Annotated in this window: 47 protein-coding genes, 1 tRNA gene and 1 pseudogene (1 of these 49 only partly in view); 33 read left to right on the forward strand and 16 right to left on the reverse strand. The window is 63.1% G+C overall.

The features are described 5' to 3' along the window. Positions 1–749: 749 nt before the first annotated feature. The 8 genes from BT122_RS06935 (at position 750) to BT122_RS06970 (ending at position 11,115) form a co-directional block, all read left to right on the forward strand. On the forward strand, positions 750–1,472 hold the full coding sequence (locus tag BT122_RS06935; protein ID WP_072355244.1) for a TetR/AcrR family transcriptional regulator: 723 nt from the start codon (positions 750–752) through the stop codon (positions 1,470–1,472). Further along, on the forward strand, positions 1,472–6,160 hold the full coding sequence (locus tag BT122_RS06940; RefSeq protein ID WP_072355245.1) for a 2-hydroxyacyl-CoA dehydratase: 4,689 nt from the start codon (positions 1,472–1,474) through the stop codon (positions 6,158–6,160). The genes BT122_RS06935 and BT122_RS06940 overlap by 1 nt, the downstream gene beginning before the upstream one ends. 269 nt (positions 6,161–6,429) lie before the next feature. Next, entirely contained in the window at positions 6,430–7,266 is an 837-nt protein-coding gene (locus BT122_RS06945) for a Cof-type HAD-IIB family hydrolase (protein ID WP_072355246.1), read from the forward strand. Between the two features lie 70 nt (positions 7,267–7,336). Beyond that, positions 7,337–8,599, forward strand: coding sequence for a peptidase T (gene pepT, locus BT122_RS06950; RefSeq protein ID WP_072355247.1), 1,263 nt, complete (start codon positions 7,337–7,339; stop codon positions 8,597–8,599). After that, entirely contained in the window at positions 8,596–9,153 is a 558-nt protein-coding gene (locus tag BT122_RS06955; protein ID WP_072355248.1) for a hypothetical protein, read from the forward strand. The genes pepT and BT122_RS06955 overlap by 4 nt, the downstream gene beginning before the upstream one ends. A gap of 137 nt (positions 9,154–9,290) precedes the next feature. After that, positions 9,291–10,139, forward strand: coding sequence for an HAD family hydrolase (locus tag BT122_RS06960; RefSeq protein ID WP_072355249.1), 849 nt, complete (start codon positions 9,291–9,293; stop codon positions 10,137–10,139). After that, positions 10,139–10,936 (forward strand): Cof-type HAD-IIB family hydrolase, encoded by a 798-nt coding sequence (locus tag BT122_RS06965; RefSeq protein ID WP_072355250.1) that lies wholly within the window; start codon positions 10,139–10,141, stop codon positions 10,934–10,936. The genes BT122_RS06960 and BT122_RS06965 overlap by 1 nt, the downstream gene beginning before the upstream one ends. Positions 10,937–11,038: 102 nt before the next feature. After that, a tRNA-Met gene (locus BT122_RS06970) sits at positions 11,039–11,115 on the forward strand. A 192-nt stretch (positions 11,116–11,307) separates the two neighbouring features. Here the strand turns inward: BT122_RS06970 and brnA are convergent. Both brnA and BT122_RS11265 read right to left on the reverse strand, forming a co-directional pair. Further along, positions 11,308–11,580 (reverse strand): type II toxin-antitoxin system BrnA family antitoxin, encoded by a 273-nt coding sequence (gene brnA, locus BT122_RS06975; protein ID WP_072355251.1) that lies wholly within the window; start codon positions 11,578–11,580, stop codon positions 11,308–11,310. Further along, positions 11,567–11,794: pseudogene (locus tag BT122_RS11265) on the reverse strand (BrnT family toxin); the annotation flags it as partial. The gene brnA and the pseudogene BT122_RS11265, both read right to left, overlap by 14 nt. Before the next feature lie 399 nt (positions 11,795–12,193). Here BT122_RS11265 and BT122_RS06985 point away from each other — a divergent pair. From BT122_RS06985 to ilvD, 8 genes are all read left to right on the forward strand, one after another. Further along, positions 12,194–13,204, forward strand: coding sequence for a phosphoglycerate dehydrogenase (locus tag BT122_RS06985; RefSeq protein WP_072355252.1), 1,011 nt, complete (start codon positions 12,194–12,196; stop codon positions 13,202–13,204). Between the two features lie 374 nt (positions 13,205–13,578). Continuing rightward, positions 13,579–14,208: a bifunctional 4-hydroxy-2-oxoglutarate aldolase/2-dehydro-3-deoxy-phosphogluconate aldolase gene (locus tag BT122_RS06990; protein WP_072355253.1), complete on the forward strand. Its 630-nt coding sequence runs from the start codon at positions 13,579–13,581 to the stop codon at positions 14,206–14,208. 26 nt (positions 14,209–14,234) lie between these two features. After that, positions 14,235–14,681 (forward strand): PTS sugar transporter subunit IIA, encoded by a 447-nt coding sequence (locus tag BT122_RS06995; protein ID WP_072355254.1) that lies wholly within the window; start codon positions 14,235–14,237, stop codon positions 14,679–14,681. A gap of 13 nt (positions 14,682–14,694) precedes the next feature. Further along, entirely contained in the window at positions 14,695–14,994 is a 300-nt protein-coding gene (locus tag BT122_RS07000) for a PTS sugar transporter subunit IIB (protein WP_072355255.1), read from the forward strand. A gap of 30 nt (positions 14,995–15,024) precedes the next feature. Continuing rightward, on the forward strand, positions 15,025–16,293 hold the full coding sequence (locus tag BT122_RS07005; RefSeq protein WP_072355256.1) for a PTS galactitol transporter subunit IIC: 1,269 nt from the start codon (positions 15,025–15,027) through the stop codon (positions 16,291–16,293). 83 nt (positions 16,294–16,376) lie between these two features. After that, positions 16,377–17,522 carry a galactonate dehydratase gene (gene dgoD, locus BT122_RS07010; protein ID WP_072355257.1) on the forward strand — a complete coding sequence of 382 codons (1,146 nt, stop codon included), beginning with the start codon at positions 16,377–16,379 and terminating at the stop codon, positions 17,520–17,522. Between the two features lie 3 nt (positions 17,523–17,525). Continuing rightward, positions 17,526–18,434, forward strand: a complete 909-nt coding sequence (locus BT122_RS07015; RefSeq protein WP_286130335.1) for a phosphotriesterase family protein — start codon at positions 17,526–17,528, stop codon at positions 18,432–18,434. 62 nt (positions 18,435–18,496) lie between these two features. Beyond that, a complete protein-coding gene (ilvD, locus tag BT122_RS07020) occupies positions 18,497–20,137 on the forward strand; it encodes a dihydroxy-acid dehydratase (protein WP_072355258.1) in 1,641 nt (546 codons plus the stop codon). A 106-nt stretch (positions 20,138–20,243) separates the two neighbouring features. Here ilvD and BT122_RS07025 read toward each other — a convergent pair whose 3' ends face one another. The 4 genes from BT122_RS07025 to BT122_RS07035 all read right to left on the reverse strand — a co-directional run bounded on the left by BT122_RS07025 (position 20,244) and on the right by BT122_RS07035 (position 22,468). Beyond that, a complete protein-coding gene (locus BT122_RS07025; RefSeq protein WP_072355259.1) occupies positions 20,244–20,441 on the reverse strand; it encodes a site-specific integrase in 198 nt (65 codons plus the stop codon). Positions 20,442–20,612: 171 nt separating this feature from the next. Next, positions 20,613–20,879, reverse strand: coding sequence for a hypothetical protein (locus tag BT122_RS11090; protein WP_286130336.1), 267 nt, complete (start codon positions 20,877–20,879; stop codon positions 20,613–20,615). Between the two features lie 84 nt (positions 20,880–20,963). Beyond that, positions 20,964–21,263 (reverse strand): hypothetical protein, encoded by a 300-nt coding sequence (locus tag BT122_RS11160; RefSeq protein WP_286130337.1) that lies wholly within the window; start codon positions 21,261–21,263, stop codon positions 20,964–20,966. A gap of 158 nt (positions 21,264–21,421) precedes the next feature. Continuing rightward, positions 21,422–22,468 (reverse strand): threonine aldolase family protein, encoded by a 1,047-nt coding sequence (locus BT122_RS07035; RefSeq protein ID WP_072355260.1) that lies wholly within the window; start codon positions 22,466–22,468, stop codon positions 21,422–21,424. A 141-nt stretch (positions 22,469–22,609) separates the two neighbouring features. On the opposite strand from BT122_RS07035, the gene BT122_RS07040 reads away from it, so the two are divergent. Further along, on the forward strand, positions 22,610–23,503 hold the full coding sequence (locus tag BT122_RS07040; RefSeq protein ID WP_072355261.1) for an SPFH domain-containing protein: 894 nt from the start codon (positions 22,610–22,612) through the stop codon (positions 23,501–23,503). Between the two features lie 332 nt (positions 23,504–23,835). On the opposite strand, the gene BT122_RS07045 is transcribed toward BT122_RS07040, so the two are convergent. Together BT122_RS07045 and BT122_RS07050 are read right to left on the reverse strand one after the other, a co-directional pair. Beyond that, a complete protein-coding gene (locus BT122_RS07045) occupies positions 23,836–24,486 on the reverse strand; it encodes an amino acid ABC transporter permease (protein WP_072355262.1) in 651 nt (216 codons plus the stop codon). Between the two features lie 18 nt (positions 24,487–24,504). Next, positions 24,505–25,431, reverse strand: coding sequence for a substrate-binding periplasmic protein (locus BT122_RS07050; RefSeq protein WP_072355263.1), 927 nt, complete (start codon positions 25,429–25,431; stop codon positions 24,505–24,507). Between the two features lie 185 nt (positions 25,432–25,616). Between BT122_RS07050 and BT122_RS07055 the strand changes: the two genes are divergently transcribed. The 4 genes from BT122_RS07055 to BT122_RS07070 all read left to right on the forward strand — a co-directional run bounded on the left by BT122_RS07055 (position 25,617) and on the right by BT122_RS07070 (position 29,090). After that, the gene (locus tag BT122_RS07055) at positions 25,617–26,561 is read left to right on the forward strand and encodes an FAD:protein FMN transferase (RefSeq protein ID WP_072355264.1); all 945 of its coding nucleotides are present in this window, start codon (positions 25,617–25,619) and stop codon (positions 26,559–26,561) included. Between the two features lie 162 nt (positions 26,562–26,723). After that, positions 26,724–28,325, forward strand: coding sequence for an FMN-binding protein (locus tag BT122_RS07060; RefSeq protein WP_177242206.1), 1,602 nt, complete (start codon positions 26,724–26,726; stop codon positions 28,323–28,325). A 119-nt stretch (positions 28,326–28,444) separates the two neighbouring features. Then, entirely contained in the window at positions 28,445–28,738 is a 294-nt protein-coding gene (locus BT122_RS07065) for a type II toxin-antitoxin system Phd/YefM family antitoxin (protein WP_072355266.1), read from the forward strand. Further along, positions 28,713–29,090, forward strand: coding sequence for a type II toxin-antitoxin system VapC family toxin (locus BT122_RS07070; RefSeq protein WP_072355267.1), 378 nt, complete (start codon positions 28,713–28,715; stop codon positions 29,088–29,090). Before BT122_RS07065 ends, BT122_RS07070 begins: the two co-directional genes overlap by 26 nt. 91 nt (positions 29,091–29,181) lie before the next feature. Here the strand turns inward: BT122_RS07070 and pepF are convergent, their stop codons facing one another. Both pepF and BT122_RS07080 read right to left on the reverse strand, forming a co-directional pair. Next, the gene (gene pepF, locus BT122_RS07075) at positions 29,182–30,972 is read right to left on the reverse strand and encodes an oligoendopeptidase F (RefSeq protein ID WP_072355268.1); all 1,791 of its coding nucleotides are present in this window, start codon (positions 30,970–30,972) and stop codon (positions 29,182–29,184) included. Positions 30,973–31,063: 91 nt separating this feature from the next. Next, positions 31,064–31,576, reverse strand: a complete 513-nt coding sequence (locus tag BT122_RS07080; protein ID WP_072355269.1) for a YbhB/YbcL family Raf kinase inhibitor-like protein — start codon at positions 31,574–31,576, stop codon at positions 31,064–31,066. A 423-nt stretch (positions 31,577–31,999) separates the two neighbouring features. Here BT122_RS07080 and BT122_RS07085 point away from each other — a divergent pair, with 423 nt between their 5' ends. Both BT122_RS07085 and BT122_RS07090 read left to right on the forward strand, forming a co-directional pair. Continuing rightward, the gene (locus BT122_RS07085) at positions 32,000–33,094 is read left to right on the forward strand and encodes an ABC transporter substrate-binding protein (protein WP_072355270.1); all 1,095 of its coding nucleotides are present in this window, start codon (positions 32,000–32,002) and stop codon (positions 33,092–33,094) included. Positions 33,095–33,106: 12 nt separating this feature from the next. Then, a complete protein-coding gene (locus BT122_RS07090) occupies positions 33,107–34,519 on the forward strand; it encodes an ATP-binding cassette domain-containing protein (RefSeq protein WP_143190001.1) in 1,413 nt (470 codons plus the stop codon). 61 nt (positions 34,520–34,580) lie between these two features. Here the strand turns inward: BT122_RS07090 and BT122_RS07095 are convergent, their stop codons facing one another. The 4 genes from BT122_RS07095 to yihA form a co-directional block, all read right to left on the reverse strand. Then, positions 34,581–34,841: a TM1266 family iron-only hydrogenase system putative regulator gene (locus BT122_RS07095; protein WP_218161967.1), complete on the reverse strand. Its 261-nt coding sequence runs from the start codon at positions 34,839–34,841 to the stop codon at positions 34,581–34,583. A gap of 237 nt (positions 34,842–35,078) precedes the next feature. Next, positions 35,079–37,199: a HelD family protein gene (locus BT122_RS07100; protein ID WP_072355272.1), complete on the reverse strand. Its 2,121-nt coding sequence runs from the start codon at positions 37,197–37,199 to the stop codon at positions 35,079–35,081. Between the two features lie 147 nt (positions 37,200–37,346). Continuing rightward, the gene (locus tag BT122_RS07105) at positions 37,347–37,697 is read right to left on the reverse strand and encodes a hypothetical protein (RefSeq protein ID WP_072355273.1); all 351 of its coding nucleotides are present in this window, start codon (positions 37,695–37,697) and stop codon (positions 37,347–37,349) included. A gap of 79 nt (positions 37,698–37,776) precedes the next feature. Continuing rightward, positions 37,777–38,361, reverse strand: coding sequence for a ribosome biogenesis GTP-binding protein YihA/YsxC (gene yihA / locus BT122_RS07110; protein ID WP_072355274.1), 585 nt, complete (start codon positions 38,359–38,361; stop codon positions 37,777–37,779). Between the two features lie 523 nt (positions 38,362–38,884). On the opposite strand from yihA, the gene BT122_RS07115 reads away from it, so the two are divergent. From BT122_RS07115 to BT122_RS07125, 3 genes are all read left to right on the forward strand, one after another. Beyond that, positions 38,885–40,057 (forward strand): putative endonuclease domain-containing protein, encoded by a 1,173-nt coding sequence (locus BT122_RS07115; protein ID WP_072355275.1) that lies wholly within the window; start codon positions 38,885–38,887, stop codon positions 40,055–40,057. A gap of 644 nt (positions 40,058–40,701) precedes the next feature. Further along, entirely contained in the window at positions 40,702–41,685 is a 984-nt protein-coding gene (locus BT122_RS07120; protein ID WP_072355276.1) for an undecaprenyl-diphosphate phosphatase, read from the forward strand. A 78-nt stretch (positions 41,686–41,763) separates the two neighbouring features. Further along, positions 41,764–42,684, forward strand: coding sequence for a proline iminopeptidase-family hydrolase (locus BT122_RS07125; protein WP_072355277.1), 921 nt, complete (start codon positions 41,764–41,766; stop codon positions 42,682–42,684). Between the two features lie 73 nt (positions 42,685–42,757). On the opposite strand, the gene BT122_RS07130 is transcribed toward BT122_RS07125, so the two are convergent. Beyond that, positions 42,758–43,861, reverse strand: a complete 1,104-nt coding sequence (locus tag BT122_RS07130; RefSeq protein ID WP_143190002.1) for a papain-like cysteine protease family protein — start codon at positions 43,859–43,861, stop codon at positions 42,758–42,760. Positions 43,862–44,240: 379 nt separating this feature from the next. Between BT122_RS07130 and BT122_RS07135 the strand changes: the two genes are divergently transcribed. Further along, a complete protein-coding gene (locus BT122_RS07135; protein ID WP_059055161.1) occupies positions 44,241–44,675 on the forward strand; it encodes an arginine repressor in 435 nt (144 codons plus the stop codon). 130 nt (positions 44,676–44,805) lie between these two features. Here BT122_RS07135 and BT122_RS07140 read toward each other — a convergent pair whose 3' ends face one another. Then, positions 44,806–47,055 (reverse strand): transglycosylase domain-containing protein, encoded by a 2,250-nt coding sequence (locus tag BT122_RS07140; RefSeq protein ID WP_072355278.1) that lies wholly within the window; start codon positions 47,053–47,055, stop codon positions 44,806–44,808. A gap of 208 nt (positions 47,056–47,263) precedes the next feature. On the opposite strand from BT122_RS07140, the gene tyrS reads away from it, so the two are divergent. The 6 genes from tyrS to BT122_RS07170 form a co-directional block, all read left to right on the forward strand. Further along, positions 47,264–48,481 carry a tyrosine--tRNA ligase gene (gene tyrS, locus BT122_RS07145; RefSeq protein ID WP_072355279.1) on the forward strand — a complete coding sequence of 406 codons (1,218 nt, stop codon included), beginning with the start codon at positions 47,264–47,266 and terminating at the stop codon, positions 48,479–48,481. 209 nt (positions 48,482–48,690) lie between these two features. Continuing rightward, positions 48,691–51,216 (forward strand): U32 family peptidase, encoded by a 2,526-nt coding sequence (locus tag BT122_RS07150; protein ID WP_072355280.1) that lies wholly within the window; start codon positions 48,691–48,693, stop codon positions 51,214–51,216. A 98-nt stretch (positions 51,217–51,314) separates the two neighbouring features. Next, complete coding sequence (locus BT122_RS07155; RefSeq protein WP_083432376.1) at positions 51,315–51,614, forward strand: NifU family protein; 300 nt, start codon at positions 51,315–51,317, stop codon at positions 51,612–51,614. A gap of 15 nt (positions 51,615–51,629) precedes the next feature. Beyond that, a complete protein-coding gene (gene lgt, locus BT122_RS07160; RefSeq protein ID WP_072355281.1) occupies positions 51,630–52,463 on the forward strand; it encodes a prolipoprotein diacylglyceryl transferase in 834 nt (277 codons plus the stop codon). Between the two features lie 627 nt (positions 52,464–53,090). Beyond that, positions 53,091–54,035, forward strand: coding sequence for a hypothetical protein (locus tag BT122_RS07165; RefSeq protein ID WP_143190003.1), 945 nt, complete (start codon positions 53,091–53,093; stop codon positions 54,033–54,035). 431 nt (positions 54,036–54,466) lie between these two features. Continuing rightward, on the forward strand, positions 54,467–57,671 hold the 5' portion of the coding sequence (locus BT122_RS07170) for a DUF4430 domain-containing protein (protein ID WP_072355283.1). 2,558 nt of this gene lie beyond the right edge of the window; only the first 3,205 of its 5,763 coding nucleotides appear in the window; it begins with the start codon at positions 54,467–54,469; the stop codon falls past the right edge of the window.

The raw sequence follows: 57,671 nt of genomic DNA on the forward strand, positions 1-57,671 counted from the left end.
GCGGGCCCAAAAACCTTGGTTTCCTCTCTTTTTCGAGTGATCTGATTGTGCTGCCGCATGCCGCAGGTAGTTTTCTGACAAGAATCATTCGAGGTTCTGACCAAAATCTGTCAGGAATGGCAGGCTCTGCTCGCGTGCAAAAATGTATACAAAAGTTTCAACTGCTTTCTTCAGTGGCTCGGCCGCGACCTCGCTTCATTGGCGCCCCGGCTCGACCGTGCGCCCGGCCCTCCCCGCGCGCAGCCCTCCCACGCGCTCCAGCCGTTGTTACCGGCTCGTTGGTGGCTGTGGCTGTCAACTGGTCAAATGTGCGCGCTGCATGACGGGCCGGTAACAAGGGGTATTCTGGCAGCCGGTAACTCGGAAGCTTGTTACCGGCACAATTGACCTGGCGGCTGGCAACTGGGGAAATGCTCGGATTGCTTGTCGTGCCGGTAACAAGGGCCTTGCGGCCGGACCCGTTGTTACCGGCCCGTCTCGGTGCTTGGACATTTCCGCAGATGAGACGTGATGAACGCCACGTGCCGGTAACAACGAGATGCCCCCGGTGCCAGGAATGGTGTCGGAACCAGACACGGACCAGTGACATGGTCTTCAACAGCGGTGCCTTCGACAGTGCGTCTACCCATTGTGGAGCGCGTGTGACACTCGTGCCATGACAAGCACGCCGAGAAATAACTACTCACACTGTGCAATACTTCACAAGGCGTGAAATAGTACTCACTGTGTGAAGAAATGGGGGCCAGGGCTTGAGCCAAACCGTCAGCGTCGCCGCGCCGGCCGCAAGCGCAGAGGACACCCCGCAGGTCACGGACCGTCGCACGCGTCGCACGCGCCTCGCGCTCCGGGACGCGCTCGCGGAGGAGATAGCCGCCACGGGCGACCTTTCCCGCGTCACGGTGACTGCCGTGACCAGCCGCGCCGGAGTCACACGTCGCACGTTCTACTCGCACTACAAGGACATCCCGGACCTCGTGAACTGCATCGAGAAGGAAACGGTCACGGAGCTTCGCCCCCTCGTGGCGCAGCTCTCCCAGGTGCACCTCGACGAGCTCGCGGATGCCATCAACCACCAGGAGCCCTGCCCGGGCTCGCAGGAGATTCTCTCCTACTTCAAGGAGCGCGGCTCGTACCTGCGTCCGCTTCTGGGCGAGGGCGGCGACCCGGCCTTCTCGCAGCGCATCCGCTCCATGGTCCACGAGGTCGTGGCCGGCCGCGCGCTCGACGGCATCGACCTGCGCGCCGTGGGCGCCTTCTTTGACTACTACCTCACCTTTGCGATATCTGCCGAGGTCGGCGTGCTCCTGCGCTGGCTCGAGGGCGGCATGCGCGAGAGCGTGCGCACCATGGCACGCATCATGACCGCCCTCATGTTCGTGCGCCCCGGCGACCTGTACGACAGCCCCATAGAGCTCGACCTACCCAGCTTTGCGCTGGCAGTCATGCTTCCCGACGAGGAGGACAACAACTGATGACCGAGAACAACGCAACTGCCGAGCCGCTCGAGCTCACCGAGAACGGCGCGGAGCTCTACCCCGCAACGCCGCAGGACTTCACCGGCGCCGACCTGCGCCTGGGCATCGACGTGGGCTCGACCACGGTCAAGCTTGCCGTCATCGACGCCTCGGGGAACCTGGTCTACGCCAACTACGAGCGCCACCACACCGACATCCGCGCCACGGCCAAGGAGCTCTTCGCGGGCGCCCAGCGCGTGGTGGGCAACGTCCCCATGCGCGTCTCGATCACCGGCTCCGGTGGCATGCTGCTTGCCAAGTGGCTCGACCTCGAGTTTGTCCAGGAGGTCATCGCCTCCAAGCGCGCCGTGGAGACCCTCATCCCCCAGACCGACGTCGCCATCGAGCTTGGCGGCGAGGACGCCAAGATCATCTACTTCGACAACGGCATTGAGCAGCGCATGAACGGCACCTGTGCCGGTGGCACGGGCGCCTTCATCGACCAGATGGCAACCCTGCTCAAGACCGACGCCATGGGCCTGAACGAGCTGGCCAAGGGCGCCACACAGATCCACCCCATCGCCAGCCGCTGCGGCGTCTTTGCCAAGTCCGACGTCCAGCCGCTGCTCAACGAGGGCGCCCGCCCCGAGGATGTGGCCGCCTCGATCTTCCAGGCCGTGGTCACGCAGACCGTCTCGGGCCTGGCATGCGGCCACCCCATCAAGGGCTACGTGGCCTTCCTCGGCGGGCCCCTCCAGTACCTCTCCGAGCTGCGCCGCCGCTTCTACATAACGCTCGACCTCGACGAGGAGCACCGCGTGGTTCCCACTAACGCGCACCTCTTCGTGGCCACCGGCGCCGCGCTGGCGGGCGAGTCCGAGAAGCGCGTGTCCTTTGCCGAGGTCATCCACTCGCTCGAGCAGCTGAGGGACGTCCAGGGCTCCGAGGTCCAGCGCCTGGACCCGCTCTTTGCCACCGAGGAGGACTACAAGGAGTTCAAGGAGCGCCACAACAAGGAGGTCGTGCCCAAGGGCGACCTGGCCAGCCACCGCGGCCGCGTCTTCATCGGCATCGACGCCGGCTCCACCACCATGAAGTGCGCCGTGGTGGGCGAGGACGGCGAGCTTCTCTACACCTGGTACGGCAACAACAACGGCGACGTCCTGGGCACCGCGCGCCACATCATGGACGGCATCTACGACGCCATGCCCGAGGGCACGACCATCGGCCACGTGACTACCACGGGCTACGGCGAGGGCATCCTCATCGAGGCCCTGCGCGCGGACTCCGGCGAGATCGAGACCGTCGCCCACCTGCGCGGTGCGAAGGCCTTCGTCCCCGGCGTCGAGTTCATTCTCGACATCGGCGGCCAGGACATGAAGTGCCTCCAGGTGCGCAACGGCGTCATCGAGCACATCATGCTCAACGAGGCCTGCTCCTCGGGCTGCGGGTCGTTCATCGAGAGCTTCGCCAAGTCCATGGACATGACCGTCCAGGAGTTCGCGAAGGTCGCCGTGACCGCAAAGGCCCCCGTGGACCTGGGCAGCCGCTGCACCGTCTTCATGAACTCCCGCGTCAAGCAGGCGCAGAAGGAGGGCGCGACCATCGGCGACGTGGCCGCGGGCCTCTCGTACTCCGTGATCAAGAACGCCCTCTTCAAGGTAATCAAGCTGCGTGACTTTGACGAGATTGGCACGTACTGCGTGGTCCAGGGCGGCACCTTCATGAGCGACGCCACCCTGCGCGCCTTCGAGCTGCTCACCGGCCGCCAGGTCATCCGTCCCGACATCGCCGGCTGCATGGGCGCCTACGGCGCGGCGCTTCTCGCCCGCGACCGCGCGGGCGCCACGGGAACCTCGACGGTCCTCTCGCGCGAGGACATCGACAACCTCAAGGTCAAGCACACCAACGTCCACTGCGGGCGCTGCGCCAACAACTGCCTGCTCACGATCAACGACTTTGGCGGCGGCCACCGCTTCATCACGGGTAACCGCTGCGAGAAGGGCGCCGGTCGCTCGGGCAAGACCAAAAACGACGCCCCCAACCTCTTCGAGTTCAAGAACAAGCTGCTGTTCGATCGTCCCTGCCTGGACGCCGAGACGGCGCCGCGCGGAACGGTGGGCATCCCCCGCGCGCTCAACATGTACGAGAACTACCCCTTCTGGCACGCGTTCTTCACCAAGCTGGGCTTCTCGGTGATGATCTCTGACCAGACGTCCTCGAAGACCTACGACGCCGGCATCGAGTCCATGCCCTCCGAGTCCGCCTGCTACCCGGCAAAGCTGAGCCACGGTCACATCATGAACCTCCTTGCCAAGGACCCGGACTTCATCTGGATGCCCTGCATCCGCTGGGAGCGCAAGGAGGACGACACCGCCACCAACCACTACAACTGCCCGATCGTGATGAGCTACCCGCAGGCGCTGGGCCTGAACGTTGACGAGCTCTCGGATCCCAGCGTGGAGTACCTGGCGCCCTTCGTGCCGTATGACGACAAGCGCGAGCTCAAGCGCCGGCTGTACGAGCTCATCTCGGTCCAGCGCGAGCAGGACGCCGCCAAGGGCAAGGGACGCTTCCGCGGTCCGCACATCACGCGCGCCGAGGTCGACGAGGCCGTGAACGTTGCCTGGCAGGCCGACATCGACTTCAAGAACGCCATGCACCGCGCAGGCGACGAGGCCCTGGCCTGGATGGAGGAGCACAACGCCCACGGCATCGTGCTGGCGGGGCGCCCCTACCACAACGACCCCGAGATCAACCACGCCATCCCCGAGCTGGTGCACTCGTTTGGCTTCGCGGTTCTCACCGAGGACTCGGTGTCGCACAAGATGAGCCCCGAGCGCCCCATCCGCGTGGTTGACCAGTGGATGTTCCACAGCCGCCTCTACCGCGCCGCTCGCTTTGTGGCCACCCGCAACGACCTCGACCTCATCCAGCTCTTCTCGTTTGGCTGCGGCCTGGACGCCCTCACCACCGACCAGGTCCAGGAGATTCTCGAGGCATCCGGCAAGATTTACACGGTGCTCAAGATCGACCAGGTCTCCAACCTGGGCGCCGCCCGCATCCGCATCCGCTCGTTGATGGCGGCCCTGAAGGAGCAGAAGGAGCAGCTCGAGGAGAAGACCGCCGAGGGCGAGGCCAAGGAGGTCGAGCCCGTGGGCGTGCACCTGGCCGACGGCTCGCTCGAGCGCGCCCGCAAGACCGACCTCTCGCGCCGCACGCCCGTCTACCGCGAGGCCAAGAGCGCGGCCTTCCAGAAGGTGCGCTACACCAAGGAGATGCAGGACGCGCACTACACCATCCTTGCGCCGCAGATGAGCCCCGTGCACTTCGAGCTGGCCGAGGCGGTCCTTCGTGACTACGGCTACAACCTGGTGCTTCTCCCCTCCGTCGACCAGGGCGCCGTGGACGCCGGCCTGAAGTACGTGAACAACGACATCTGCTACCCCTCCATCCTCACGGTGGGGCAGATCATGGAGGCCATCGAGAGCGGCAAGTACGACCTCTCGCACACGGCCGTCCTCATCTCCCAGACGGGCGGCGGCTGCCGAGCCACCAACTACATCGCCCTCATCCGCAAGGCCCTGCGCGAGAGCGGCCACCCCAACATCCCCGTGATCTCGATCAATATGGCCACGGGGCTGGACGAGGACAACCCCGGCTGGTCCATCAAGGATCCGGCCCTTCTCACCAAGGCGATCTACATCCTGCTCTACGGCGACCTCATGATGCAGTGCGTCTACCGCACGCGTCCGTACGAGGCCGAGAAGGGCTCGGTCGACGCGCTGCACGACAAGTACATGGCCCGCATGAAGGCGGCCGTGCACACGCTCAACAAGCGCAGCTTCGAGGAGATCTGCCAGGAGACCATCACGGCCTTCGACCAGATCCCGCTGGTGAACGACCGCTCCAAGCCGCGCGTTGGCGTGGTGGGCGAGATTCTCGTCAAGTTCCACCCCACGGCCAACAACCAGCTGGTCAAGGTCATCGAGGCGGAGGGCTGCGAGGCCAACGTGCCCGGGCTTGTCGACTTCTTCCTCTTTGGCCTCACGAGCCCCATCAACATGAAGGGTGAGCTTGGCTCCAAGGCGTCCAAGCGCCTCACGCACATGGCGGGCATCAAGCTCATCGAGGCCGCCCGCAAGCCCATGGACCGCATGCTCGCGCAGTCCTCGCGCTTCGAGCCCTACGAGGACATCTTCGAGCTTGCCGACAAGGCCGAGCAGGTCCTCTCGCTCTGCAACACCATGGGCGAGGGATGGCTCCTCACGGCCGAGATGGTCGACCTCATCGAGCACGGCACTCCCAACATCGTGTGCGCGCAGCCCTTCGCCTGCCTGCCCAACCACGTGGTCGGCAAGTCCGTGATCAAGCGTCTGCGCCAGATGCACCCCGAGAGCAACATCGTGGCCGTGGACTACGACCCCGGCGCGTCCGAGGTGAACCAGCTCAACCGCATCAAGCTCATGATCAGCGTGGCCAAGGAGAACTACCGCAACGACCACGGGCGCGGGTTCCGCCTGGAGAACCCCAACGACCCAACGGTGAACGACGCCGTGGCGCCCTACGTGGATGAGTCGCGCTACCACCACGACTCCATCGTGAACGAGGGCGGCGTGGGCCACGGCGTGCCGGCGATCCACCTCTCGGACGAGCAGCTCGCCCAGATCGAGGACGCAAAGCGCCGCGCTGGCGTGATCAAGTAGGGGGGCAGCGCGGGCGGCGGGCATTCCGTCGCCCGCGTTTTTTCTCGCGCGGGGCGCTTGAGCCTATCGAGCGGCGCCACACAATCGGGCCCGTACCTGTATCCCGCACAGGTCGATACAAGTTCGCGTGCCGAATGTGTAGCGCTATTCTCGCCCAGCCCCCGGAACGGGATTCCGTTGCCTGGCAATGGAATCCCGTTGCCCGGCAAAATAATTCCGCGGGAGCGGCATAATCGGTGAGGCCCACAACCGAGAGGAGACATCGCACCGTGCTCAAGCTCGTCTTTGTCGATATGGACGATACCTTCCTTACGCCCGAGAAGACCATCACGCCGCTCAACCGCAAGGCGCTCGACCTTGCGTACGAGCGTGGCATCCAGTTTGTGCCGTGCACCGGCCGCAACTACACCGGCCTTCCGGACGAGCTGGTACACCACCCCAGCGTGCGCTATGCCGTGTGCTGCAACGGGGCAATCGTCCGCGACCTGCGCGAGAACCGCAACCTGCGTGAGGTCACCATGGATCGCGCGCTTCTGCATGACCTTTGGCACCAGATTGAGGGACTTGAGATAACCTTCGACCTCTTTGCCGACAATGGCGTCTTCACGGCACGCGACCGCTGGCACATCATCGACGAGATGGACATCCCCGAAGGCACGCGGGCGATGCTCAGGAGAGTGCGCGTCCGCTGTAACCAGAGTACGGACGAGATGATCGATTCGGTCCACAGCATCTATCGCGTGAACATCTTCTATCTCACGGAGCAGGACTGCCTTGCCGTGCGCCGCGCAATAGAGGCGCGGCCCCAGCTCACGCTCGCCTCGTCCTTCTCGTGCAACCTCGAGACGACCCAAGTTGGTGCCGACAAGGGCGCGGGTCTCACGTGGCTCTGCGACTACCTGGGCGTCTCGCCCAAAGACGTCATTGCCTTTGGCGACTCGTCGAACGACATCCCCATGCTTCGGGTGGCTGGCGACGGCGTGGCCATGGCAAACGCCTTCCCCGAGTGCCGCGCGGCAGCCGACCACACAACCACAAGCTGCGAGGACTCCGGGGTGGCGCGCTACCTCATGAGGGAGGGAGCGCCCCTCTCCGCAAGGGTGTAGACTTTCGGCTGGTGAGCAAAACGGCCCGCACGCGGCGGGCCACCACACGGCAATCCGAAAGGAAGACCGCATGAGCGACGTTCTCGAGCGCTTCCTGCGCTACGTGCAGGTTGATTCCCCCTCCGACCCGGACAACGAGGAGGAGGTGCCCTCGAGTCCTCTGGAGCACGGCATGGCGCGCCTCCTGGCAGACGAGCTCACGGCCATGGGTTGCGTGGACGTGAGCGTGGACGAGCACGCCTACGTCCTGGGGACCGTCCCCGCCTCCGCTGGCGCCGAGGGCCTGCCCGCCCTCTGCCTGTGCTCGCACCTCGACACCACGGCTGACGCCCCCTCGCTGGGCGTGCGCCCGCACGTGGTGCACTACGAGGGCGGAAACCTTGTGGCTGGCGTGGTGGACGGCCAGGCCGTCGAGACCACGCCCGAGCAGGTGCCGGATCTCGCGGGCTTCGTGGGCCAGGACATCGTGTGTCCGGACGGATCGACGCTCCTGGGCGCGGACGACAAGGCCGGCGTCGCCGAGATATGCGCGCTTGCTGCCCGTCTCCTCAAGGATCCGAGCATTCCGCATCCCACCCTCAAGCTGGCCTTTGTTCCCGACGAGGAGATTGGCCACGGGGCTTCCCTTCTCGACCTCGAGAAGCTCGGCGCGGCCTGGGGCTACACGGTCGACGGCGAGGCACTGGGCGAGTTCAACTACGAGACGTTCAACGCCGCCGAGGCCCTGGTGCGCGTGCGTGGCGTGATGGTGCACCCCGGTTCGGCAAAGGATGTCATGGTGAACGCCATCACCGTCGCCGCCGAGTTCGACCAGCTGGTGCCCGCAGCCGAGAGGCCCGAGCACACGAGCGGCCGCGAGGGCTTCTATCATCCCACGCTGATTCGCGGCACGGCCTCGGAGCTCACGCTCTCCTACATCGTGCGCGACCACGATGCCGAGAAGTTCTCGCAGCGTCAGCAGACGCTCTGCGACATCGCGGAGTTCCTGAACAAGCGCTATGGCGAGGGGACCGTCACCGTGACGCTGCACGAGCAGTACCGCAACATGGCCGAGGCGTTTGGCGAGTGCCCCTTCCTCATCGACAATGCGCTTGCCGCAAACCGCGAGGCCGGCGTGGAGCCCAGCGTCGTCGCCGTGCGCGGCGGCACCGACGGCTCGCAGCTCTCGCTTCGTGGCCTTCCGTGCCCCAATATCGCTACCGGTGGCTACAACGCGCACTCGGTGCGCGAGTTCATCCCCGTGTCCTCGCTCGAGACCACGGTCGACATCCTGCAGAACCTTGTCGCCAAGTTCGCCGTGCCGCAGACGGCCAGCCAGCAGGCGGCCCGATGAGCCCCGAGGTGGCAGATCTCTTCTCGGTGGCGGCTGCCGTGCTGCCCGTGCTTGCCTGTCTCGTCGAGTGGGCGGGCAGCGTGGGCATCTCGGAGCGGCACCACAGCCACCACGACACCTACGTCATCTCCTCGGCGCTCTCGCGCTCGTTTGCGTTCGCGATGCTGCTCATGGGGGCCATCGGGCTCATGCTCGGTTGGCTCTGCGACATGGGCGGCTTCGATTCCAGCGCGGATGTGGTGGTGCCGTTCTTCTCGGCCTTCGTGATCGTGCTCTTCGTGCTGTGGGCGCTCATGAGGCGCTATCGTGTCTCGCTCTACGACGACTTCATGGACGTGAGGCCGTATCTTGGCTCCGTGCGGACGATTAGGTACGACAAGATCGAGCGCATGGAGTGGCGCGGCGTTCGGTGTGGGACGGGTTTCAGAAGCCTCGAGGTCATCTCGGCGGGGGAGCGGCCGGTGAGGCTTCCGGGAGTGCTGGACCTTGAGCACATCCTCGTCCACATCGACCGCGACGACGCGCTGGTTGGAGGCATGCCACAGCGGCGCTAGGCGTGGGCCTTCTCGGCGCCCCCTGGCTCCGCTTGCATGGGGCTTGCCTGTTCCTGACAACTCTCGCGTTGCGTGCCGTTGGGCACCCCTATGATGGTAGTAAGCTGCCCAATCGCATTTATCCGGGGGTCATCGCCTTGATCAAGCTCGTTCTCTCCGACATGGACAACACGCTCATCCCGTTTGGGGCGCGCCACGTCTCGCCGCGCACGCTCGAGGCCATCCACGACGTGATCAATGCCGGGGTCCACTTTGGCCCGGACACGGGGCGCGACTACGTGGAGCTCATGCGCTTCTTCCACATGGACGAGGCGTGCTTCATGACGGGGATCATGTCCAACGGCAAACGCGTGCGCGTGGATGGCCGCGACGTGTGGACCTACTCGATTCCGCACGACTGGCTCCAGCGCATCGCGGACGCGCTCAAGCCCGAGCGTGGGATGTTCCTCGTGTGCTTCCCCCTGGACACCAACCTCTTCAACCCCGGCTACGTGGTGGGTGCCTCGGAGGAGGAGATGAACGAGTACGAGAGGCTCGTTCACTTCAACGGCGGCCGCGTGGAGGACGTCCCCAACATCGACTTCATTGCCGCCGCCATCGCGTGCAATGGTGACGAGAAGCGCCATGCCTACTGCCAGCGGCTCATTGCCGAGGCGTGCCCCGAGGTGGAGACCATCATGTCGGTTCCCAACTGGTTCGACGTGCTGCCGCTGGGCATCAACAAGGCGTCGGCGCTCGACACCATCCTTGACGCCGTGGGGGCAACGCGCGACGAGGTCGTGGTCTTTGGGGATTCCGGAAACGACGTTGCCATCCTGAGCGAGGTTCACTACTCCGTTGCCGTGGCAAACGCGACGGACGAGGTCAAAGGGGTCTGCAACTTCCACTGCGGGGCGTCGGAGGACGAGGGCGTGGCGGACGCGCTGTTCGAGATTGCCCGCGCCACTCGCGCCAACGAGGTTCCGGCGTTTCTGAGGGAGGGCTAATGGTACGTCTCATCGCTGCCGACATGGACGGCACCCTGCTCGACGAGAACGCTCAGGTCCCCGAGGAGACCTTCGAGCTCATCGAGGCGCTGCGCGAGCGCGGGGTCATCTTCTGCGCGAGCTCCGGGCGCAGGTACAAGACGCTGCGCTGGCTCTTCGAGCCCGTGGCTGACAGGATCGACTACGTGGCGTCCCTCGGCACGCAGGTCTACGCCGACGGCGTACTGCTTGACCGCGAGGTCTTCTCGACGCGCGCGGTGCTGCGGCTCTTCCGCACGTGCCAGGAGTTCGACTGCTTCCACCTGGTGCTCTACGATCGCTCGCGCACCTACCTGCTCAACGACCAGAGCAACTACGTGCGCGAGCTCGACAAGGACCTGCCCAACGCCGAGCGCGTCTTTGACCCGCCGTCGCCGGACGTGAGCATTATCAAGGCGGCCATCTGCTACGACCGCACGCACGAGATCATGGACATGGTCTACGTGCTCGAGCGCGAGCTGGGTGACGTCTTCTCGTTCATGCCGTCGGGCAACACCTGGATCGACGTCACGCCGCGGGGGATCAGCAAGGCCACGGGGCTGGAGGCGCTGCTAGGCTACTATGGCATCGATAGGTCCGATGTGGTGGCGTTTGGCGACTCGATGAACGATTACGCGATGCTGCGGTACGTGGGGCATCCCTATGTGATGGGCAACGCGCGCTATGCCGTGAAGCAGATTGCCGAGAAGGTCGTGGGCACCAACGCCGAGCATGCCGTGCAGACGGAGATGCGCAGGATCCTCGAGGAGCTGGGGTAGGGCGGCTGCGAAGATTTTGTCCACTCTGTGGAGATGCTGCCCAGTGTTGACCGCAAGAGGTCCTGAGCATATAGTTATTTCTTGCGCTGAGGCGCAACCCATTGCGGGGTGGAGCAGTTTGGTAGCTCGTCGGGCTCATAACCCGAAGGTCGCAGGTTCAAATCCTGCCCCCGCGACCATAGAATCGCAGGCCAGAGGATGTGTCCTCTGGCCTTTTTCGTTATCTGTGGGCCATGCAACTTTTCTGCCCGGCAACTCAATCCCGCGGTTGTGCTTTAGCGGCGCATGAGATGGGCCACGGCAATCGTTATCGCCGCGGCCCTCCGCACCTCGTTCCCGCTTGCCATAGATTGCGACCTTAGACGTCTGCGTTACACCGTCGCGCGCTCGCACGCAACCTGGCGCTCGGCCTCCTGGTCGAGACGTTCGGTGAGCCAGACCTTGATGACTGCCTGGCGGTTCACACCCATGCGCTCGGCCGCGCGGTCCAGCCCCCTCACCAGCTCCTCGGGCACATCCATGCTGATACGCCTCGCCGCGCGTTCCTTGTTGGGGTGCCTCGCCGTCGACATGTCCATGTAAGGAGTAACGTCGCCGCCCTTGTCGAAGAGCCCGTCGAACTCCTCGGTGTTAATCGTTGCCATATACGTCGACCTCCTTCTTACTCGACTTCCTTGCCGATATGATGCGCACTTTTTCGTTGCGGTAGGTGATGACCGCGGTGAGATAGGCGTTATTGCCCACGTGGCCAATGACCACCCATCGTTCCTCGGGCAGCGTCGTGACGTGGACCTCAAGGAACGTGGGGTCGTCCCAGATGGCTTCCGCCTCCTCGAACGAGACCCCGTGCTTGCTACGTCGCTGCGTCCTTCGCCTCGTCCCACTCGAACTTGTAGTCCTCTTTCAAAAGAATGTACCCTCCCATACGCTCACCAAGCTTATTTCAGGCGCTGTACGGTTGCGTGGAAACACTTTGCGCTGTAACCTTCGGCGCCTGGCGCGCCCTGTCTCAACGAACATGTCCTCAAGCTGTCCCAGGTGCAATCCCGTCCCGTCGCGGCATGCAATCGAGTTGCCCGGCAACTCAATCCCGCCCATTTAGGTAGCCATTTCCCGGCAGCTGCAAAATATTCTGTGAAGGCTTACTGCCAGGACGGCGAGAATGTCTCCCTCTTGGATTTCTACATTATGATGTGAGTGGTAACCAGGTAGTGACTTGGTCTCACGCCGCCACACCAATATCCTGCGGAGAATGACATGGGTTCCAACTGGGTTGTTTGCTCTACTGCTGTGACCTTTGGACGCGGCTCGGATGAACCAATCGAGCGCCTCAAGGCCGCTGATTGCGAAGTCCGACTCAATCCCTACGGTCGTCCGCTGACAAAAGCGGAGATGCTGGACTTCGCGGGGGATGCAAACGCAATCATTCTTGGTAATGACGACCTGCCCGCAAGCGTCATCCGTCGCCTCAAGAAGTTGAAAATTATTGCCCGCTACGGCGTAGGCTTCGACGGGGTGGATGTGGCAGAAGCTCGTGCCCTTGGCATCGAAGTTACGTATGCTCCTGCGTCAAACCGTGAGGAGACTGCGGATTTTACGTTTGGGCTCATCCTTGACCTCGAGCGGCACATCTCGCAGATGGTCATAGATACGCGATCGGGTGGATGGACAAAGCTGACGGGCACGAGTCTCTACGGTAAGACCATCGGTATCATCGGCGTCGGTCAGATTGGGTGCGCCGTGGCTCGCAGAGCGATGGGCTTCGGCATGGACATCCTTGGCTATGACATCGTCCAGCGCAATGAGGCCACAGTCTATGGCGTTGTCTACACCACGCTGAACGACCTGCTGAGAAGGTCCGACATCATCACAATTCACCTTCCGTTGGACGAGTCGACGAAAAACCTCATTGGGGCTCGGGAGCTGAGGCTCGTCAAACCGGGGTCCATTCTCATCAACACGGCACGAGCTGGTATCGTGCGACATGGAGCTCTCGATAACGCTCTGCAGTCTGGGAGACTTGCAGGCTTTGCCATTGACGTCTTCTCCAAGGAACCGCCGGAGCACCAGCCCTATTACGACTACGATAACGTGCTCGTCACACCGCACGTTGCGGGAAATACCTTTGAGAGTAGCCGCCGCATGGGCAATATCGTCGTGGACAATATCCTTGCAGTTAAGTCCGGAGTCGAGCCGCCGGATCCCATCACTCCTCAGCACCTGTATGAGTCCATGATGGTGATGGGACAGTCGGCAGACGGCGAGTAGTTTTTCTGGCTGCGAGTGATCAACACATTTTTGGCTTGGCAGCGTCTCCCTATGATGTTTTGAGCGTGCTGGTTTGAGCCCATATAATATGCAAGAGTAGCTGATATTCATACAAATAGTGATGTCACACGATTGCATTTGGGGTCTTATAAATATGTAGAAACTATGAACATATAACTGTTCATAAAGAAAAATATACGCATAGAATCATATAAGTGCAGGTAACAGCATAACAATACACATTATTAAATACAAATAATGCTCAATCTAAAACGCTGCTTGTATATGTGGTGGAACTGTGTTCAAATAATTGCAGAAGTGAAGATTAATTCATTCACATTCCCCATTTGCAATGTGGAGTAGGGAGGAAAAGCGTGATAGACGCAAGCCTTACCAAGTTTCCTAAAGTGACGGTTATTCTCCGTGGATACAACTACGAGCAAGTCCGATGCGTCGTGAAGAGCATGGTCGGGACCAAGCTCGGAGCCATCGAGGTTGCGATGAACACCCCCGGGGCGGCTCAGATCATCGAGAAAGTCGTCAAAGAGTTTGGCGATGAGGTTCTCGTGGGTGCCGGGACTGTCATCTCTGCGACGCGAGCCAACGCTGCGGTCGAGGCAGGCGCTCGTTTTGCTCTCTCCCCAATCTGCTTTACCGAGGAGATCTTTAGCATCTGCAAGGCGAATGGCCTTCTCACCGTTCCCTCTGCGTTCTCGCCCTCTGAGGTCTGGAGCATGTTCGAGATGGGCGCGGATATCGTGAAGGTCTTCCCCGCAGGCACGCTGGGCCCCAAGTACATCAAGGACATCCAGGCTCCTCTCAACCCCATGCCAATCATGGTTGTGGGCGGCGTGAATGGCGATAACTGCCAGGAGTTCTTCGACGAGGGTGCTTCATACGCTGGCATCGGGTCCGGCATCTTCGATCCTAGGCACATCATCGAGATGGATGAGGGTGCTCTTAAGGCTGATATTGAGGCGTTCGAGCAGAAAGTCCATTGGTAGCGGGCGCAGAGAGGATTGACTCCGGTATGTCTCTCGATCTTTTTCCAGAAGACATTCTCCTTCACATCAATGCCGATAGCTGCGAGGAAGTGCTTCATCTTGTTTCCTCCCACCTACTCGGAGAGGGAAAAGTTAAGCAATCATATGAGGAGCACCTTTTGGCTCGCGAGGAGGATTATCCGACCGGCCTTGCACTCGGTGAGATAAACGTTGCAATTCCCCATACCGACTATCAATACGCGAATACCACTCAGCTGCTGGTTGCGACGCTCGATAAGCCGGTCACATGGCGCAACATGGAGGACTCTGATGAGTCGATTCCGGTTAGCGTGGTCGTTCTTTCTGTGTTCGATAAACCCGAGCACCAGCTTGAAGCGCTTCAGCAAATTATGGGCGTCTTGCAAAACCAGGAACTCGTTGCACAAATCGCCGATGCCGATTCTGCGCAACAGGTAATAGGGCTATTCAATTAGGAAGGGTTAGAGCATGGAGAAGAAGACGGTTATCGTATGCTGCGCCTCATCGATGATTACGTCGACCATGGCGGTTGCCAAGGTGAAGGAAATTGCTGCTGGCTGCGGTGCGCCTGAGCCTCGTATTATTCAGTGCAAATTCTCCGAGGTTCAGGGGAACCTCGCTTCTAATCAGGTCGACTTTATTGTTCCTACCGGCAAGCTCAAGGGTGTTGAGACGGGGGACGTGCCAGTTATCAAGGGGACAGCCTTTGTTACTGGTGTCGGCGAGGATAAGGCGAAGGCCGAGATTGAGGCTCAGCTTAAGGCGTAAGTGTTAATTGCAATCTAGGAGGTAGAGGCAATGGACTTCGTGGTAACCGGTCTCCAGACTATCGCTTCGATGGGCCCTATGGTAATGATGCCAATCATCATTCTGGTCCTCGGACTTATCTTTCGCGTAAAAATCAATGTTTTACTGAAGTCTGCCCTGCTCGTGGGTATTGGCTTTGCTGGCGTCAACATGGTAATCAACTGGTTTGTCGCTCAGGTCGCAGGTTCGGTAACCAATATGGTCGCGAACTGGGGAATTCAGACCTCCATCATGGATGTGGGTTGGCCAGCTAGAGCTGCCGCGACTTGGGCATTCCCCCTTGCTGCAATCGTTGTCTTTGTTGTTCTCGGCGTGAATGCTCTGATGCTGATTACCAAGACCACGAAGACTGTCATGGTCGACTTCTGGTCGTATAACCACTTTATCTTTACGGGTGCCCTTGTTTGGTATGCAACAAACGGCAACCCTTGGATCTCTGTCATCGCGTCTGCCATCGACTTCATTATTACGATCAAGATCGCTGACTGGACTACTCCCGTTGTCGAGGACTATTTCGAGCTCGAGGGCGTAAACTTTCCGACTTCCAACTCCGCAATCTGGGCCCCCGTTGCGTATGTTTTGAACAAGCTTTGGGATGCTATTCCGGGCATCAACAAGATTGACATCAATCCGAAGGGTGTCCAGGAGAAGTTTGGTTTCGTAGGTGAGCCGATGTTCATGGGATTCATCATCGGTGCTGCTATCGGTCTTCTGGCGGGCGACTCGATTGACAAGGTCCTTATCGTTGCCATGAGCACTTCCGCAACGATGGTTCTGACTCCCAAGATGATGCAGATTCTTATGGAGGGTCTCCTCCCGTTCGCAAACGCTGTCAAAGAAATCCTTCAGAAGCGTTTCCCTGGTACCGACTTCGTCATGGGCATCGATGCTGCCCTGACCGTTGCTAATGAGTCCGCTATCACGGTCGGAATCATCATGGTTCCTATCACGCTCCTCCTCGCGGCAGTCCTGCCTGGCAACAAGCTCCTCCCCATCGCCGATATTGCCTATCAGGCGATGTGGCTCGCCGCATGGCCGGTTGCGTTTGGAAAGGGCAATATCTTCCGCGGTATCCTCTCCACGACCATAATTACTTGCATCGTGCTGTGGATTGCTACCGCCCTCGCGCCCGTTCACACCCAGCTCGCAATTGCCGGTGGCTTCGTACTGCCGGATGGCATGCAGTTCATCTCCACTGAGGATGCAGGAGAGCACCTTATTGGCTTCTGCCTCCAGTGGCTTGCGGGCTTCTTGGCCTAGTTCATTGCATGAACAGTGTCTATACGAGGGGTGGGGCATAATGCTCTGCCCCTCTCTCTTCCCACCGATAAGTTAGGACGGCAATGAAGGTTACCGAAGTACAGATTTACGAGGTCAAGCCGAGGTGGATATTTTGCAAAGTTGACACCGACGAAGGCGTCAGTGGATGGGGCGAGATGGTGTCTGGCACCAAGACACAAACAGTTGTCGAAGGTGCCAAAGAGCTTTCGGAAAGAATCGTCGGTCGCGACCCATTCGAGATCGAAAGACTCTGGCAAGAGCTGCACAGGTCCTTCTTTCGTGGCGGTCCCATCAACGGGACGATAATCTCTGGACTCGAGATGGCCCTCTGGGACATCAAGGGCAAGGCGTTTGGTGTTCCAGTGTGGCAACTGCTGGGAGGTAAGGCGCGTGACCGCGTGCGAGTTTATTCGTGGATTGGCGGTGATCGCCCCGCAGATGTCGCAAAAGGAGCTAAGGATAGACTTGAAAAAGGTTTCCGTGCTGTGAAGATGAACGCTACCGAGGAGCTTCATTACGTTGACACCTATGACAAAGTCCAGCAAGTTGTTGACAGGGTGGAGTCTATCCGAAGCGCATGTGGGAACGAAATTGAAATAGGTATCGATTTTCACGGGCGCGTTCACAGACCTATGGCAAAGGTGCTTGCGCATGCCCTCGTTCCTTACCATCCCATGTTTATTGAGGAGCCTGTACTGCCTGAGAACTGGGAATCATTTGACGACATAGCTCGCGAGGCGCCCATCCCAATTGCAACGGGGGAGCGCCTGTACTCACGTTGGGAGTTCAAGCGCCTATTTGCCCAGGGGGCGGTCGACATCATTCAGCCGGACGTCTCCCTCTGTGGAGGCATTCTTGAGATGCGTAAGATAATCGCAATGGCCGAGGCATTTGATATGGCGGCCGCGCCACACGCTCCCTATGGACCAATCGCCCTCGCCGCAACTCTTCAGGTTGACGCATGTTCACCCAATGTGTTTATCCAGGAGCAGAGCCTTGGAATTCACTACAACCAGGGGTTTGACCTCCTTGACTTTGTTAAGAACAAAGAGATCTTTCAGTACTCAGACGGATATGTTGACGTTCCAAGCAAGCCTGGACTAGGACTTGAAATTGATGAGGAGAAGGTTAAGGGGGTATCTGCCGAAGGGCTCGTGTGGAGAAACCCTAGCTGGAAAAATTACGATGGCACCATTGCGGAGTGGTAGGGAATGATGATTAACACTGTTCTCGGAGAAGTTTCCCCTCAGGACCTAGGAACAACCTACATTCATGAGCATCTGTACGTCTCACCAGACGAGCTTGCACGCTACTATGATTACACTCTTGACGTGCCATCGAAAAGTATCGAGGAAGCCAAACTTTTCAAGGCTGCGGGTGGCCGCACGATTGTGGACATGACGCCTCTGGCGTATGGTCGCAACCCTGAAGCTCTCCGCTTTATTTCCCAACACGCTGGTATCAATGTACTGTGCATCACGGGGTTTCACAAGGATTTGTGGCTTCCTCGTTGGTTTGATAACTTATCTGATGAAGAAATCTCGTGTGAGCTTACGCGTGAGATTGAAGATGGAATAGGCTTCTCAAAGGTCAAGCCCTCTGCAGTGAAGATCGGTACTTCCCTGGGTAAAGTAACGGAGCGGGAGAAGCGTGCAATTAGAATTGCTACTCCGGTTGCCCTGAGGCACCACCTACCAATCATTACGCACTGTGACAAGGGTACGATGGGCCTTGAGCAGCTCGATTTGCTCGAAGCTCAGGGTATGGATTTGTCTCATGTATGTCTCTCGCACACAGATCTCACCTTGGATTCTGCCTATATGAAATCCCTCATGAGCAGGGGGGCGTTCCTCTCTTTCGATCACGTCGGAAGGGACCTTGCCGCACGCGATGCTAATCGCGTGCGGATATTAAAGGACCTCATCACTTCAGGATTCGGAGACCAAATCTGTCTGGCGGGAGACATGGGCAAGAAGAACTATTTCAAGTCGTATGGTGGTGCACCTGGCCTCGATTACATCCTCACAGACTTGAAAGAGTATCTCCTGGATGAGATTGGCGAAGAGGACTATTGGAAGATGTTGATAGACAACCCCCGGAATGTCCTCGATTGGTCCTAACGAAATTGGATAGGGGAATTTAGACCTCTATCCTTACCACACAACAGGAAAGGCAATACACTATGCAACGCAAGATTGATCAGCTCGAGCCATTCCAGCGTGCCATTTCAAAGGCACACCTTGCATCAGCGGGCATTTCCATTGATTCACTCGAGGACCCTAATAAGCCGCTTATTGCTATTGCAAACAGCTGGAACGAGGTGTGTCCCGGCCACGAGCCTCTCCGACAGCTTGCCGCGGAAGTTAAGAAGGGCGTGCTTGAGGCCGGTGGAGAGCCTATAGAGTTCAATACCATCGGCATGTGCGATGGCGTTGCCCAGGGCCATCCCGGCATGAGGTACTGCCTGCCGCATCGTGATCTCATCACCGATTCCTGCGAGGCCATGATCGTCGGCGAGGGGGTCTTTGACGGCGTGGTCTACATGGGCTCGTGCGACAAGATTATCCCTGGCATGCTCAATGCCGCCGCACGAATCAATCTTCCCTCGGCGATTGTCACCGCTGGCCCCTGCTATGACGAGATAAAGCCCTCTGAATCCAAGGCGCTTCGTGCGGCGTTCTTGCGCGGGGAAGCGACGGAACGCGATGTAATCGAGGGAACGCTCAGATACTACACGGGCCCAGGCATCTGCCCGTTTTTGGGTACCGCAAACACCATGGGATGCATCTCGGAGGCTCTCGGCATGATGCTTCCATATGGTGCCCTCTGGCCAAGCTCTACTAGCCAGCGAAGGTTCAGCGCTCGACAGACCGGCGCACGCGTCGTTGACCTTGTCCGCAGGGGAATCCGGCCCTCTGATATCATGACCCAAGCGGCACTTGACAACGCGGTAACGCTCCTTGCCTCTATCGGCGGTTCACTCAATGCCTTGGTGCATCTTCCTGCCCTTGCGCACGAACTCGGCCTTGAGGTCACTTGGGATATAGTTGCCGATATCACCAGCCACACTCCTGTTGTTTGCAATGTGGTGCCCAATGGTGATATCAGCTGCATCAATCTCTATAAGGCAGGCGGTGTTCCTGCTGTGCTCAAGACTATTGAGGGCGATCTTGACACCACGGTCATGACTGTGACGGGGCAGACTCTCGGCGAGAACCTAGACAAGGACGTACCTGTCGACCGCTCCGTCATCCGAACTCAAGATGACCCTGGCTCGGTCTGCAACGGAATACAAGTGCTCTACGGAAATCTCGCTCCCGAGGGGGCTCTTGTCAAGACGAGTGCCGTTCCAGCCGAGCAGCATGTTTGGACGGGAAAGGCCCAGGTCTTCGAATCCGAGGAGGAAGCGTTCGCCGCTTACAACGCGCATGCAATCAAGCCTGGTACCGGCGTCGTAGTGCGCTACGAGGGCCCCAAGGGAGGGCCGGGCATGAAGGAGCTGCACCGCGTCACCGAGATTATGAAGGGCATTCCCAACTCGGCAGTCATTACGGATGGTCGCTTCTCGGGCGCATCGGGCGGACTCTCCGTAGGATATCTCTGCCCGGAGGCGTTTGAGGGAGGGACAATCGCCCTTGTGAGGGACGGCGACGAGATTCATGTCGACCTCACCAGGAACCTCATCGAGCTGCATGTTTCCGATGAGGAGCTCGAGAAGCGCCGCGCTTCATGGGAGCCGGTCATTCACGAGAACGGAGGACACCTGCTTGAGCGCTATTCAAAGCAGGTAGCTTCTGCAAAGACCGGTGCCGTGTTGGGCTAGATAACAATGAATTATCCAGCCAGGCTCGCATTCGGCAGTTCGCAAGAGTGACGCTACAAGGGCACCGTTCGGCTCTTGATGCCGTTTGGTGCCCTTGTATTTTGGCTCATGATTTCCCGATCAGGTCTGGGACCTCACTGTCGTTCTTGGGGAGGGTGTGGCTATAGATGTCCATCGTGGTGGAGACCTTGCTGCGGCAGACGCGCTCGCTGGCGGTGCGGAAGTCCACGCAGTTCGCGATTATGAGCGAGATGTTCGTGTTCTGCAGCTCGTGGAAGCGGAGCCCTACGTAGTGCCTGCGCACCTGGCTTCGCCTGTTGCTGCGGGAGTAGGGCCTCCCATCGTCGACGGGGAAGCCGTGCTCGTTTAGCCCAGTCTTCGTTACTGGTGATGTGAATGCAGCCCCCCTTACATAGCTGGTAACTCCGAAAGATTGGTTTATCCTAATCCCCAATTAGCAAATACCGCATGCAACTCAGTTGCCGGGCAACTCAATTCCATCGAGCTTGGATAGAACAGTCTGGACGATTGCGGCATCCTCGATGCGGGTCACGGCAAAGCTGCGCTTGCCGGCGTCTTTGAGAGACGCGCCTACGAGGTAGCCCTTAGAGCCATCAAGAATCAGAAAGCGGTCGTGAAACGCCGTCGTGTGCCGGACCTCGAGTGAGGGGTACTGAGCGTTGAAGGTCTCTACATCCCTAGCCGTGAGCTTGGTCTTGGGGTTGGTCCAGACGGTTACCACTGCTCCTTCGGCTTTCTTCGCGAGAATGTTGAGCGTGGTGGTGTCTACGTAACCGTCGACGAGGACGATGCCCTTCTGCGCCTTCTATATGGTTGATACCAGGAGCTCGAAGGAGTCCCAGACCTGACCCTCGAAGAACACCTTCTGTCTTGGCTCCTTGTGCGCCCCCATGTAGTCGAAGACCTTCTCGAAGCGGTCGTCCGTGGCCTTCTGGTACTCCGCCTGCTTCAACTCGATGTTGCGTATCTGCTCGAACATGTGGGCGTTGTCGGCGATGAAGTGGCGCATCTCGACGAAGGCGTCCATGATCTTGATGCTGACCTCGATGGCGGTGGGGCTGCGCAGCACAGCGGAGAGCATGGAGACGCCCTGCTCGGTGAACACGCGGGGCAAAGAACGCCATCAGGAGCTTTGCCTGCCCAGCTCGGAATCTAAGGTCACAACTTGTGACCTTAGATTCGTGGCCTCTTCCCTGGTCAACCTGAAGCAGAAGCGCTTCCCCGGAAACGGAATCCCGTTATGCAATCGAGTCGCCCGGCATATTAATCCCGCAGTAGCGCTACAAGCGCGTCAACGTCCTCATCAGAGCTCGCCCAGCTCGTTGCAAGCCTCACCGCAGTCCTACCGTCTGCCAAGCGCTCCCAGAAGCTCATCTCGACGCGTGCGGACAACGTTGCGTAGCGCTTCTCGTCCAACGCGACAAACACCTGGTTGGTCTGCTGCGGGTGCAACAGCTCGCAGCCGGCGTCATCGAGCGCGTGCGCTATTCGTCCGGCCTGCTCTACCGCTTTCGTGCCAATCCGCAGGTAGAGGCCCTCGTCGAACAGCGTCTCAAACTGAATGCCCGCAACCATGCCCTTTGCCAGCAGCGCTCCGTGCTGCTTCACGAGCGTGAAGAAGTGCGGGCAGGTCCCTGGCTTGGGGAAGACCACCGCCTCGCCGAGAAGCGCCCCGCACTTGGTACCGCCAATGTAGAAGGCGTCGGTAAGGTGTGCCAGGTCGGGGAGGGTCACATCGTTTCCCAGTGCTGACAGCGCATACGCAAGACGCGCCCCGTCAACGTAGAGGCGCATGCCGTGTGCATCGCAAGCCGTGCGCAAGGCAGTAAGCTCCTCAAGCGAGTAGAGCGTGCCGTACTCGGTTGGCTGGGAGATGTACACCGGCCCCGGCATGACCATGTGGTCGCGGTTCTCGTCCTGCTCCCACGACGTTGCCAGGGCATCTACGTCGGCGGCGCCAAGCTTGCCATCCCTCTCGGGCAGCTGGATGACCTTGTGCCCGCAGGCCTCGATCGCCCCGGCCTCGTGGACGCTCACGTGGCCAGAGTCCGCCGCGACGACCCCCTGCCAGGGCGCGAGGAGCGCGTCAATCGTGACGGCATTCGCCTGCGTGCCCCCGACAAGGAAGTGGACCTCCGCCTGCGGCGCGCCGCATGCGTCGCGGATGAACTCGCGTGCGTGCTCGCTGTGGACGTCCGTCCCATATCCGGCGTTGGCCTCCATGTTTGCGGCGGCCAGACGCTCGAGGATGCGCGGGTGCGCGCCCTGCTGGTAGTCGGACGCAAACGGCAGTCTCTTCTCAGCGGTCATTGACAATCCCCCCCGCAATGCCGTCCGGGGCTCACCGACGGCACGTCATACTCCAACACAATGCCCAACACTGTTCGAGTGCTAATCCTGATATGCTCTCTTGAGGTTACCTAATACAGGCGACAAGCAAAGGAGCTCCTCATGGCCATGATCGTACTTATCGTCATCATTGCGGTTCTCGTGCTCTCGACGGGCTACGTCGTGCGCCAGCAGCACGTCGCCGTTATCGAGCGGCTGGGGAAGTTCCACGGCTTTGCCGGTCCCGGCTTTCACGTGAAGTTCCCCTTCATCGACATCACCCACGACGTGAGCCTCATGACCGAAGACGAGCACATGACCTTCGACGCAAAGACCTCCGACAACGTGACCATCGAGCTGGACGTCTCGATCCAGTATCACGTGGACTACGCCGACATCGAGAAGGGCGCGGACTCCGGCGTCTACCGTAGCTTCTACACGCTGCAGGATCCCGTCGGACAGATGCAGGACTACCTGGCAGACGCACTGCGCTCGCAGATTCCCGCGCGCACGCTCGACGAGGTCTTCTCCGAGAAGGACGCCATCGCCCACGCAATCGACGAGGTCGTTGCCGCTAAGATGCTCGACTACGGCTACGTGCTGGTGACCACCCTCATCACGCGCATCAAGCTTCCCAAGGAGGTCCAGGAGTCGATGAACCACATCATCGCCTCGAAGAACAACCTGGAGAGCGCGACCAACGACGCAAACGCCGCCAAGGCGAAGACGGTCATCGCGGCGCAGGCCAAGGCCGAGGCAATGGCTGCGGAGGGCAAGGGCATCGCTGACCAGCGCGTTGCCATCGCGCGCGGCATCAAGGACTCCATCGACACCATTCGCGAGTCCGGCGTGACCGAGGAGGAGGCCAACCGTCTCTTTGAGTTCACGCAGTGGACCGACATGATGAACAACTACGCTGCCAGCGGCAAGGCAACCACGGTGCTGCTGCCCGAGGACTTTGACCAGAGCGGCGTATTCAAGAGCATCGTCGCGGGGAAGAAGGCTGGGGAGAAGTAGGACGCGGTCGAAAGACGCGATTCGAGATCAGGGTGCCCGGCAGCAAGCGACTTGCTGCCAGGCACCCTGCATCGAAATGGGCTACGTTACACTAAATGTGCTCTCGCTGCGCCGAACTGGCCTTCGTTACACTACCTTTTCCGGACCCCATGAGTATGAAGGTCTTTGAACTACAAGATGTTGTATCTATCTATTACTGAAACACAAGAAATGAACCACGGTACTTGGGGGACCTCAATAACCTCATGTAACGAGGGCCAGTTCGATGCATGGGATGAGCCTTTTAGTGTAACGAGAGGGAGTTCGATGCAGCGGTGGGGTCGGAATGCCCTCTAGTTCTGCTTCAAACGACGTTCTAGGCGTCGACTAACCGCCACAAGCGCCATCACAATCACGTAGTAGATCGCGGCGACGGCGATGAACGGCTCGAACGCGCGGTACGTGAGTGCTTGGACGCTCTGTGCCGCGCGCATCATGTCCATGAGGCCGATGGTAGCCACGAGCGACGAGCTCTTGAGTACCGTGATGACCTCGTTGACCAGTGCGGGAGCCACCGAGCGCAGCGCCTGCGGGATGATGATCTCCCACATCATGAGGTGATAGGGGAGTCCCAAGGCGCGTGCCGCGTCGTACTGCCCGCGATTTACGCCCTCGATTCCGCCGCGCACCGTCTCCGAGACGGTAGCGGAACCATTGAGTCCCAAGGTGAGCACCGAGGCCGCGAACATCGAGATTTTGTAGCCCGTGAGCTGCGGCGTTGCGAAGTACGCAATGAAAAGGAGCACTATGAGCGGGATGCCTCGGAAAATCGACGTGTAGAAGTCCAGCACTATCCGCAGCGGCTTGCACGGCAGAACCTTGAGCACGGCGATGAGAAACCCCAGCGCAAACGCAAGGACCAAAGCGGCCCCCGTCACCTCCAGGGTGACGGCGAGGCCGCTTGCGAACATAGGCGCATATGGTTCGATGACCGAGAAGTTCATGCCGCTCAGGTTTTCTCGCTAGTTGGCGCTTGAGGTGCCTACGCCCTCGGTCGCCGAGCCGGAGGCCGAGAAGTCCCCGCCCCACTCGAAGTCGGTGCCCACGTAGGTGCCAATGAACTGGTCGATGGTGCCGTCCTCGAGCATCTCGCCAACGCACTGGTCAAACGCCGAGACAAACGACGCCCCCTTCGTGGCCATGATGCGGTAGACGCCCACGTAGTCCTTCGTTTCGTCACGGCCGAGAAGGCCCAGGACCAGGCCTTCGTTGGCGTCGCGCATGGACTGGCCCTCGGCGCCGTCGCACACGTAGGCGTCGATGCGGCCGGCGAGAACCTCCTGCAGGCACTGGTCACCTCCGTCGTAGGTGTGGACGTCGGCGTTTGGCAGCGCGGCGGTGACAAACTTGTTCTGCACCGTGCCCGTGGTGCAGGCGATGCTCTTGCCAGCAAGGTCGTCTATGCTCGTGATGGCGTTGCCGCCCAGGGTGAGCACGCCAACGAGCGGCTGGTAGTAGCCGCGGGTGAAGTCGTAGGTCTGCTCGCGCTCGGCGTTGGAGGACATTGCCATCGTGAAAGACGTGTCACTCGCCTGGACGGAGGCCAGCGTGGCGGCGAACTCCTGCGGCTCGAAGTCGTACGTGAAGCCAAGGCGGCTTGCCATCTCGTCCGCAATCGCGATGTCGAGCCCAACGACCTTCTGGGTGCCGTCGGACTGCATCTCGATGTTGCGGTACGGCGCAAATGCGTCATCGCCCACAAAGGTGAGGTGCTGGCCGGAAAGGTCGGTCGGGGAGGCATTGCTCGCAGGGGTCGAAGCGCTGTTTGTGCTGGTGTTCTCCTGCGTGTTGCCACAGCCCGCAAGCGCGAACGGCGCAAGCGTGGCGCCTGCGGCCATCATGCCGAGAAATGCCCTGCGATTCATCGAGCCGTGAAGTCCTGTGCCCATCTGCGATACTCCCATGTTCGTTTGCAGTGCAAGCCATTGTATCCCAGTAAAATCCTAGTTTATTGGTGGGATACAAACTGGACGTTCTTTTGCGAGCGCAGCAAGTTTCAGACTGCAATAAGGACTCAAATCGAGCGGACCTTCGGAGGAGACGCAATGAGAGTCGAGGGGGGGTATTTCCCGCCATGGGCACCGTGAACTCGGTTGTGGCTGTGGTGGGGGAGGGCGAGAAGGACCTTGCGGCAGCATGCCTGGGACGCATCCGGGAGAAGGTCTGTGGACTCGATGACTCGCTCTCGGTCTTCAAGGAAACAAGCGAGGTGAGTCGGCTCAACCGCCTTGCCGGAGAGGGCGTCGTGGCCGTGAGCGAGGATACCTACCAGCTGCTCGGCGCGGCGCGTGGTTATGGCGATGTCACAGGCGGTGCGTTCGACGTTACCGCAGGCGAGCTTGCCTCGCTCTGGAAGGCTGCCATTCGCGATGGCAAGGAGCCGAGCCGCGCGTGCATCGAGCGGGCACGAGCGCTTGTGAACTACCGCGACATTCTCCTCGCCGGTCCAGAAGGTGCCCGTACGGCTCGTTTGGCCCGGCCTGGCATGCACGTCGACCTCGGTGGCATTGCCAAGGGGTATGCCGCGCGCCTTGCGGCGGCAGAGCTGCGCGCGTCGGGCATCACGCGCGCGCTCGTCAACTTTGGGGGCACGGTGGTTGCCATAGGCGGCCCTTGGAAGGTGGGGGTGAGAAGCCCCACTGCCCCGCGTGGGGCCAGGAAAGTGGGTGGGCAGGGGGAGTCGGTCCTGGGCACCCTTGCCGTACGTGACCAGGCAATCGTGACGAGCGGGGCCTACGAGCAGTGCCGAATGGTCGACGGGCGTCTCGTCCACCACATCGTTGACCCTCGAACGGGGAAGCCAGCCGCAAGCAGCCTCAGCTCAGTGACGTTGGTGTGTAAGGACCCGTGCGCGCTGGACGCGCTCGCTACCGGTGCGTTTGTGCTTGGCGCCGAGAAGGCCGCGCGGCTTCTCGCCGAGCAGGAGGTCGATGCGGTGATGGTTACCGCTTCAGGTGAGGTGCTGGTGACGCCTGGACTTTCTGCGTCCTTCATTCCAGCGGGGCTTCAGGAACCCTAGTACAACCCCTCGCAGGAACCGTGGTTATCGGTCCGTTTGGGCATTTCAGGTTCGTGGCGCTCCCCGCGTGCGGTATATCTGTCACACGACACATAAATGCTTCCTGCGTTGGAGCATCTATGGCCCGCCCCGTCGCACACCGAGCGCATTGGAGTGAGCCTCATGCAGTGCAGAGCATCGAGTTCCAGGAGGTCGTCGCGTTTTCGCAGGCCTTCGCGCACGCAGATCATCCGCCATGTTGTACAGGTTGTCGCATTCCTCCTGATGCCGGGACTTTTCATCTCGACCTTCTCCGCACTGGGAGACGTGGGGAGCGCCCTGGTCCATGGCTCCTTCTCACCTGGCTCCCAGGCGCCGAGCCTTCTCTTACTCCTCGCCGTGCTATCCATCACGATCCTGTGGGGCCGCTTCTTCTGCGGGTATCTCTGCTCGTTTGGCGCCATGGGTGACCTTGTGTTCTTCTTGACCAAGCGCCTTCGCCCCCGCAGCCTGCGCATGCCGGAGCGGGCGGATCGGCTGCTCAAGGGGCTCAAGTTCGGTGTTCTTGGCGCCATTGTCGTGCTGTGTTGGGTGATGGGGGCGAGCATAGACTCCAGCCTCGACCCGTGGTCGGCCTTTGGCATGCTCGCCACGGGCAACTTTGCGGCGTCGCTTGGGGTGGGACTCGTGCTTCTCGCCCTTATCGTCGTGGCGTCTGCCCTGGTAGAGCGCTTCTTCTGTCGCTACCTCTGCCCGCTTGGCGCGGTGTTCCCGCTCGTCTCACGTGGGCGCCTCTTTAAAATACTGCGAAGCGAGGAGCGCTGCACCGGTTGTCGCGCGTGCTCGCGTGCGTGCAGCATGGGCATCACGGTGCACGAGGGGGAGCGAGTGCGCTCGGGGGAGTGCATCGACTGCATGGAGTGCGTCGATTCGTGCCGGCCAAAGAGCCTTGCGACAAGCGCCGAGCCAGCCGTTGCCGGAACGGCGGCCGCGCTGGCGACGGTTGGGCTGGTCTACGTGGGACGCATTGGTGCCGAGGGGCTTGTGGGGACCGCTGGTTCCGAGCAGGCGGCGAACGTCGCTACCCAGGGGCAGGGAGCCTATGCGGACGGCGCCTACACGGGTACGGGCCAGGGCTTCCGTGGAGCCGTCGACGTGCAGGTGACGGTCGAGAACGGCTATATCACCGACGTGTTGGTGACCTCCTATCAGGATGACGACGAGTTCTTTGGCAAGGCAAAGGCCACGGTGATCGATGAGATCATCTCTGCGCAGGGTGTCGACGTTGCAACGGTGAGCGGGGCTACCTACTCCAGCCAAGGCATTCTCGAGGCCGTTGCCAACGCGTTGGGGGTCGAGGGGGACGCAGCTGCCGATGGCGAAGCTGTCACGACCTCTGAGCAGGACCAGGATGCAGCGGACGAGACCGGTGACAGCACGACCTCGAGCGACGCTTCGGGATTTGACCTGAGCGCGGTGGCCGATGGAACGTACATCGGCTCTGGTACGGGGCTTCGCGGGACCACGACGGTCTCGGTCACGGTTGCGGACGGGAAGATTTCCGACATCCAGGTTGTCTCGTACGAGGATGACCAGCAGTACTTCGAGCGTGCGGAGTCGACCATGGTGAGCGAGGTCCTTGCGGCCCAGAGCCTTGATGTGGACACCGTGAGCGGGGCCACGTTCTCGAGCAACAGCATTCTCGAGGCCGTTGCCAATGCGCTTGGCGTCGACTTCACCAACCCCAACTCGAGTCTCTCCTCTGGTGGTCGGCATGGCAGGTAGGAAAGCATTCTAGGTAACGAACAAACGTTCGCCTATGTTCTTCGACCGCCTGCCGATGGGAGGATGACCAACATGTTGGTTCGATGAGATACTCGTTGCACGGCGAAAGAGGAGGGGCTATGGCGTACATAGAGGTCAATCCTGAGGGGGCGCGCCACTTTGGACTAGCTGAGGCAAAGGCGGGGCTCAGCGGGATTGTCGCTAGCGTGGAGTCTGCGGGGGAGGCCTGCGTCATCGAGCGCTATGGGAGACCGGCGGCGCTCGTGGTTCCCTATCCCAGCGCTGCTTCGGGTAGCACGCGCGCAAGGGGCGTGCTCAAATCATATGCAAGTCCGGAGAAGCGCAAGCAGGAGAGCGATGCCTTTGTCAGGGCAATGGAGGTGAAGCATGCCGGAGAAGCCTGTGCTTCTTGATGCGAATGCGGTTCTTCGATACCTTCTCGAGGACAATGACGAGCAGGCCGATGAGGTTTGCCAAGCGGTGGCGTCTGGAACGGAGGTCACGCTGGAGGTGCTCGCGGAATGCGTCTACGTGCTTTCGGGCGTGTATGGGGTACCGAGGTCGCGTGTGGCGGAGAGTCTCGGCCTTCTCCTCGATGACGTTGCGTGCCAGCGGCGGGGCATCGCGCTGGCTGCGTTGGGGCTCTGGTCGGGCAGCCGCTTTGACTTTGTGGACTGTGTGCTTGCTGCCGAGCACGCGGAGCTGGGAAGAGACGTCCTGACATTTGACAAGAAGCTTCTTCGGCTGCTCGAGAAGGTCGAGTAGTTTGTGCGCAAAACGGCGCCCGGCCAAAGCCGGACGCCGTCTGGGGTGACGCAATGGCGAGGGTCCTCGCCGTGAATGCGCTGCGCTTGCCCTAGAGTTCTTCGCGGAGCTGGTCGACAAGCTGCGAGAAGTACGCTAGCGCGTCCTCGACGGGCTTGCTCGTTGCCATGTCCACGCCGGCACCGCGCAGAAGCTCGATGGGGGGCATGCTCGAACCGCCCTTGAGGCAGCCCAGGTAGTCCTCAACGGCGGGCGCTCCCTCGCTGAGGATGCGGTTTGAGATGGCGATGGCAGCCGCGTAGCTCGTGGCGTACTGGTAGACGTAGTAGCCGTAGTAGAAGTGGGGGATGCGCGCCCACTCCAGGCGGATGCCGTCATCGACGGTCACGGCGTCGCCAAAGTACTGGGCGTTGAGCTCGCCCCAGCGCTCGCAGAGGGCGTCGGCGGTGACGCCGCGGCCGTCGGCGTTCATCTCGTTCACGTCGCGCTCGAACTCGGCGAACATGCACTGGCGGTAGAGGGTCGCGCGGAAGGACTCCACAAAGTTGTTGAGCACGTAGGCGTGGGTGGCCGGGTCGGTGGTGTGCTCGAGCAGGTAGTGCGAGAGCAGCGCCTCGTTGCAGGTGGATGCCACCTCGGCCACGAAGATGGGGTAGTCGCAGTAGGTAGGCGATTGCGTATGGCATGAGAGGTACGTGTGCACGGAGTGGCCCATCTCGTGCGCTAGCGTGAAGACGTCGTCGAGGCTCCCGTCAAAGCTCGTGAGAATCACGGGGTTGGTGCCGTAGGAGCCCGAGGAGTACGCGCCTGAGCGCTTGCCCGGGGTTTCGTACACATCGATCCAGCGCTGCTCGAGGCCCTTGCGCACGATGGCCAGGTAGTCCTCGCCCAGCGGCTCGAGCGCCTTGAGGATGAGGTCCCACGCCTCCTCGTAGGTGAAGGTGAGGTCCACGGAGTCGACGAGGGGCACGTACATGTCCCAGAAGTGCAGCTCGTCCACGCCCAGGACGTCCTTGCGCAGGCTCGCGTAGTTGTGGAGCGCGCCGAGGTTCTTGTGCACCGCGTCCACGAGGTTGTCGTAGACGGAGGTGGGAACCTCGTTCGCGTCAAGGCAGTACTCGAGGGCGTCCTGGTAGCGGCGTGAGTCCGCGAAGAACTTGAGCTGCTTGACCTGGGCGGCGAGAAGCCCGGCGCAGGTGTTGCGGTGCGCGCCGTAGCTCGCGTAGACCGAGTCGAAGGCGGACTTGCGCAGCACGCGGTCGTGGTTGCGCTCGAGGCCGATGAAGCTGCCGTGGCTCACGGAGTGCTTCTCGCCCTTTGAGTCCGTGGCGTCGGCGAAGGTGAGGTCGGCGTTGTTGAGCTGCGAGAACACGCGCTCGGGCTGGGCCGCCGCGTCACCGGCGCGTGCGAGGATCGCCTCCTCTGCCGCCGAGAGGCGGTGCGGGCGCATGCGCAGCTCGCGCTCGATCGCGCGGCGGTAGTGCTCGAGGTCTGGCTTCTCGGCAAAGAAGGCAGCGAGCTTCTCGTCCGCCATGCCAAGAAGCTCTGCCGAGAACCACGAGCATGCCCCCTGCGTCTCGACCTCGAGGCCCATGACCTGGTCGGAGTAGACCTGGTAGCGCGCCACGCGGGTGTCGACGTCGGCGCAGCGGTCGGCGTAGTTGCCCAGGCGGCTGAGGGTGACGTTTGCCTCGTCCGAGAGGCGCAGGTAGGCGAGAAGGTCTGCCGCCGAGGCGCTTACGCGCCCCTTGTAGGCCGCGAGCTTGCCGGGGAGGGCCTTGGCGTCCTCGAGCTGACGCTCGAAGTCCTTGTCGTCCGCGCACATGGACGAGAGGTCCCAACGGTACTTCTCGGGAATCTGGTCGCGCGACTGGTATTGCATACGTGCTCCTTAGGGTGGAGTTCTTTCAGACTTCCCCATGGTACACGCTGGGGCGCGCGGCGGGCGAGACGCAGGGCGGTATGGCCGCCGGCTACACGCGGGCGGGAAGCTGCGCCACGGCCTCGCCCAGGATGTGACCCTCCATGGCGTGGAGCAGCTCGTTGAGCCAGAACCCCTCCCTGAGCTGCGGCGCATTGTCAAGCGCGTAGACGCGCAGCGTGTAGGTGTGGTCGCGGTCGGGAGGCTGCGGGCCGTTGTAGCGGCAGGTGAGAAGCGGGTCTTGGCTTCCCACCAGGCGCGAGGCCGAGGAGTTCTTGCCCTGAACCATACCGGCGAAGCGCTGGTTGGAGGCGTCCTCGGGGAACGTGGCGACACTTGCCGGAATTCCGCAGGCGCACCAGTGGATCCAGGGGAACCCGCACACGGGGATGGAGTCGACGTCGTAGAAGACCACGGCGAGCGTGGCCGCTCCTGCGGGAACGCCCGTGACCTCGAAGGGGAACGAGCGCGTTGGGGTGCCAGCGTAGAGACCGGCAGCGTCAGCATGCTTTGCATAGGCGTCGGGGATGTAGCCGTTCTCGTCGAGCTTCACGTGCACGTCCATGTTTGCCTCCCTGTGTTGGGGTGCCTTGTGCCTCTCGACTATTGTATCCGCAGCCGCCATGGCTCCGCCCCTCGGTCCCCACCCCTCATCCACCTCCTTCTTCACCCCTCCTCGCCCACCTCCTTCTTTATCGGTATCTGTGAAACGGAGCCGACGTTTGCCCAGGTAATCGCAAACGAGATTCACATATACCGATAAAGAATGAGAGGGGCGAGGAGGGGCTCGGGGCTCGAGGAGGGGGACCGAGAGGCTCGGGGCTCGAGGAGGGGCTCGAGGAGGGCATGCTAGAATGGCCTCGCCCAACGCGAGTCTGCGGAAGCGGCCGGACGAAGGGCTCCCAAGCAGGTCGCGACCCCAGAAGCGACCACACCACAGAAGAGAGGCGCCCACCCCGCGACGCCGACAACATGTGAGGAGAACGCAATGCTCAAGAACACCAATCTCACCCGTCGCCAGGCGCTCGCCGCGTTTGGCTCCATCACTGCCGGCCTTGCGCTCGCTGCCTGTGGCGCAAGCCAGACGCAGTCCACGGACACCGCCTCTACCAGCGACGCATCGTCCTCCTCGGACGCCTCCGCCGCCACTGAGGACGTGACCGTCCGCGTGGCCTCCCTCAAGGGTCCCACCGCCATCGGCCTGGTCTCGATGATGGACACCACCTCCGGCGTCCCCACCGAGGACACCCCCACCGAGCCCGCTGAGGGCTCAACTGGCATAACCTACTCCTACACCATCTCCGGCTCGCCCGACCAGGTCCTTCCCCAGGTCATCCAGGGCGAGACGGACATCGCCCTCGTGCCCTCGAACGTCGCCTCGGTCCTCTACAACAAGACCCAGGGCGGCATCCGCGCGATCGACGTCAACACGCTGGGCGTTCTCTCCGTGGTCACCGGCGACTCGTCCGTCGAGCAGTTCGAGGACCTCGCCGGCCACACCGTCTACCTCTCGGGCCAGGGCGCCAGCCCCGAGTACACGCTCAACTACCTTCTCGACCAGGCGGGCATCAAGGACCAGGTGAGCATCGAGTTCAAGAGCGAGCACAGCGAGTGCGCCGCCGCCATCCAGGCGGACCCAACCGCAGTGGCGATCCTGCCCGAGCCCTTTACCACGGCCACGCTGGCAAAGAACTCCTCGCTCCTGGCACCCGTGAGCCTGACCGACGTCTGGGACCGCTACGCCGCCGGCTCGGGCAGCCAGTTCGTGATGGGCGTGACCATCGCCCGCTCCGAGTTCGTGGACGACCACCCCGAGGCCATCTCCGACTTCCTCTCGCGCCACGCCCAGTCCGTCGACACCGTGAACGGCGACCCTGCTGCCGCAGCGCCCCTCGTGGTGAAGGCCGGCATAGTTGCCAGCGAGGCCATCGCCGAGAAGGCCATCCCCAAGTGCAACATCGTCTGCACCACGGGCGAGGACATGCGCTCGGCGCTCTCCGGCTACCTGCAGGTCCTCTACGACGCTGACGCCTCCTCGGTGGGCGGAGCGCTCCCCGGCGACGACTTCTACTACGTGGCCTAGGCTGCGGCCAAGGTGTCGGCGGAGAACAACAAGACGCCCGTGACCCCGCGCGACGCGCTGCGCCGCGCGGGCGCCGTTGCCTTCTGGCTTCTCGTGTGGCAGCTGGCGAGCATGGCAGTTGGTTCCGAGCTCCTGCTTGCTGGTCCCGCTGCGGTGCTTGTGCGCCTGGCACAGCTCGTTCCCACGGCAGCCTTCTGGTCCACGGTGGGCTTTTCGCTGGCGAGAATTGCCGCGGGCTTTGCCGCGGCCTTCGTACTTGGCCTGCTGCTGGGTCTTGCCGCGCACCGCTGGCACGCGCTGGCCGAGCTTCTCGCCCCGGCGGTGAGCTTTCTCAAGAGCGTGCCCATCGTTTGCGTGATTGTGCTGTTGCTCATGTGGGTGGGATCGGTGCGGGTCTCTGCGATTGCGGCCTTCCTCGCCGTGTTCCCTGCCATCTACTTCAGCGTGCTGGAGGGCCGCTCCTCGGCGAGCCCCGGCCTGGGCGAGCTGCTCCGCGTGATGGGCGTGCCCGGCTGGCGCCGCTTTCTGGCAGACACCTGGCAGCAGCTCCTCCCGTACCTGGTGGCCACGTGCAGGAACGCCTGCGGCATGGCGTGGAAGGCGGGCGTGGCCGCCGAGCTTATAGGCAGTCCGCGCGGCTCAATGGGCGAGCGCATCTACCAGGCAAAGCTCCTGCTCGAGACCGGCGACCTCTTTGCGTGGACCATCGTGGTGGTGGCGCTCTCGTGGGCGTGCGAGAAGGCATTCCTCGCGCTCCTGCGCGCAACCGGTGGCTGGGCGCTCTCGGCAAGCGTGCCGCGGCCGGTGGCCGACCGGCGCCGGCAGCCCTCAGCGGCTGCGATCTCGCTCGATCACGTCACCCTGGGCTACGACGGCGAGCCCGTTGCCACCTGCAACCTCGCGCTGGAGGCAGGCTCGCGCACGGTGCTCGCCGACCCCTCCGGCGCTGGCAAGACCACGCTGGTGCGCACGGTCTGCGGACTACTCACCCCGCTCTCGGGGCGCGTCCAGGCACCGGGCTCGGTTGCGCTCTCCGTGCAGTTCCAGGACACCCGGCTGGTGGAGGCAATGACTGCCGAGCAGAACGTGCTGCTCTGCTCGGCGTGTGCGCTCTCGGCGGACGAGGCGCACACGCTTCTCGCAGAGCTGCTGCCGGAGGACGCGCTGGGTAGGCCGGTCTCGGAGCTCTCTGGTGGGCAGCGTCGCCGCGTTGAGCTTGCGCGGGCGTTCGCGCATCCCGGCGCGGCAGTTGTTCTCGACGAGCCCTTTGCCTCGCTTGATGCTGCCTCGCACCAGGCGGCGGCGGCCTTTGTGCTGCGCCATCTGGGCGGTCGCACGCTGCTTGTGGCCTCGCACGCCCCCGGCGACGTCGAGTTTCTCGACGCGCGGCCGGCGCGGCTGGGCGTCGCGCGGCGTGAGAGGTAGGAGATTATTCTCGGTAGAATTATTCTCGTGAGAATAATCTGCCCCTATCGTCGAGACGCTACTACTTCGAGTATGCCGCCCGCACGCTGATGCCGGGGATGGCGCCGATGCGGCCGGCCATCGCCGCGATGGTGTCCTGCGGCGCGTCCACGGCCACGGAGATCACGTTCATGTGGCGCTTGGGGTAGGGGATGCCCATTCGGCCGATGATGATGTCGGCATTCTCGTGCAGCACCTCATTGAGGCGCGCGACAGAATCCGGGTCCTCGACGATGATTCCCAGCACTGCTACGCGGGTCTCCATGGCTGCCTCCTGTGGCATACGCTTCTCTCAGCTCCAACCGACACAATACGCGCCTCCGGCGAGATTCTGACGCCAGAGGCGCGACTTTGTTGGGATTCTCGTACGAGAGGGGCCTTCGTGCGCGGATTTCGCGCCGGGGCGGGGGTTCCCGACGGGATTCCATACGAAAGGGGCCCTCCGGCGTCGTTTTGGCGCCGGAACGGGGGGTCCAGCGGCAACCGCGTACGAGAGGGGCCTTCCGGCGCGCACCGCGCCCTACCGTGCGAGAAGCGGCGTCAGCTCCCCCTGTGACACGATCGTGACCTCGTGCATCGCACGGCTGATGGCGGTGTAGAGCCTGCGGCGCGAAAGCGGCGTGTCGGGGTAGACCTCCGCCTGCGCGTCGGGCACCACCACGTGGTCAAACTCGAGGCCCTTGGCCAGGCGCAGGTCCATCAGCACCACGCCGCTCGCGGGCATGAGGGAGTTGCGGTCCACGAGCTGTACGCGGTCTCCCAGCTGCTTCGAGAGCCAGTTGGCGCGCGCGGCGTCGGCGGCGACGATAGCGGTGAGGCCCTCCTTGCCCGCGGCCTTCTCGGCAATGCGTGCCAGCTCGGCCACGTAGCGCCCTGCGTCGCCGTCCGCCACCTCCATGACGCGCGGCGGCGTGCCCGCGCGCTGCACCGAGGTGAGGCGCGCACGCTCGTCCAGCGGCAGCAGGCTCGTGAACAGCTCCGTTATCTCCGGGCTCGAACGGTAGCTCGTGAGAAGCTCGCAGGTCTCGACCTCGCCATGCGTCGCCGAGAAGATCTGGCGCACCTGGTCGAAGCTCGCTGTGCCCTCGCGGATGGCCTGGTGCTCGTCGCCCAGCAGCATGAAGTGGGCGCGCGGGAAGTAGCGCGCCAGCACCATGAGCTGCGTCACGGTGTAGTCCTGAACCTCGTCCACCATCACGTAGCGCGCGGACTTCTCGCCACCGCCCATAACCAGCAGCTTGAGGTAGACCCACTCGGCCGCCGTGAGCGCGCTCTTGCCCAGTACGCGCATGCCAATGCGGTCGATGCGCAGCCAGTTGCCGCGCTCTATCTCATCGTGCGCCCCGGAGAAGAGGTGCCGCACGTACGCGAGCGCGTAGGCGGCGCACTCCTCGTCGTCGGCGGGGCTTATCGTCTGGCCAAAGACCTCGACCTGCTCCTCCACGTCCAGGCCGAGCATCTCCTCCCACACGTCTTCGTTCTTCGCGAGCGCCGCCAGCTTGCGGTCGAGGCGGTCGTGCAGCTCGTCCTTCACAAGGGCGGTGAGGCGCGGTCCCACGGGAATCTGCGAGAACTTGGCAACGGCGCCCGCCACCGAGGACGCCTTGAGCAGCACCCGGTCGCCGAGACGAACCTCGCGCAGGTCGTCGGGCTCAAGCGTCATCGTGCGCACGCCCTCCTCCAGGCGCTCGAGCTCTGCCGGGTCGCCGTCGCGACCGTCGCCGCGCTCGGAGAGGCCCAGGCTGGCGAGAAAGCCGCGCCACGTGAAGATGCGCGGGTTCTTCTCGCCCATGCTGGGCAGCACCGTGTCGATGTAGTGCCGGAAGACGTCGTTGGGCGTGAAGAGGAAGACCTGGTCGGCCGAGAGGGTCTTGCGCTCCTGGTAGAAGAGGTACGCCACGCGCTGGAGCAGCACCGAGGTCTTGCCCGATCCGGCGATGCCGCTCACGAGTAGCACGGGCACGTCCTCGTGGCGGATGACCGCGTTCTGCTCGCGCTGGATGGTCGCGGTGATGGCCGCGAGCTTCTCGGAGTGGTGCTTCTTGAGCGCGCCGAGAAGCAACGAGTCCTCGATGGCCACGGTGGTGTCGAAGTAGGAGTTGAGCGTGTCTCGCGTGATGTCGAACTGGCGGCGCAGCAGCAGGTTGACGGTGCGCGTGCGGCCGTCCACTTGGTAGGAGGTGGGGCCCATCTCCTGGTTGTAGTAGGTCTCGGCCACGGGGCTGCGCCAGTCCACGATGAGCGGGCGCTTGCGCTCGTCGGTCATGCCCGCGGCGCCAATGTAGACGTCGCGGGGCGGGCGGCCGGGGCGCATCTCGAGCGTGACCTTGGCGAAGTAGGGCTGGCGCAGCAGCAGGAGCACGCGCTGGAGCTTCTCGACGGTGAAGTCGTGGTACTGGTTGTACGTGTCGATGACCGAGTTGAGCGTCTCGATGGCGGCGAGGGTCTCCATGGTCTCGTCGGTGCCGCCAAAGTCGGGGCGAATCTCCTCGCTCATCTCGCGCAGGTCGTCCGCCGCGCCCTTGTGGCTGGTCTCTATCTCCTCGGTGAGGGTGTCCCGCAGGTCGCAGAGCTGGGCGTATATCGCCCTCAGGTGGTCTTGCTCCTCGCGGAACGTATCGTCGTGCAACTCGTCTGCCATGCGTCCTCCCAGTGCCCGGCACGAAAGCGTGACGGACTATTGTAGCGCGAGCGGGGCGTGGGGCGAGAAGGACGGCGGCAGAGAGGGGCGTGGGGCGAGAGGGGCGATGGCCGCGCAGCCGGGACCGCGCAGCCGGTACCGCGCGCGTTAATTTGCCGCGTTCCCGTCGACCGCAAGCTGCACGGTGCAGGAGGGAAAGCCCCCGGCGTTCGAGTACGTCACGGTGCAGGGGACGCGGTCGGGGAGCGCCTTGGGGTCGAGGCCCGCGCCCAGCGCCAGCGCGCCCATCTCCTTTGCGTTGATGCGGCCCACCAGCTCCTCGAAGACCTGGCAGCGCCAGGTGGAGCCAATGCCCAGCGGGCCCTTCTCGCGCACGAACTCGCCCGGTGCCGAGGTGATGGAGTGCTTGGTCATCTCGAGGCCGGCGGCAAGGACCATCGTGGTGCTCTCAAAGACAAACTCCTCGAGCCTCTCGGGCTCGCGCCTACGTGCGGACATGCGTGTCTCCTTGTTGCGTTGGTATTCTTGATGCGGGCCGCGTGCAGCGCGCCGGCGGGCCGGCGGTGCCGCGCCGCGCCTAGTCGCAGGCCTTCTCGATGCGATGACGCAGCTCGTCGATGCCCAGGCCGGTCTGCGCGGAGGTAAGCAGCATCTGCTCGCGCGGCACCTCGAGCTGGCGCGAGAGAAGCGCAACCTGGCGCGTCTGTTTGGGCCGGCTGAGCTTGTCTGCCTTGGTGAGCGCGACCACAAAGGGCAGGTCGTTTTCGCGGAGGAACGCGAGCATGTCCTGGTCGAGCTTCTGCGCCTCAAGGCGCACGTCGACGAGGGCGATGACTAGGTTGAAGCTGCGCTCCTGCGAGAAGTAGCCCGAGATGAGGTCGGCCCAGCGCTGGCGCTCGGCCATCGAGACGCGCGCGTAGCCGTAGCCGGGCAGGTCGACAAAGCTGATGCCGTCTGCCTCGAAGAAGTTCACGTTGGCCGTCTTGCCCGGCTGCGACGAGACCTTCGCGAGAGCCTTGCGCCCGAGCAGCTTGTTGAGAAGCGACGACTTGCCCACGTTGGAGCGGCCGACAAAGGCGACCTCGGGCGTGGTGGGGGCGGGGAGCCCGTCGACGGTGCCGTACGAAGCGATGAAGCGAGCGTTCTGCAGGTTGAGCGCCATGGGTGGTGTCCTCTTTTCACGATGCCTTTGGGTGTCGATTCTACCCGAAGCAGCCGGTGCCGCAGCTATTCTCGGCTGTGGATTCCTTGCGTTCCAGGTCGAAGGGCCCCCGGACTCCTTGCGTTCCGAGTCCCCCCGGCCTAGATTGCGCGCTCGAGGTGCTGCCGTATTACCGAATTACGCACGGCTGAGTTTGGCTTTGTGGAGTCCTGGGGCTTTGTCCGTCTCGCCTTCAGCCGTGCGTAATTCCACGTTCGGAAAAGTCCCGAGCAGAAAAGTCACAAGCGGAGGTTCTGGAAAGACAGCCCGTAGGGCCGAAAGCCAACTTGATCAAGTGGGACACCGGTTCCCCAGGAAGGACCCCATCTCCGCCGAGCATTACGCGACCGAGAAGAACGCCTGACAGGAATCTTGCACGGAGCTGTCAAAACTCCTTTGCCGTTCGCCGAGGTTTTTCTCGCGCAGGGCTAACGCGGAATACCGTGTGCCCACGAATCGCGAGTCGCCGGGAGGAGGAAGGGCTGTGGGGCAGACGTTGTCTGAGGGCTTCTCGGCAGAGGAGCCCGTCGCGTTCGTAAGCCACGAGTCGGCGAGAATCGCCTGCTGGAATCTTGCCGGACAAGAGGTGGAACGCTGGCCAGTGGGATCAAGTCGACAGTTCCTGCCGTCTGGCTGCTGCGTTACGGGACAGCGCCAGTTTGGCCGACTCGCCGCCACCGCCAATTTGCACGGGATTGGCTTGGACGCGGGCCCTGTCGAGCTTCTCGTCCCAACGGCCTCCTCGCGCTCGCGCGGCCGGCGCGCCAACCTTCACGTTTGGCGTGATACCATCCTGCCCGGGAGCTTCCTCGTTGCCGAGAGGCGCCTGCTGGTGAGCAGCCCCTGCTTCACGGTGCTTCAATTGGGCTGCGCTCGGCGCCCAACGCGCATCACGCAGGAACGGACACGTCGTGAGATGGAGGCGGAAAGAGAGCTGCGCGCACGCCTTGGCATGCCTGAGCAGGGCTTTTCGATGACGGATCTCCTTGAATGGGAGAACATCTGGCGCCTGGTGTGCCTGGCGCGCACCGTCACGGAGTTTGCCGGGACGTATCGGCCGGCAGTGCCTCCTTCCTGCCAGGCGACCTTTGGCCACCCGCCGCTTGCGACCCGAGATGAGATGCGCGCGTACCTGGCGGGGCTTCCCTCATCGGCGGGTATCATGCGGGCGAGAAGGGCCGTTGAGCTGGGGTTTGATCGTTCCGCATCCCCCATGGAGACTGCGCTGGCGCTCATGCTGTCGCTTGACGTCGACCTTGGCGGGTTCGGCCTGCCCCGCCCAACGCTTAACCATCCAATCGACGTTGACCCGCTACGGCGTGACCTTGCGAGCCAGAACCGCATGGAGCTGGACCTTGCGTGGGACGAGGTGCGCCTTACGGCAGAGTATGACGGCGATGACCACCATCCCGTTGAGGATGCCGAGAAGGCCGCGGAGGACAATGAGCGCCAGAACTCCCTGGTGACGATGGGCCATTCCGTACTGCGCGTACGGTATCCCCAGGTCGTGAATTACTCTCGGCTGGCCCTTCTCGCGCGCCAGATTGCGCACATCCTTGATGTCGAGCTGGTTCAGCCAACCGACCTGCAGATGATTCGCAGACGGAAGCTCCATGCGGCATTGCTCGTCCCCCTCGTACAGCGGTACGGCGTATAGGGTTGACGCTGCCGCACTACCGTATTACGCACGGCTGAAGGAGGAGACCGCAAAACCGCAGGACCACACAAAGCCAAACTCAACCGTGCGTAATTCTCGGTAGGCGGGCGGGTCCGGGGTCCCGCCCGGGGCCCCGCCCGAGAAGACCCCGCAGCGTCCCACTGCCCGAGAAGACCTCGCAGCGCGCGATTCCCCAGCAAGTCGGGGTAGAATGGCCAGGAAACCATACCTGCGAGAAGAACGGAGCGCACACGGGTACCAAGGACAAAATACCTGGCGAGCAGCCCAAGCGCTCCATTCTCGTCACGCTGCTCATCGCCGCGGCCATCGCCCTTCTCGCGGGCTTTCTGGCGTGGGGTGTTCCCTCGCTGCTCAAGGCGGGTGCGCGCGAGGACGAGCAGGACACCTTCGCAGTCCAGGGCTTTGACTCCCAAGGCGCCAGCAATCGGATCACCGAGGAGCCCCCGCAAGCCGTCTCCGCATAGTTTTTCGCTGAATGAGACGAAGGGGCTGTCCCGTTGTCTCACGTAGTTTTTCGCTGAATGCCCGCCGTCTGCGCCGCGCGTGGCGGAGTGCCCCCTCATTATTAGTACGTTATCCAGCAAGCGCGCCGCGTCCGGCGGCTCGCGCACGAAGGGGGAATCGTGGATCTTCTCGAGCTACTCAAGGCAGCGGTCTATGGCGTGGTCGAGGGCATTACCGAATGGCTGCCCGTCTCGTCCACGGGGCACATGCTCCTTGTCCAGCAGTTCATGCCGCTCAGCGTCTCGAAGGACTTCTGGGACATGTTCCTCGTGGTGATCCAGCTCGGCGCCATCATCGCCGTCCTCGTCGCCTTCTTCCACGAGCTCAATCCCTTCTCGCGCACCAAGTCTGCCGGCGAGCGACGCTCGACCTGGACGCTCTGGGCAAAGACCATCGTCGCCTGCGTCCCTGCGGCTGTTGTCGGCCTTCCTCTTGACGACTGGATCGAGGACCACCTGGGCAGCCCCTTCGTGATCGCCGCCGCACTCATCTTCTACGGCATTGCCTTCATCGTGATTGAGACCGTCCGCGAGAGCCGCGCACAGCGCTTGATGGCCGAGCCCGCCGCAGGCTCCACCGTTGCGACAAGCGCGACCGGTGCGTACCGCCCGCGCCACTTCTCCGGCTCTGACAACGGCGCGTCCCAGCCGCAGCAGGAGCTCACGGTCTCGCAGGTGGCAGACGCGGACGCCCGCATCCAGAACATTGACGACCTCGACTGGAAGACGGCCCTGGGCATTGGCCTCTTCCAGGTGCTCTCCATCGTCCCCGGCACCTCGCGCTCCGGCTCCACCATCATCGGCGGCCTCATCCTGGGGTGCTCGCGCACCGTTGTGGCGCAGTTCACGTTCTACCTGGCCATCCCCGTTATGGTGGGTGCGTCCGGTCTGCGCCTGGTGAAGTACTTCCTCAAGGGCAACACGTTCTCCGGCACCGAGGCAGCCATTCTCCTTACGGGCTGTGTCGTGGCCTTTGTGGTATCGCTTGCGGCTATCCGCTTCCTCATGGGCTTTGTGAAGAAGCACGACTTCAAGCCCTTCGGCTGGTACCGCATTGTGCTGGGCGTCGCCGTTATCGCATACTTCGCGCTGGTGGCGGCCTAGGCGCTGGCGCAGACGCCAGCGCCGACGCTGCAACCGCCGGCAGGCGAGAAGAACAAACGGCCGAGAGGAGCGCGCATCATGCTCAAGGAGCGCGAGGGCTACATACCGTTTGCGGGATACCAGACCTACTACCGGGTGGCGGGGGAGTGCCAGCCGGGCAGGCTGCCCCTTCTCGTCCTGCATGGCGGTCCGGGTGCTGCCCACTACTACTTGCAGTCCCTTGACGGCATTGCCGAGAAGTATGGTCGCGCCGTTGTCTACTACGACCAGATCTCCTGCGGCCGGTCCAAGACGCCGCCCATGCCGGAACGCTGGGGCTGCTCGCTCTTCCTCGACGAGCTGGCCTGCGTCCGCGAGCACCTCGCCACGCACTTTGGCTGGGACCGCCTGCACGTCCTGGGCCAGAGCTGGGGCGGCATGCTCGCCATGATGTACGCCATCGGCGAGCCCTGGCACGCGCACGGCCACGACGGCCTGGCGTCCATGGTGGTTGCCAGTTCTCCCGCAAGCATGGACCTGTGGCTCCACGAGGCCATACGCCTTCGCCACTACCTGCCGCGCGAGATGGACGAGGCCCTCGCGCAGGCGGACGTCGACGGTGACTACACCCGCCCCGAGGTCCGCGTGGCGACGGCCGAGTACTACCGCCGCCACGTCTCGAAGGTTCCCGAGGACGAGAGGCCCGCGCATCTTCACAGCCCGGAACCCGACCCGGTGGGCGACGAGTGCTACCACTTCATGCAGGGCATGAGCGAGTTCGTGGTCACGGGCGCGCTCTCGCACTGGAGCGTGGTGGACCAGCTGCCCACGATTGACGTCCCAACGCTCGTGACCTCGGGCGCGGCGGACGAGTGCACGCCGCTTGTGGCCAAGCAGGTGGCAGACGGCATCCCCGGCTCCCGCTGGGAGCTCTTTCCCGACGGCACCCACTGGGTCCACGGCGAGCAGCCCGAGCGCTACAACGCGGTGGTCGAGCGCTTCCTCGAGGAGCACGAGTAGCGCGAGCAGCCGCGGCCTCCGCGCAGGTCGCCGCCCGGTGCCGCCGCCCGTTGCCCGGCGGCCGGCGTCCCAGCTACGACGCCATCTTTGTGAGCGCGTAGAACTTGCCCGTGGATGAGCTGGCAAGCGTGTCGGCGTCCCAGGTTTTTGCCGTCACGCTGCTCGACGTGGGGTCGTGCACGGTGTAGGTGCCGTCGGAGCCCTGCTCAACAATCAAGATCCAGTGCTCGTACGAAGTGAGGCTGTCTGCCCTGACCTCCATGGCAAGCACCGTCCCAGACGTAAGCACCGTCGAGATGTTGTCCGCCGAGGTGTCGTAGGTGTGATAGACCACGCCCAGCGAGTTGGCCTCGGTGGTGAAGAAGTCGCCGCTCATACCGGAGTCACCGGTGGCCAGGCCGTCCTTCTCGGCCAGCGCGGCAATGGTCGCGGGCGTGTTGTCGGTCGAGCCGGTAAGGCCAATCGTCGCCATGGCCATAACCGTGGGGCCAGAACCCGTCACTGCAAGCGCGCTGCCGGCGTAGTCCACGGCACCCCAGCGGGAATCCCAGTCGAAGAGCTGCGGATAGCTGCCAACCGATGCCTCCTCGCCATAGGCCTGCGCCGTCTTGTCGGACTCCAGGTAGCCGGCGACAAGCGAGACGGCGTCCGGCTCGTTGAGCGCCAGCTCAACCAGGCGCTCGTCCGGGTACTGGTCCGCGTTGCTCGCAATCTGGGCGATCTGGTCGTCCTGGTCAAGCCGGGCAGTAAGCTCCTGCGAGAGGCTGTCCGAGATGCCCGTGGCCACGCGGGGCTTCTCGGCTTCGGTCTCTTCCTGCTGCTGGGCGGCGTTGTTCGCGACGCAGCTGGACACCGCAAAGACGAGAAGCACAACGGCGAGAATGGCCAGCACCAGCGCGAGCACCATGCGGGCGTCAAAGCCGCCAATGCGCCGGCGGCGCCCCGCGTTGCCAAAGTCGATGCTGCGGCTGCGCAGCTCGTAGCCGTGCTGCCTGTTGCCACGCGACCCAGAGTTGAGGGGGCGCTGCTGGCGCGGCCGCCCGGCCCCGCTCATCCCACGCCCATTGCGCGAGCTGTTGCCCCTGCGTGACGGTCCCTCTCCGCTATATGGGCGCGAGCTGCGGGAACGCCCCGCGTCTCGCTGGGGCCTCTGGGACCTGCCGTCGGAATACTCCATGACCCCCTCCTTGCGTAGCGCGCGGGCTTGCGGCACGTGGTCGTGCTCAAGGTCGATGCAGCTTTACGAATGGACGACATCTTGGGCCGGCCATTCGGAATGCCACCTCACATGTCATGTATGCACTATAAGACAGCGTTGCGTTTGCGGCATGCGAGAGTCCCCCGAGTGGTGCCAATGCGATAAAACAAGTACTCAAGCGGCGCGGCGTTGGCCTCTCGCTGAGAAGCGCCTCTCGCATTCTGCAGGTATGGTGCATGTGTGACCCCTGTGTGAACGCGTACATATGAGTCAACTTTGATACGTATAATCCGAAGCAAGTATTCACCATTACTAGTGGTGGAACGAAAGGTAGCACCTGTTAGTTGAGGGGCGTCACGTGGCTAAGCAGAGAAACGACAGACAAGAGGCCATAAGGCAGATAATTCGTGAGAAGTCTATTCGCACCCAGCGCGCACTGGTGGAAGAGCTCCAGGAGTTGGGCTTCTCGTGCACGCAGGCAACGGTCTCGAGAGACATCACCGAGATGGGCCTGCGCAAGCTCCCTGAGGGTATCTACGTACTCTCCGAAGACCTCCACTTGCAGCGCATGCTCTCCGAGTTTGTGGTGGACGTGCTCCGGGCCGAGAACCTCGTGGTGATCAAGTGCCAGCCGGGAACTGCCTCGGGCGTGGCCGCTGCCATCGACGGCGCCGCGCTCTCCCACGCGCTGGGCTCCGTCGCCGGCAACGACACGGTGCTTGTGGTTGCGGTTGACGGCAAGCAGGCCGCCGACCTGCAGGCGCTTGTGAAGAAGCTCGGCAGCTCCAAGTAGCACCTCTGCCGGCAGCGCCGCCTGGCTGGCGAGAAGGACTGGCGAGAAGAACCATCGTCACAGAGAAGGGCCCCGGCGCATCGCCGAGGCCCCTTTCATGTTCTGCGCGGGCGCAGCTCCGCCTTGAGCGCTACCGACCCGTAGTTCCGCCGCCAGTGGTGCCGCCGGTATTCTCGCCAGTGCCACCGCCGCCAGTCTCGCCGGTGCCGCTGGTCCCACCGCCACCGGTTTCGCCGCCAGTGGTGCCGCCGGTGTTGCCGGAGCCGCTACCGGACCCACTGCCAGATCCGCTGCCGCCAGTGCCGCTGCCCGAGGTGCTTCCGCCGTTGCCGGTCTTGGAGCCCGTGCTCTCGGATGTGGTGGGGTTTGTCGTCGACTGCGAGTCCGTGGTGGTTGTGGTGGTCTCGCTGACGGTGTTGTACGAGGTCGAGTTGGTGGAGGCTGAGGTGCCCACGAAGGTCCACGAGCTGTTGTCCTTGTAGTCGACCGTATCGGTTGTGGTGGGGAACTCCTCGCGCGCCACGCCGGCAAGCACCTTGTTCATGAAGTTTGTCCAGATGGGCTGTACGGTGTTCTGTGTTGTGCCTACGCCCCCGTTGACGGTGACCGCAACGCGCGCGTCGGGGTAGCCCGACCACACCGCGCAGGTGATCTGGGGTGTGTAGCCGCAGAACCACAGGTCCTCGGCGTCGTCGGAGGTACCGGTCTTGCCGGCGATGGGCTGGTTGGTGGTGTTGTAGTCGGCAACGTAGTAACCGGTGGCGCCGTTGGCGACAACGCCCTCGAGCACGTTGGTCACGGCTTCTGCCACAGCCTCGCTTACGGCGCGCGTGGGGTTGTCCTGGTGCTCGTAGACCACGTTGCCGTTGCGGTCCTCGATCTTGGTGATGCACACGGCGTCACGGTGCAGGCCGCCGCTGGCAAGCGTGGAGTAGGCGTCGCACATCTCAAGCGGCGAGACACTCACGGCGCCAAGCGTGATGGACAGGTAGCGCGAGAGCGTGGAGGTAATGCCCATCGAGTAGGCGGTGTCGACGATGGCATCGGCACCAATGGCCTCTGCCACCTGGGCGTATGCCGTGTTGGACGAGATGGCCGTTGCGCTTGCCAGAGATCGGTAGCCATATTGGTGGTTGCCGTAGTTCTTGACCGTCCATGTGCTTGTGATCTGCATGGGCGAGCTGCAGTTGAGGGTGATGTTGGGGTTCATGCCCGCGCTTATCGCCGCGGTGAGGGTGAACGTCTTGAAGCTGGAGCCTGCCTGTCGCGTTGACTGCGTGGCCAGGTTGAACTGACTCGAGGAGTAGTCGCGGCCGCCCACCATGGCCTTCACGTAGCCGGTGTCGTTGTCGATGCACACGAGCGCGGCGCTCAGGCGGTCGTTGTTGGCGCTGTCGAGCGTGGTGCTCACGGCCTCCTCGGCGGCCTCCTGATAGGTGGGGTCGAGGGTGGTGTAGACGCGCAGGCCGCCCTTGAGGATGGTGTCGTTGTCAAAGTCGCTCTGGAGGAGCGTCTTCACGTAGTCGGTGAAGTAGGGGTACGAGCCGGACGTCTCGTCCTGCAGCGAGCCGGGGTTGAGGGTGAGCTCCTCGGCCGTGGCCTCGTCGTACTCCTCCTGCGTGATGTCGCCCATCTCAAGCATGTTTCCAAGAACCTTGTTGCGGCGCTCGACGCAGGCGTCCGGGTTCACGAAGGGGTCGTAGTAGGAGGGCGAGTTGGGGATGCCCACGAGCGTTGCGGCCTCGGCCAGCGTAAGCTCGCTCGCGTCCTTGTTGAAGTAGGTGACGCTTGCTGCCTCAATGCCGTAGGCGCCCTCGCCGTAGTAGATGGTGTTGAGGTACATGTTGAGGATCTGGTCCTTGGAGTAGGTCTTCTCCATCTGGATGGCGATGTACGCCTCGCGCACCTTGCGCTTGAGGGTCTGGTCGAACTGCTCGGACGAGAGGACCGTGTTTCTCACCAGCTGCTGGGTGATGGTGGAGGCGCCCTCGGAGCGGCCGCTGAGCTGGCTCACGATGGCGCGCAGGATGCCCTGGGGGTCAACGCCGTTGTGCTGGTAGAAGCGCTCGTCCTCGACGTCGACGGTGCCCTTCTTCACGTAGTCCGAGATGTTGTCGAGCGTGACGGAGCGGCGGTTCTGGAGGTAGTACTGGGCTATCTCCGTGCCGTCGGCGGCATAGACAATGGTGGGCTCGGCCACGAGGTAGGCGTCTGCCGACTCGTAGTCGGGCAGGTCTTGGAGCCACGAGTCCACGACCGAGCCCAGCGACAGGGCGAGCGCCAACGCGAAGAGCGCTATGAAACCAAAAACGCCGGCAATGCCAAAGCCGACGGCGTGCGTACTTGCGTGCTTGTGAGCCCTGCGGGTTCTGATGCCCATGGAACCTCCTTGTGTGGACACAATCGTCCCCATTATAGGGAATGGGCTTTATGGGCTTGTGTCCGTTCTGCGTGGACGCAAGGCGAGAGGTGCTCGCGCACGCCCTGTGCGGCAGGCGCGTGGCGCCAACCTGCGCTATCCTTGTGCGTGCGCGGTCGCACCAGATGCGGTCCGCGAAGACATACGAACTCACACGGAGGACAGAGCCTTGCTGCCAGTCGAAGAACAGCTGAAGGTCATCACGTCGGGCACCATGCAGATTGTGCCCATGGACGAGCTTCGCAAGAAGCTTGAGCGCGGGGTGCCGCTCAACATCAAGCTGGGCGTCGATCCCACCAGCCCCGACCTTCACCTTGGACACGCAGTCCCCCTGCGCAAGATGCGCCAGTTCCAGGACCTGGGCCACAAGGTCACGCTCATCATTGGCAACGGCACCGCCCTTATCGGCGACCCGTCCGGCCGCGACTCCACCCGCCCGCCCCTCACCGAGGAGCAGGTAGAGGCCAACGCCAAGACCTACGTTGCGCAAGCCATGAAGGTGCTGGACCCCGAGAAGACCACCATCGTCCACAACGGCGACTGGCTTAAGCCCCTTGACCTCTCCAAGATGCTCAAGCTCATGAGCCAGTTCAACGTGGCGCGCATCCTCGAGCGCGAGGACTTCCACAACCGCTACACCAACGGCCAGTCCATTGCCCTGCACGAGTTCATCTACCCCGTCCTTCAGGCCTACGACTCCGTTGTGGTGAAGGCGGACGTCGAGATGGGCGGCAACGACCAGATCTTCAACCTCCTTGCCGGCCGCGACCTCATGCGCGCCATGGGCATGGAGCCGCAGGTGGCGCTCACCGTGCCGCTGCTCGTGGGCACCGACGGCGTGAAGAAGATGTCCAAGTCCTACAAGAACTATGTTGGCCTCACGGATCCCGCGGATGACATGTACGGCAAGATCATGTCCATCACCGACGAGCTGGTGCCGCTCTACTTCCGCCTGTGCTCCACGCTTTCCGTGGACGAGATTGACGCTATCGATGCCCAGTTCAAGGACGGTACTGCCGACCCGTACGCCCTCAAGCGCGAGCTTGCCCGCAACATCTGCGACCTCTACCACGGCGCGGGCGCGGGCGATGCCGCCCAGGCGGCCTTCGACGCCACGTTCAAGAAGGGCGAGGTCCCCGAGGACATCGCCGAGTTCCCGCTTTCCACGGTCCAGGTGAACGACGAGGGCAAGGTCTACCTGGCCAAGCTCCTGGTGGACGTGAAGATTGCCAGCGGCACGGGCGAGGCGCGCCGCCTCATCGACGGCGGTGGCGTCAAGATCGACGGCAAGGCCGTAGAGCCCAAGTGCTACAACGTGGACCCCACGCTCTTCTCGGCAGGCACCGTGCTGCAGAGCGGCAAGAAGCGCTGGGCTAAGCTGGTGTAGGGGGCTGCGTGAGACAAAGGGACAGTCCCTTTGTCTCAGGGGCGGCCGTCCCGCGCGGGTGGCGGGTTGTCGCTGCGTGGTCTTTTCGCACGTATGATGCGTCTGGCCTTGCCAGGCGCCCAATAGTTTCAGAATGGTTCATCCGTGGCCCGCGCACGTGTGGCGGGCTGCGGATGAACTTTTGTTGGCGAGACACTCAAGAGGTCTTCATGCACTTCCCCAACTTTCGAGACACGCATTCCGTGCCAGAGCTCCTGGCGCCAGCCGGCGGGCCAGAGGCGTTCAACGCTGCGCTTGCAGCCGGTGCTGACGCCATCTACTGCGGCTTGGGCAACAATTTCAACGCCCGCCGCGGCGCTCACAACTTCACCGACGAGACCTTTGGCGAGGCGTGCCGCCGCGCGCACCTTGCCGGCGCTCGCGTCTACGTGACGGTGAACATCGCCGTTGCTACGCGCGAGATTCCGCAGGTGCTCGAGCTTATCCGCCGCGCCTGGCTGCTTGGCGCGGACGCCTTCATCATCCAGGACTGGGGCCTTCTCGCCGAGGTGCGCCGCAGCTGGCCACAGATCGAGTGCCACGTCTCCACCCAGGCAAACGTGCACGATGCCCGAGGCACGGCCTGGTGCCGCGAGCTGGGCGTTGGCCGTGTGACGCTCTCGCGCGAGCTCTCGCTCGACGAGATGTGCACCATTGCGCAGGAGGGCGTGGAGCTTGAGGCCTTTGGTCACGGGGCCCTGTGCTTCTGCTACTCCGGCGTGTGCATGATGAGCTCGCTTGCCGGCGGGCGCTCGGCCAACCGCGGCCTCTGCGCGCAGCCGTGCCGCCTGCCGTACGACCTGGTGGACGAGGAGGGCCACGCAATCGAGGCCCCCGGCCGCACACGGCCTCTCTGTCCCAAGGACTATTGCGTTGTTGATGACCTTCCCCAGCTGCGTGACGCGGGTGTGGCCTCGCTCAAGGTTGAGGGGCGCATGAAGTCGCCAGACTACGTGTACGCCGTGATCTCTGCCTACCGCGGTGCGCTCGACGCGCTTGGCGCCGGTGGCGAGAAGGACGCGCGCGCCGACGCTGCGCGCCACCGCACGTTGCGTCGCGTCTTCAACCGCGACTTCACGGACGCCTACCTCTGGGGCCGCTCCGGCGACGAGATGATGAGCTACGAGCGCTCCAACAACCGCGGCGAGCTGGTGGGCGAGGTCGTCTCGTCTCGCAAGCTGGAGGACACGTTGGTGCGGCGCGGCGGCTCGGACGGCGGGCGCGAGCGCATGCGGCGCCTCACCCGCGCGGACGTGGAGATTCGCCTTGACCAGCCGGTTGGGGAGGGCGACCTGCTCGAGCTGCGGCCGCTGGATGACCCCTCGCAGTTCCTCACCGTGCGCGCCGAGCGCGACGCCGTTGCCGGCGAGACGATCACCTGCCGCGTTTCTCGGCCCATCCCGGCTGGCGCGGTGGTGCGCGTGATTCGCTCGCAGGCGGCGATGGACGCCGCTGCGCGTGTCTCGGGGCTGGACGTGCCGCGCCGCCGTCCCGTCACCGTGAGCGTGCGGGCGCGCCTGGGCGAGCCCTTCTCGGTGACGCTTGCCTGCGCGGACGGGAGCGCCGTGGCGACGGCGGAGGGCTTTGTGGTTGAGCCGGCTCGCACCAAGGCCGTGACCAGGGAAGACCTTGTCGAGCACGTGGGCCGCATGGGGCAGAGCCCCTTCGAGCCCGTCTCGTTTGAGGTCCAGATGGACGAGGGCGCGGGCATGGGCTTCTCGGCCGTGCACAAGGTGCGTGCGCAGGCGTGCAGTGCCCTTGAGCAGCAGATTCTTGCTCCGTACGAGGCGCGTGGGACAGGGCTGGCCGTTGCGCCCTCGGCACGCGGCGTGACTTCGCGCCTGGTGGAGGTGCGCGAGGGGGACGGCCTTGCCGCGCCGGACGCATGGACGCGGCCAGCTCCGGAGGCCTGCGCGCTTGTCGCCACCGCCGGCGCCGCGCGTGCTGCGTTCGAGGCGGGCGCCGCGCGCGTATACGCGACGGCAGACGCGCTTGCGGATGGCGCCGCGTGGCCGGAGGGCGTGATTCCCTGGCTCGACGAGGTGTGCCGCGAGGGCGACCACGCACGGCTTGACCCCTGGGTGCGCGCCGATCAGCCCGTGGGCGTGGGCAACGTCTCCGAGCTGGCGCTTGCCGCCTCGCGCGGGGCGCTGCCCGAGGTGCGTACCTGCATTCCCGTGCACAACGAGAGCTGCCTTGTGGCGCTTGAGGCGGCGGGCGCTGCGGGCTTCTGGCTCTCGCCCGAGCTCACGCTGGAGGAGGTCTGCGCGCTTGCGGGCGCGGCGTCGGTGCCCGTGGGGCTTGTGGTCTCGGGGCGCGCGCGTGCCATGACCAGCGAGCACTGCGTGCTTCAGGCGGCCGGGCGCTGCATCCACGACTGCCCCAACTGCGAGCTGCGCCGCCGGCGCCTCTCGCTGCGCGACATCGACGGCAACCTCCTGCCGGTGCGCACGGACGTCCACGGGCGCTCGCGCATTTGGGCGGCACATCCGCTGGACGCAACGCCGCAGGCAGATGCCCTTGTCGCCGCTGGCGTCACGCGCCTTATGGCCGACGCCACGCTTCTCTCGCCCGAGGAGTGCGCGTTTGCCGTCGAGCGCGTGGTGCGCGCGCTTGCCGCCGTGGCCGAGGGGAGGCGACCTGCTCCTCGTGTGCAGGGCGCAACCTCCGGGCATCTTTTCACGGGCATTGGGTAATATGTGACCCTGTAACCCATCATTGCGCTAGGAATTCGCACATCGTGAGTTCGAGCGAGACTACAGGCGCGGGGGCACCCGCGCGGGAGGAGAGGACCATGGCAGAGAACGAGACCCCCAGCACCGAGCAGGTCGCAAACGACCAGGCCAACGAGGCCAAGCCGGTGCTCAACCGCAAGCTGCTGTCCGAGACCATCGACATCATCCGCCAGAGCCTGCAGGCCGACGGCGGCGACCTTGCCCTTGTCGACTGCACCGACGACGGCGTGGTGACCCTCGAGATGCAGGGCGCCTGCGCCGGCTGCCCGCTCTCGACCTACGACATGTCCGAGGGCATCGAGCGCATCCTCAAGGAGCACGTGCCCGGCGTCACCCGCGTCCAGCCCGCGGTTCTCTAGGACGGGTGCTGCCCCGTGTGGCTGAACGACTTCTACCACTCGCTCAACCCAGTCGCGTTCACGCTTGGACCCTTCCAGGTGCGCTGGTATGGCATCGCGTACCTGGCGGGGTTCGTGTGCGCGGGGCTGGTGATCGCGCGCGTGGCCAAGCGCTGGAAGCTCGACCTCACCACCGATGACGTGCTCTCGGTGATGATCGACGTCGCCGTGGGCGTCATCGTGGGCGCACGCATCTTCTACGTGGTGTTCTACGGCGCGGGGTACTACCTCGAGCACCCGCTCGAGATCTTCGCCCTCAACCAGGGCGGCATGAGCTTCCACGGAGGGCTGGTGGGGGCACTTGTCGGCGGCACCATTGCGTGCAAGCTCTGGAAGCTCTCGGTGCTCACGGTGGCCGATCTTGCTGCCATCGGCGCGCCCATCGGGCTCTTCTTTGGTCGCTGCGCCAACTTCGTGAACGGCGAGCTGTGGGGCAAGGAGACCTCGCTGCCGTGGGGCGTGATGTTCCCCAGCGGCGGCGCGGTGTATCGGCATCCCTCGCAGCTCTACGAGGCTCTGCTTGAGGGCGTGGTGCTGTTCTGTGTGCTGTTCGCGCTGTCGCGGCGGCGACCGTCCCGGCCGCAGGGCACCTTCATTGGCACGTTTCTTATGCTGTACGGCGTGTTTAGGTTTCTCATCGAGTTTGTGCGCCTGCCGGACGCGCAGCTGGGATACCTTCTCGGCACCGGCTGGCTCACGATGGGCCAGGTCCTGAGCCTGCCGCTTGTGGCGGCGGGGGTTGTGGTGCTGGTGCTAGCCTCGCGAAACGACCGTCCGCAGGTGGGACACCTCGACGCCGAGGAGGCGTAGGCTGCAGCTGCGTAGCGGCGCACCGGGACGAGGGGCCGGGGCCCGTCACACATTCGGACACGAATCTGTATCCCGCGCAGGTCGATACGCGTTCGGGCAACGAACCTGTATCGTGAGGGGCCGGGGGCTGCTACACATTCGGACACGAACCTGTATCCCGCGCAGGTCGATACGCGTTCGGGCAACGAACCTGTATCGTGAGGGGCCGGGGGCTGCTACACATTCGGACACGAACCTGTATCCCGCGCAGGTCGATACGCGTTCGGGCAACGAACCTGTATCGGCTGAGACCATCGCCTGAGCTCTTGTCCGTGGCTCTCCCAGAAACTGCGTGTTGAAAACTGCCGTGTACGACCGCGACGCGGTGTGCACGCCTAGAACAGCAAATCTTTGATGCTCGTTCCCTTCACGTCGTCTTCATATCTCACACGTGCTCTGAGCTGGGCATTTACCGTAGCGATCACGATATGCTGCAAGCGAGGATAACAGGAACTCCGAAAAACACACCCACGTTTTCCTGCGCAAACCCCGTGTGCTGCAAGCTGGCTGTCTGGCACGTGCAAGAACCCTGTCGGCCTTTCTCGGAAACTTGATCGCTCACCTGGCAGGTGCCCATATGCTTGGGCCATGGCAATCTACTTGGGACATACCACGGCTCTTGAGTACTGGCGCATCCATGACTGGCCGCCGGCGGGTGCGCCGGGGCCGGTTCGAATAGCTCGGCTTGGCTCGACCAACTCCTCGGAAAGGCAAGCGGCTGCCTTGGCTCCGTCGGTCATGGGGCTCACGACGCCTTGGGAAGTGCTCGTCAATAGCTCTGCTCGGCGCAACTGCACTCGACTGGCAAGTCCCCGCTTCTGGAAATGGGGCGGATTATTCCTACCAATTGGCAATGACGTCTTTGTTTCGTCTCCCGAGGATACGATTCTCCAGCTTTCACATGGCTTTGACTTCTTCGAGCTGCTTCTTCTTAGCTACGAGCTCTGCGGCTCGTACCGCTTTCCGGTGCGCGGAGAACAAACAATCTACGGGCGTCCCGTTTGCATGTCGCCCGAGTCGCTTCAGCGTGCGTTGGATGGCCGAGAAGGGATGCATGGCATAAAGAATGTTCGTCAGGCACTACGATACTTGTTGCCAAAGTCCGGCTCCCCAATGGAGTCGGTGCTGGTACTTGTGCTCATCTTGCCCCCGCGTCTGGGCGGGTACGGATTCCCTGCCCCGGAGCTCAATATGCGCTGCTATGTCGATGAGTGCGGGGTAACGTACTACATTCCCGACCTTTGGTGGAGATATCGGAACGTCGTTCTCGAGTACTTTGGCGGGCGAGACCACACGGAACTTCACGACATGGTGTCCGATAATCTGCGACGGAACGATCTGCTCGACAACGGTCAGCAGGTATTAGTGGCTGTGTACGAGCATCTGATTAACGGGGCGAGAATGGATCACCTGGCGGTGCAACTGTCTCATCAGCTTGGGCTTGGCGAGATTGACATGTCGCGAGAGGTGCGGGAGCGTCGGCGCGAGCTGCGGACCAGGCTTCTACGCTGGGAGGGCGGCTTGCCAAAGTAGGGTAGCTCGAACGTGTGGTGAGCGCGGATACACATTCAGGGTCCGAACCTGTATCGACCTGCGCGGGATACAGATTCGGGTGCGAATGTGTGGCGGGCCCCGGCCCCTCGCGATACAGATTCGGACCCCGAACGTGTATCAACCTGCGCGGGATACAGATTCGGGTGCGAATGTGTGGCGAGTCGGTCGCGCGGCGAGAAGTGCCGGCGCCTCTCGTCTATACTTCAGGCAACATTCAAACCGAGGGCACGGTTTGGGCAGCTGTGAGGCCTGCAAATGGATCCCGGTTCTACTCCGGGTCAGCAACCAGAACTGTGCTCAGTCGCGCACGCCGCGCAACCGCCGACGCTGCGCCATGAGGCTACCGTCGCCACTCGACGGCCCTGCCTGCCCTCGACGCTCCCAAGGGAGCAGATCACAGGGAGGCGGGAATGAACCCCACTGAACCCATGTCCATGCCTGCGTGCCGTCTGCGCGACCGCATTCTGGCAGTCACGTTGTCGCTGGTCACGGCGGCATCGATGGTGCCAACCCGAGCGCTTGCCGAGGTTGCGCCAGCGGAGACGGCCGCGACGGCAGCGACGCAGACGACGCCGGCCGAGACGAGCGCCCCCGATGTCGCGTCGGCAACCATCTACTCGACCTACCTCACCACCAGCGCAAGCTCCACGGGCGGCACCTATGCCTTTGCCGCCTCGGACACGCTGTGGGCATGGGCGCGCGAGAGGGGCGCCAGCGCCCCCATCGACCCGGCCACCCTCACCTACCAGTGGCAGGCTAGCCCGGACAACTCAACCTGGGAGGACATCCCCGGCGCCACCACGCAGTCCCTCTCGCTTGCGGACTATGCCGGCCGCTACGTTCGATGCACGATTACTACCGCCGACGGTGGCTCTTCTCGCACGACGCGCAGCCGCAACAAGGTCGCTGCTGCCGGTTCGGTCAACCTCGTGAGCGTGTCGCTGAGCAACACCGGAAAGCTCGCCCCCGGAGACACCGTCACTGCGTCTGCGAAGGACTCCTCCGGCGCAGACGCCACCTCAAACGCCGCCGTGACCTGGTCGTGGTACGCCAGCGACTCGGCGTACGGCACGGGTGAGAAGATCGCTGGTGCCACGACGCCCACGCTCGACGTCACCTCCGACCTTCTCGGAAAGTACGTCTACGCAAGTGCGGACGGCGGCTATGGAGCAGCCAAGAGCTCCGCGGCGGGCCCCGTGCAGGAGGCGGGGACAGTCACTCTCTACAAGGTGACGATCGATGCATCCGGCTCGGCGAAGGTCGGCCAGACCATCACCGCAACGGCATACACCGGTGCCTACGCCCAGACCTCCTCCATGGATGTCGTCCACTTCCAGTGGCAGTGGGCTGCGAGCAAGTCGACAGAGGACTCCGCGTTTACGGACATCCCCGGAGCGACTTCCGCAACCCTGACCGTTCCCGAGCAGACTTCTGACGGAACCTCGCTTGTTGGCGCGTACCTGCGCGTCAAGGCGACGAGCGGCAACTCCGTTGTCTCCACGAGCGCGCCCTCCTATTACGGGACCTCCTCGAAGGATCCGGTTGGCCCCGTCGCGCTTGCGGGCGCCTATGACGTCTCCAGCGTGAAGCTCTCCTCCTCGGCCACAAACGCCCAGGTAGGGGCAACGCTTACGGCGCAGCCCCAGTACGAGAAGACCAGCAGCTGGGGCTCATACGAGACGGACCTCCCCTCGGACGCCAAGCTCACATGCACCTGGTATGCAGCGGATGACGCGGAGGGCACCAACGCGCGCGAGCTCACGGCAGCAGACGGCGCTGTCGGCACCACGCTCAATCTCTCCTCGTCGCTCGAGGGCAAGTACGTGTGGGCCAGCTGCAGCGCGCTCATGGCGCCTGCCCAGAGCGAGAAGACCCTGGTCAAGGCAGCGGGCGCATACGACCTCCACCATGTTGTAGTGTCGCCCTCCTCGGGCGCGCTTCTCACCGGAGACACCGCGACTGCCACGGCCTACGCCTCGCAGCTCTCCGGCAGCAACGCGAACGTCACAGGCAAGGATGGCGTCAGCCTGCAGTGGTACGTCGCGGCAAGCGCCGATGCCCCGTCAGAAGAGTGGCAACCGCTTGTCGGCTGCACGTCGGCAACCCTGCAGATTCCGGAAAGCGCTGCGGGCAAGTACCTCAAGGTCACGGCGACAAGTGGCGTGACATCCGTCTCGGCGGGGTTTGACCAGGCCGTCGTCGGAGCGAACACGCTTGCCGGTGCCGTCGCGCGCCTCCAGAACGAGAACTGGCGCCCCTCCCTCACCTATGGCACCGACACCAACGTGAACGACGTGCTTCTCGCCAAGCTGGCGGATAAGGGCGTTGACACCACGGGGCTCACCGTGCGCGTGACCAGCGTCTCGTTCCAGGACACGGACGCCAACGCCACCGTGGGCATATCCACAGGAGACGCGGACAACGGCGCCATCACGTACTTCTCGTGCGACACCGACAAGGTCTCCAGCTGGAACATGTCCTCGCTCCAGACGGTGGACTCGATCGAGTTCACGCTCACCCGCGGCGACGAGACCGTGACGTTCAGCCCCAACCGTACCTTCCGGGTGCCATGGGACGAGGACGCGGCACGGGCGGTTCTTCAGAAGAAGGCTGACGCCATCACGCTGGGCTTTGCCGAGGGCGACTCCGCGGACTCCGTGACGCAGGCCTTCTCCCTCCCCGCAAGCCTGGGCGGCGCCAATGCCACGTGGAGTGCTGACGACAGTACCGTGTCGGTAACCGGTCAGAGCTGGGACAGCACGCTCACGGCCACGCCCACGCGCGGGTCGGTGGACGCGCCGGTGACGCTCACGGCGACCGTGTCCTTCTCGGGCTACGGTATGCCGGACGTCTCGGTGACCAAGGACTTCCCGGTTACCGTCAAGGCAGACCCCGAGGCCGTTGCCGCAGCACAGGCAGAGCTTGCGGCAAAGGTCGAGAACGGCTTTGCGTACGAGAAGGTGACCGCCTTCTCGACTGGCGAGGCGGTCGATCCCACGGCGATTACCGGGGACTTGCAGCTTCCTACCACCCGCGCGCTGGGCGTGGACGGCAAGCAGTACTCCGTCACCTACGCGAGCGACAGCCCGCTGGTGAGCATCAACGGCTACCACGCCACCGTCGTGCGCCCGCTTGACGGTACGCGTACCGTGACCATTTCCTGCACGGTCTCTGACAAGGAGAACCCGCAGATAACTGCAACAAAGTCGCTCGAGTTCGCCCTGACGCCGCTGGACGAGAGGGAGCTTGACCGTGCGGTGACGCTCATGGGGCATGCCAAGGATGGGTATGCAACCGCACTTCTCGACGGTCAGGATGCCAATGGCGTGACCGGAAGCCTGCGGACCTTCCTCGGTGCGTATGAGGACGCCTCGGGCAACCTCGCCTGGGCTCGCGACCGCGCGACCCAGTCCGCGCATCCCGGCATCGTACCGGTTGACCTGCCTGGATACAGCGACATGGGCGGTATGACCTGGCGCACCTTCAAGTCCAGCCGTCCGGACGTAATCTCGAACGAGCTTCTCGCGTACACCAAGCCTGCGGACAACACGCGCGTGACCGTGACCTCTCGCCTCACTGACGAGCGCTACCAGGCGTACTACGTCTACTACAAAG

Source organism: Olsenella sp. kh2p3 (assembly GCA_900119625.1).
Taxonomy (GTDB): Bacteria; Actinomycetota; Coriobacteriia; order Coriobacteriales; family Atopobiaceae; genus Tractidigestivibacter.

Coding starts and splice junctions, on each gene's coding strand:
- BT122_RS06940 (WP_072355245.1), top strand. CDS start 1,472: ATGACCGAGAACAACGCAACTGCCGAGCCGCTCGAGCTCACCGAGAAC.
- pepT (WP_072355247.1), top strand. CDS start 7,337: ATGAGCGACGTTCTCGAGCGCTTCCTGCGCTACGTGCAGGTTGATTCC.
- BT122_RS06955 (WP_072355248.1), top strand. CDS start 8,596: ATGAGCCCCGAGGTGGCAGATCTCTTCTCGGTGGCGGCTGCCGTGCTG.
- BT122_RS06965 (WP_072355250.1), top strand. CDS start 10,139: ATGGTACGTCTCATCGCTGCCGACATGGACGGCACCCTGCTCGACGAG.
- brnA (WP_072355251.1), bottom strand. CDS start 11,580: ATGGCAACGATTAACACCGAGGAGTTCGACGGGCTCTTCGACAAGGGC.
- BT122_RS06985 (WP_072355252.1), top strand. CDS start 12,194: ATGGGTTCCAACTGGGTTGTTTGCTCTACTGCTGTGACCTTTGGACGC.
- BT122_RS06995 (WP_072355254.1), top strand. CDS start 14,235: ATGTCTCTCGATCTTTTTCCAGAAGACATTCTCCTTCACATCAATGCC.
- BT122_RS07000 (WP_072355255.1), top strand. CDS start 14,695: ATGGAGAAGAAGACGGTTATCGTATGCTGCGCCTCATCGATGATTACG.
- BT122_RS07005 (WP_072355256.1), top strand. CDS start 15,025: ATGGACTTCGTGGTAACCGGTCTCCAGACTATCGCTTCGATGGGCCCT.
- dgoD (WP_072355257.1), top strand. CDS start 16,377: ATGAAGGTTACCGAAGTACAGATTTACGAGGTCAAGCCGAGGTGGATA.
- BT122_RS07015 (WP_286130335.1), top strand. CDS start 17,526: ATGATGATTAACACTGTTCTCGGAGAAGTTTCCCCTCAGGACCTAGGA.
- ilvD (WP_072355258.1), top strand. CDS start 18,497: ATGCAACGCAAGATTGATCAGCTCGAGCCATTCCAGCGTGCCATTTCA.
- BT122_RS07035 (WP_072355260.1), bottom strand. CDS start 22,468: ATGACCGCTGAGAAGAGACTGCCGTTTGCGTCCGACTACCAGCAGGGC.
- BT122_RS07040 (WP_072355261.1), top strand. CDS start 22,610: ATGGCCATGATCGTACTTATCGTCATCATTGCGGTTCTCGTGCTCTCG.
- BT122_RS07045 (WP_072355262.1), bottom strand. CDS start 24,486: ATGAACTTCTCGGTCATCGAACCATATGCGCCTATGTTCGCAAGCGGC.
- BT122_RS07050 (WP_072355263.1), bottom strand. CDS start 25,431: ATGGGCACAGGACTTCACGGCTCGATGAATCGCAGGGCATTTCTCGGC.
- BT122_RS07055 (WP_072355264.1), top strand. CDS start 25,617: ATGGGCACCGTGAACTCGGTTGTGGCTGTGGTGGGGGAGGGCGAGAAG.
- BT122_RS07060 (WP_177242206.1), top strand. CDS start 26,724: ATGCAGTGCAGAGCATCGAGTTCCAGGAGGTCGTCGCGTTTTCGCAGG.
- BT122_RS07065 (WP_072355266.1), top strand. CDS start 28,445: ATGGCGTACATAGAGGTCAATCCTGAGGGGGCGCGCCACTTTGGACTA.
- BT122_RS07070 (WP_072355267.1), top strand. CDS start 28,713: ATGCCGGAGAAGCCTGTGCTTCTTGATGCGAATGCGGTTCTTCGATAC.
- pepF (WP_072355268.1), bottom strand. CDS start 30,972: ATGCAATACCAGTCGCGCGACCAGATTCCCGAGAAGTACCGTTGGGAC.
- BT122_RS07080 (WP_072355269.1), bottom strand. CDS start 31,576: ATGGACGTGCACGTGAAGCTCGACGAGAACGGCTACATCCCCGACGCC.
- BT122_RS07085 (WP_072355270.1), top strand. CDS start 32,000: ATGCTCAAGAACACCAATCTCACCCGTCGCCAGGCGCTCGCCGCGTTT.
- BT122_RS07095 (WP_218161967.1), bottom strand. CDS start 34,841: ATGCCACAGGAGGCAGCCATGGAGACCCGCGTAGCAGTGCTGGGAATC.
- BT122_RS07100 (WP_072355272.1), bottom strand. CDS start 37,199: ATGGCAGACGAGTTGCACGACGATACGTTCCGCGAGGAGCAAGACCAC.
- BT122_RS07105 (WP_072355273.1), bottom strand. CDS start 37,697: ATGTCCGCACGTAGGCGCGAGCCCGAGAGGCTCGAGGAGTTTGTCTTT.
- yihA (WP_072355274.1), bottom strand. CDS start 38,361: ATGGCGCTCAACCTGCAGAACGCTCGCTTCATCGCTTCGTACGGCACC.
- BT122_RS07125 (WP_072355277.1), top strand. CDS start 41,764: ATGCTCAAGGAGCGCGAGGGCTACATACCGTTTGCGGGATACCAGACC.
- BT122_RS07130 (WP_143190002.1), bottom strand. CDS start 43,861: ATGGAGTATTCCGACGGCAGGTCCCAGAGGCCCCAGCGAGACGCGGGG.
- BT122_RS07140 (WP_072355278.1), bottom strand. CDS start 47,055: ATGGGCATCAGAACCCGCAGGGCTCACAAGCACGCAAGTACGCACGCC.
- BT122_RS07150 (WP_072355280.1), top strand. CDS start 48,691: ATGCACTTCCCCAACTTTCGAGACACGCATTCCGTGCCAGAGCTCCTG.
- BT122_RS07155 (WP_083432376.1), top strand. CDS start 51,315: ATGGCAGAGAACGAGACCCCCAGCACCGAGCAGGTCGCAAACGACCAG.
- BT122_RS07165 (WP_143190003.1), top strand. CDS start 53,091: ATGGCAATCTACTTGGGACATACCACGGCTCTTGAGTACTGGCGCATC.